Consider the following 57671-nt stretch of genomic DNA (forward strand, 5'->3'; position numbering starts at 1 on the left):
AAATGTGAATTAACTGCGAAAAAGAGCGTTAAAGCTGGGACAACGATGATGACGCCGCTTGCCCCGATTAAACTGGTTATCGTTCCTGTAACTAATCCAACAGCGATTGCTCCAATAATGATCCAAATAGACATAGAAACCTCCCTTAATGATATAAGCTTACTATGAAAGCCTATTTAAGGGAGGGGATTTTCTACTCTTCAATTGTTGCGTAAAAGAACTTCCGCTTAGTGAAGTGAATGCAGAGTGCAATGATAAAACCACCAATTGCAAAGCAAAGCCAGCCGAAGCCTAAATTAAAGAATGGGAAGGATTTCTGAGCAAAAGAAATCATCCCTTGTGCCAGCTGAGTATTGCGTAAAACATCTGGCAGGGCATTGATCATGTCGAAAGTTGCGGGAATAAAAGTCAACACTGTTGTAATTCGGTAGACTACCGGATCATTTTTAAAAAGCGGAGATAAAATTCCCATAATAATCAATGAAATAGCCAAAGGATAAAGCAGCATCAGGACAGGTTTTGACCAACTGATTATGTTGTTTAATCCTAGATTGGTAAAACCAAAAGATATTAAACAATTGACTGCTAAGAAAGTCTTGTATGAGATTTTTGGAAAATGCTTATGAAAATCCTGAGCAAAGGCCACAATCAATCCCATCGCTGTGGTTAAACAAGTGATTGTCGTTAAAGTAGCCAGCAAGGCATTACCAGCAGGTCCTAAATAATAATGAACAATCTGTGCTAGCGTGGTGCCGCCATTGTCTGCCAGTTTAAAATGATGCAGGCTACTTGCTCCTAACCAAATTAAGCAGATATAAATCATTGCAATTCCCAACACACCGATTGCACCACTTTTGGCTGCAGCAATAGAAACGTCCTTTTCACGTTTGATTCCAAGGCTGCGGACAGAGGTGATAATCGTGATGCCAAAAGTAATGGCACCTAGTCCATCCATCGTGTTGTAGCCTTGCAAGAAGCCATTCGCAAAAGAATTTCCTTGATATGCGGTGGTTGCTGCAGCAGATTGTGCAGAACCTAACGGTTTCATAAAAGCAAGCAGGAAAATGCCAAAGAGAAGAAGAAGAAAGATGGGATTTAAGAACTTGCCAATGAGGTCTGTGATTTTTCCTTCTTTTATTGAGAAGAAAAAGACGATAGCAAAGAAGATAGCGGAATAAATCAGTAGTCCGATACCGTGCATGCTTTTAGGCAAATTAGGAGCAATGCCAATGGAAAAAGGCACGGTTGCCGTTCTAGGTGTAGCGAAAAATGGCCCTAGCGTGGCGTGCACTAATATCAGAAAGAGCAGGGCATAGCCGGCACCAATTGGCTTAGCCAGCTCATAAACGCCACTGGTTTTAGTAATACTGATTGCCAAAAAGGCCATTAATGGCAAAAGCGCACTTGAAACTAAGAAGCCACTACTCGCAGAAAGCCAGTTGCTTCCAGCTAATTGCCCTAAGTGAATGGGGAAGATTAAGTTCCCGGCACCAAAAATGACGCCAAAAATCATGGATGCGATCAGTAAAGTTTTTTGCAAAGATAATTTAGAATTTAACATAAATTCACCCTTCTGTTAGAGTTCACTATAAAAAAAGCGCCCCTAAGCAGATTGCTTAAAGGACGCCATTCGCGTACATGAAAGAAATCAGATACGTTGTTATAGTGTTTATTTCTTTTTTTAGAAGATTACAGGAAATAATTAAAACTGTCAACTTATATTTTAATTATTCGTCAATTTCTTCAATTGAAATAACAACTGGGTACCAACCGTTGTCATCTTTTTCTCCGACTTCAGCTGTACCGATGATTCTAACATTGGTGTGACTTGGCTTATCAGCTACTACAACGGCAACTTTTGAACCATTCTTAATGTTTTCAAAAGCGTGTTGTTGAGTCTTCTCTAAATATTCAAGGTGAGTTTCATCCTTCACCTTCATTGATTGCTTAGGACCTACTTGAGGCATACCGTCCTTGCTGACAGTAGCTAAGAAAGCTAAGTGAGTTGCAAAAAATTCTTGTTGTTCCTTGCTTAATTTGGTTGAATCTAATTTTTTCATAGATGTTCTCCTCTCTTGTTTTTGATAATTACTTTATGATTATATTCTAACTTATAATAAGTGAAATTGCACTGATTTTGTTTCAAGTTAAAATAAATTTAAAAAATATGTTGACAAAAGATTAAACGGAAATTAAAAAGAGATTCAACTGATGAAGACGCTATGCAGTTTGGTAACGAAACTTTGTTTGATACTGATAGTCATTACAAGATCAATAACAAGGGTGACGCTACTTTTAAATTAAATAAAAAGGCTAAAACCATTACGATCACTTTGAAAAAGATGGTTCTTTAACAACATTAGAAGTTATACGTAAATATATTTTTGGTCGTGATGGTCAAATCTATCACTACTCTCGTTCAAAACAAGGCAACCATACAGCTTCGGCTAGAAGAATTGCTAAACTTATAGCGAAAGTTGTTGGACGAAAAGCAGGAGATACTGATCGTAAACGAGCAGGTATCGCCGCCTACTATGTTGCTTGTTTTGCAGGCCTTGATCGCTATTCGATGAAACATCCATACTACAACAAAGCTTATGGTGTCTTTATTAATGGTTGTTGTTCATGTGCTGGTACTACTGATGCAACTCAAATGGTTCTGCATTACATGGGCATGAATGGCAAACATGTACACCGTAATCAGTTTCGTCATCAATGGGTATCCGTTACTTTGGATGGCAAGAAAGGCTGAGCTGATGGTCAAGTAGGTGCTGCAGGTTATGGTGCTTGGGGAGATCATTCATATAATCCAGGCTGGAATTAATAAATTTTATCTGATGGAGACAGGAGATCATGTGATCGCCTGTTTTTGTTTTATTCAAAAATAATGAACAGATTTCAGCTATGAGTATATTTTTATTAAAACCCTTCTCTTTTAGAATCATAAGCAACAAATGAGGGTACAATATGGGTAGGAAGAGCACTATCAAGCAGGTGAGGAAAATGAAAAAAAGCTTATTTGGCATCATTTATATGTCTTCATACAAAATCCAGTTAAATATTGTTGATTTAAAAGATTTTTCAGTTGTCGAAAAACTAGATTCACCGTCGTTTATTCAAGCCAGCAGCAAAGCTCAGGTTTTCGAACAAGATATGACCAAAATCTGTACTGCCCTTGATGGTTTCAAACAAAAATTGGCCGAATATAAAATCGATGATTTCAAATTTTATGGCAACAAACAACTAATCAATGATTCTTCAGCCAGCTTTATTACTGATCAGATCAAAGCCCGGACCGGTTTCGAAATCGAATGGCTGAGCAGTAGTCAAATTGTCTATGACAAGGTCTTAAGCGGTATTAAAAGCTTGCAGGATATGCAAGACATGCAGCTTAAACAAACGCCAACCTATTTACTCAGTTTGGGAAGCGCAATGATCAGTCTTTCCTTATTTGAAAACAATAAGTTTATTTCTACTTGGAGCTTGCCGTTGGGTCCAAGAGAAATTCATCAAATCAATGAAATTACGAATGAGACGCCGAATAATCCCATCGATGTGATGAGCGATTACTTAGGTGCCAAAATTGATCACCTTGCTCGTCAAATCAAGGCTAATTCCAATGCCGCTTTGGTTATTCAGCATGCTGACGCCTTAAACAATAACTATTTGCATGAAAACGATTCTGCAATGAGAATCAGCCGGGATGATTTCAACAGTTTTTATGAAAAAACAATTACGATGCCGCAGGATATTTTGATTCAAAGTTATCATCTTGAGCCTGCAGTTGCGGAACATACGCTGCCTAACTTGGTTTCTGTTAAAAAATTCGTAAAACTACTAAATCCTACAGAACTTTATATTACGGATATGTCTGTGATTACAGGATTGTTGATGAAGGAAAAATACCAAAAGCAGTATCTCAAGGATGAAAACGGCAATGATATTATCATGACTTACGCACAGCACATGGCTGAACGCTATTTAGTCGATCAAAAGCATTCTGAAGCCGTTAAAAAATTTGCACTGCATCTTTATGATCGGCTGCGTCATGTTCATTTGTTGCCGGAAAAAGACCGTAAATTGTTGGCAATTGCAGCTCAAATCGATGATATTGGCAGTTTTGTCAACCAGGTAAGACGATATGAGCAGTCCGCGGAGATCATTGAGGCTAATAATATTATTGGTCTTTCCGACCAGGACAATGAAATAGTCAGTGAGATTTGTTGCTACCAAACAGTCAAAGAGGATCAGACTTCACCATTTATCGGAGGCCATCACTACCGTCATCTTGATCCGCAGATTCAGCTGGAGGTAGCCAAACTATCGGCAATCTTGCGCCTTGCTACGGCACTAGATGCTTCACATAAGCAAAAAATCAAGAAAATCGTGATTTCTCTTAAAAAGGATAAGCAGCTGATAGTTCGGGCTAAAACCAATGCTGACATAACTCTTGAGCGCTGGTCTTTTAACAAACGAGCTCAATTATTTCAGGACGTGTTTGGCATTAAGGTTAGTTTAAAGCAAGAAGGTATGAATAGACGATGAGCAAAGAATTTTTAGCTAATGAAGAAGAAAAAACAAAACCATATCGTAAGGCTGAATATTTTACCAATCGTGAATTAAGCTGGATGGACTTTAATGATCGAGTCCTTGAAGAAGCCCGGTCAAAAGATAATCCCTTGCTTGAACGGATTAATTTTTTAGTTATCACTCAAAGCAACGTAGATGAATTTTTCATGGTGCGGGTTGCTTCCTTACATAAATTAATTGCTGCTGGTATTAAAACGACTGATGCTTCAGGGATGACGCCTTTAAAGCAACTCAAAGCAATTAACAAAAAGGAACAGCTCACCGTTAAAAAACGCTATTCGACTTACTTGCGCTCGCTTTTGCCACTTCTAGAAAAAAACAATATCTATATTAAAGACGTTGCTGATTTGAATGAGCAGCAGTATGAATTTATTCGGCGCTATTTTGATGATGAATTGTATCCTGTATTGACTCCCATGGCAGATGACGCTAACCGGCCATTTCCATTTATTGCCAACGATTCATTGAACATCGCGGTATGTCTTAAGGATGAAGAAAAAAACGAACATGATTATGCTACGGTAAGGGTGCCAAATATTTTTAAACGTTTGGTAAAACTGCCAGATTCGGATAATAGCTTTATTTTGCTGGAAAATATTATTAAGGAATTTATTGGCAAGCTTTTTGACGGCTATGAGGTTAAGGAGTCAGCTTGCTTTAGAGCCACAAGAGATATGGATTTGGATGTTGCCGAACGAGATACCTCCGATTTTTTGCTCAGCGTACAGAAGCAACTGAAAGATCGTGAACATGGCAAGGTTGTTCGCTTGGAAATCGAAAAGGGCATGAGTGAAAAACTGCGTCGCCGCTTGTTTAAGAAATTAGATGTTGACAAAGAAGAAGTTTATGAGATTTCAGGTCCAATTGATTTGACCTTTTTGAAAAAGCTGTATGGTGCTGTCAAGGACCATGATGAATTACGCTATAAGCCATTTAAAGCCTATGTTGACCCAGCCTTGGATTTAAGCAGCGATATTTTTGCCAACATTCGCAAGCAGGATTATTTGGTGCAGCATCCATATGATTCTTTTGATGCGGTTCTAAACTTTATCAAAAAAGCAGCACATGATGACAAAGTTTTAGCGATTAAAATGACCTTGTATCGGGTGTCTGGCAATTCACCAATTATTAAATATTTAGGCGAGGCTGCACAAGCTGGTAAACAGGTCACGGTTTTGGTTGAAGTTAAAGCGCGTTTTGATGAGCAGAACAATGTGCACTGGGCAATAACCTTGGAGCAGATGGGCTGCCACGTTATTTATGGTCTAAAAGGCTTAAAGACTCATACCAAAATCACTTTGGTTATTCGCAGGGATGAGGATGGCATTCGGCGTTACTTGCACCTGGGAACTGGTAATTATAATGATGTTACGGCGCATTTTTACACTGATATGGGTCTGTTTACCTGTCAGCGTGAATTAGGCATCGATGCCACCAATTTGTTCAATATGCTTTCTGGGTATTCACGTCCGCCTTACTTTAGACAGTTGCGGATTTCACCGGAACACATTCGCGAGTTTATTAACCAAAAGATCGATCGTGAGATAGAAATTGCAAAGGCAGGTCGACATGCAGAGATTCATATGAAAATGAATTCGCTGTCTGATCCTGAAATAATTGCCAAATTGTATGAAGCTTCCCATGCTGGCGTGATTATTCATTTGATTGTTAGAGGCATTTGCTGTTTAAGAACTGATCTTCCAGGAATCAGTGACAATATCGAAGTGCACTCAATCGTTGGCCGTTTGCTTGAACACAGTCGAATTTACTATTTCTATAATGATGGTAATGACGAAATTTTCCTTTCAAGCGCGGATATGATGAAACGCAATTTGAATAGAAGAGTCGAGACTTTATTCCCAATTTTGCAGCCAGATTTGAAAGCAAGAGCCATCGCAATTTATGACAAGATGTGGCAAGACAATGTCAAGGCCAGAGTCTTGCATGATCAGAGCTATTCAATGATTGATCTTCGCGGTAAAGAAGCTGTCAACTCACAAGAGTACTTTATTAATGAAGCAGTGGAGAAAAATCGGGTTTTAAAAGAAAAGCGCAAGGAAATGGCAAGAAAGCCAGAAGCCTTCAAGGTAATGCGCAAGGAAGACAATGGATTAACATTAGGCGATCAAAAAGATGCATAGTAAAAACTTCAAAATTGTTTGCTAATCAGCCATTTTGTGGCAAGATAAACAAAAAGGATGAAACAAAGGGGATGAAGAGATGACTAATTTAGTTGTCATTGACCTGGGTTCAAATTCTGTTCGGATGCAAATTTCAGAAATTGATGATTACGGCAGTTACACCGTCAAAGGTTATTATCGAGAATACGTCCGTCTTTCGGAAAATATGGGTAAGGAAAAGACGCTTAAACCAGACCCGATGAAACGGACTGTTAGGGCTTTGAATAGTTTTAAAGAAAAATATGAAAATTTGGATCATCTTGTAGTTAAGGCCGTGGCAACCGCCGCAGTAAGGCAGGCCAAGAATCAAAAAGAGTTCTTGGACATGGTCGAAAAAGAAGTTGGCATTAAACTTAATGTCATTTCTGGAGAGACTGAAGCCTATCTTGATTATCTCGGAGTGGTCAATACTTTGCCGGTTAGAAACTGCATCATGATGGACACTGGTGGTGCATCAACAGAATTGGTTTGGGTGCAAAACGGTCAGTGTTGTGAACGAGTCAGCATCCCTATTGGCGCGGTTCTGCTATCGCAAACATACAATTTAACAGACAAGATTTCTGCAACCGACCTTTACCAGGCAATGAATGCTGCGGGAAAAATGATGTCGACAGTTCGCTGGCTTTGCAATGTTCATAATTTGCCGCTTATTGCTTTAGGCGGCAGCAATCGAACGATCGCTAAAATTCATCGTCGCGAATTGAGCAATGAAATTGATGAAGTTCCTGATATTCATGGGATGCATTTGCCACCGCAGTATATTTTCGATTTATTTGATCGCTTGGTTGCGATGAGTCGGGAAGAAAGAATGCAAATTCCTGGTTTGGCCAAGAATCGGGCAGATGTAATTGTTGGAGGGCTGATTCCGATAAGTTTGGCTTTGCGCAATTTGCAAGTTAGTGAAGTTGTCTTTTCAAATCATGGTTTGCGTGATGGACTTCTTTATGAATATTTGCAGGATGAGAAGAAATAATATGTAAGAAAAATGGCTGAGTTTTGGACTCAGTCATTTTTTAATTGTCTTGTTCTCGTTTTAAAAGCATAAGCAGTTCCACTGGTGACTTTATTTGAATCTCACCAAGAATATGCCTAACTTGATGAGGCGAGAGGCGGCGTCAGATTTAAGCCAAGTAATAATTGTTTTAACAACGATACCAGCATAAATATTGATAATAAAAGTAGCAGGAATTTCAGCTTTCTTTTCAATGTCTAAATAACCATTTTTAAAAAGAAAATTCAGTCGCCTTTTAGTTTCAAGAGTGGAAATTTCACGTATTTTTGTTATAAATTTCATGTTCCCATTTGGCGATAAAAGTACTGTAATTATTTCTTTTATTGAAACGCAATAATCAACTAAATTTTTAAATTCTTTTTCAGCTAATGCAATATTGGATTCATCAGTCAAAGCCTCATGAACAGCCGTAACTTCCTGAAAATCTTTTTCAATTCATATAATCTTGGTGTCCTAATTAAAGCAGTAGAGAAGGATAGAGAAGCTATAGCCTAAGAGGTTAATTTATGTCAATTCATATAACTAATTAAGAACCGTAAAGGTTCTTTTTTTGTATTTTTTGCGTATGATGTTTAAAAAGTACAAACACTGAGTACTTGTGTCCTTTTAGATGATAATTAGTCCTCAGGATATGCAAATTTGCAAAAATTAATATTAAATTTAATACTAATTTCATATAATATCCTTGTAAATAAATATTTGTAAAACTTATAAAGAAATACTTTTTACATATAGCATGCAAAAAGTATATTGATGCGTTAGAAGTTAAATAAATATAACAATTATGGATGTAAATAGGTCAATTTTAAGTATTTAGTAAATAAATATTTTGATGTGATTAGAATTAAGAACTGTAGGAATTAAGCAAGAAGGCGATGCGATGAGAAAATAAGTTTCTGTTAAACTCACTCAAATAGGACAATTCAATATTAGGTCCGAACATTTTTCAATCTTACAAAAACCGAAATAACATTCTTAAACTTTAGATCCTTTAATAAGGAATATGGTTTATCCTATATTTTCTAATAATGACTTTACACTCTATATCGTATTATCGTTTTTGAATAAGGTTAATAAGCACTAAGATATTCTCTACTATCTTAGTGCTTTTCTTTCTATTTTGTGGCAAGATAAATATAAAGAATGATGAAAATAGTAAATATGAGAAGAAATAATGTCACGCAAAAATAGTTTTGTCTTAACTATCATGATTATTGGTACTTTCTTTGGTGTCATGTGTTCAACAATGACCAACCTAGCTCTGCCGGTTTTCATGAAAGATTTTGGAATTACCTCAAGTCAGGCGCAGTGGGTAAGCAATGGATATTTGCTAGTGAATGCCATTATGATTCCTGTTAGTGCCTATTTGATTAAAAAATATTCCTACAAGTGGCTGTTTATCAGTTTCACTTGCCTTTTTGGCATTGGGACAATTTTTGGTGCTTTTGCCAATAGCTTTGCCTTTTTAGTAGTTGGCCGGATGATCCAAGCGATGGGAACAGGAATCATGATGCCGTTAGTAAATGTGATGGCAATGCTTTATGCTAAAAAAGGCGAGCAAGGCAAAATAATGGGTCTGGTCGGTCTTGCCTTTAATTTTTCACCGATCATCGGTCCTTCCGTGGCTGGCTTAATATTAGACAATTTGAGCTGGCACTATCTGTTTATTTTGATTTTGCCATTCACTTTGTTAACCCTGATCTTATCTGTTTTTCTTATGCCTAATGTTGCCAAAAAGGAACGGCTGCAATTTAATTATTTGGGCTTGATTACTTGTTCACTAGGCTTGTGGTTTTTGCTGGACAGTTTTTCAAATTTTGGGACAAGCAAACTGCTTAGCTTTAGAGTTTTAGGATCATTTATTATTGGATTCGTTTTTTTGATAATCTTTGTCAAAAGTCAATGGTCGAGCCAGCATCCTTTCGTTAATCTTAAAGTGTTTAAAAACAAGCAGTTTAAGATTGCAACGATTGTCAACTGTTTGCTTGTTTCGACAATGTATGGCAATACGATTTTGATACCGCTGCTGGTTCAAGATGTTATGCATCAGAGTGCATTTGTTACAGGTTTAGTCATTTTGCCTGGTGCCATTTCAACTGGAATACTGTCTCCAATTTCTGGAAAATTGTTTGATAAGTATCCCGTGCGCTATATGGTAACCTATGGTTTAATCGTTGATTTATTTGGCACGGCGATGCAGGCTTTCGTAGGAGTTCATACGAATGTAGTCTTTGCGGCTTTTTGGCAATGGATGCGGCAGTTCGGCATTGTTATGCTGCTGATTCCTCTGCAAACGCAAGCCTTAGCTGTTACGAAGAGAAATTTGCTGCCGGATGCGGTAGCCATGTACAACACGACGAGAATGGTAGCTGCCAGTTTTGGGATGGCCTTTGTTGTAGCAATGGTCAATTTGGCAGATCAATACTTCCATGTTGGAATTTCCGCCCAAGGCATTCAAGTAGGATTTATGTCTTGTTTTGCTATTTTAATTGTTGCTTTGATTTTTGCTCAGTTTTTGCGGACTAAAAAGATATAAGAAAAGAGGAATTTCATGAGTTAGAAAAATGATGCTGTAACCGGTGCGTCTTTAACCGAAAAACAAAATGAAGAGGTGAAAAGCCCATGGCCAGGTCCTAAAGGCATGATTCCCGTCACTGATGGTAAAGCTGACGATGCAAACGTGCATAATCGTGCATATCTGAACAGCATTTTAGTAGAAATGCGTTTGATCGATTCAATTCAACCAGAATTGACAACGGAATTTTTTGGAAAAGAATTCGCTTCACCAATCACTCTGGCGGCTGTCTCTCATCTGAACAAAGTTTTGCCTGATAAAAACGCAAGCCAATGCAAGAAAAAGCAAAAGCAGCTAAAGATCTGCATGTTTTAAACTAGATCGGGATGGAAAGCGATCAAGAATACGGTGAAATCGTTGAAGCAGGAGAAATTTCAGAAAACATTCGAATCATCAGGCCGTTTGCAGATCACGATCGTATTTTAAAAGAAATCAAGTTTGCTGAGGAGCATGATGCTTTGGCGGTCGGAATTGATATCGACCACGTTCCAGGCAGCAATGGCAAATATGACGTGGTTGATGGCATTCCGCTTGGACCGATTACTGAAGAAGATTTAAAGCAATACGCTGCTTCAACCGAGTTGCCTTTTATTGCTAAAGGCGTGCTTTCAGTGAAGGGTGCAATGAAAGCAGCTGATGCGGGCTGTGATGCTTACAAGGCTTTGGCAATTGGTGCTGATGGCGTTTTGATTGGACGCGGAATCTTGCCAGAATTGCTAAAGGATGGTACGCAAGGCGTTGAAAACAAAGTAAAGCAGATTAATGAACAATTATCACAGTTGATGCTTTACACTGGCATCAAGGATACTAATTCATTTGATCCAACAGTTTTGCATTTTTAATAGAAGAAAAAGGCAAGGAATTTTATGTTCCTTGCCTTTTATTATTTATTCAATGCTTGCTTAAGGTCAGCAATTAAATAGTCTGGATTTTGCCAATTCAGATCAGGCTGCTGATCCGCAAAGAAGTGCAGGTAATATTGACCAATTGCTTCGTCAAATTTCAAAGCAGAACCAGAAAAGGCTGATTTTAAATCATTTGGCTCGTGTCCATCTACGGGATCGCGCCAGATATAGTAATCACGATATGGATTATTTTTGCTCTTGCGTGCTTCAATGAACCATTTATGTTGATCTGAAGTATGGTTAACTACTAAATCCATAACGATCTTAATGTGATGTTCTTTAGCCTTTGCCAGCAATTCATCCATATCAGCCATTGTGCCATATTGTGGATCAATGGCTTCGTAATCAGAGATATCATAACCGTTATCTACTTGCGGTGATTGATAAACAGGGGAAAGCCAAATGGCATCGATTCCTAATTTCTCCAGGTAATCTAAACGTGAAGTAATTCCCTTTAAATCACCAATTACATCACCATTGCTGTCTTGAAAAGACTTAGGGTAGACTTGATAAACAACTGCTTTTTCCACCATGGTGTCATTTTAATTCCTCCAAAAATAATTTTTAATAAGTTTATTATCCTTATAATGTAAGCGGTTTACAAGGTGGAAATGATTGTTAGCGATATCAAAAAAGGATTCAAAGCGGTTGATACTCTGAATCCTTATGCAATGGCAAAACTATTTTTGAGAAGAATTTAACCAATCGATTGCAGATAATCATTTGAACTATTAATTATTTTCGAATTGCAGTTCCCACCAGCTAAACTAGCAGATAAAAGAAATCCATAAATAAATAATAATTGGATATTTTTTATTAAGGTCGCACCTGATCCGACGGATATACCGTACAATCTCAGAAAGCCTATTAATAAAAAATGACTGAATATTACGATCGATTAATTAATGAGAATTGTAACCAAGCAGATTTCTGGCGGATTTACCGTCTAGAAGAGGAGCAATTGACAATTTATTTCAATCCCTATTGTAACATACAAAAGATATTATTTGCATAGTTAAAAGAGAGTTTATTATCATTAATCCGTTTTGTTTAATTCTTTTCTTTGCTTATCGACTTGTGATTGCTGAATGTATTGGTCGGTTGCAGAAATTCCTGTATGTCCAAGCTGTGAAGCGACAACCATGACATCTTTGCTTTCATCATATAGTTCAGTTCCAAGAGAGTGCCGCAGTTTGTGAGGAGTTGTTCTGTTGCCATCAGGAAAAGCTTCAGAATATTTGCCAACGAAACGTTCAACGGTGTTGGTTGCAATTCTTTTAGCCTGTCCAGCATATTTGGTAAGGAATAATGCCTGTTCATTTTTAGCAGGTTGATATCTTTTTTCTCGAATATCCAGATAGGATTTGATGTATGGCATTGCCCAATCAGCAATTAGCGGTGCATCTTTTTTATTGCCTTTTCGAATAACAAGAATACTGCGATCTCGTAAATTCAGGTCTTTCAAATTTAAACGGGCCAATTCTGAAACACGAATTCCTGAACCAAGCAGCATGGCAATAACGGCCAAATCTCTTTCTTTGTTAAATAGGAAAGAAGAGCGTGCTCTGCTGCTCAAGGTGTGTTCATATTGATTGGAAATGAAGTCAAGCCATTCATGCTTTTTTTCACCCATATAAAGCATCGGTGAAAATTTTGCATTCCGGTAAGAGATAGATTCTTTAGATCCTTTGACCAAAGGAACTTTAAGCATAACGTTTCTGTAAAAATAGGGCTCACCATTATTTAAGTCAGCTGTAACAGTGAGGTAATGGAAGAGGGAACGAAGAGCATTAATTGTTCGATTGATCGTCTTTTTACTATCACGAGTAGACTGCTTATTTTGTCTGAAACTGAGCTCCTTTAAAAACATTTGAATTTGAGCGGCTTGCAAGTGCCCGAGTGTAGAAAGTTCAATATCCTTGTTGCTTTTTGCATTGCTGATTGTACCTTGATCAGGATGTTCAATGTCTGCTGGCGTTTCCCTTAACCAGTCAAAAAACCTTCTGAATTCAGTCAAATATTGATAGACAGTAGTAACAGCTAGGTTAGGCTGCTGGGTATAGTAAAAAACATAAGTAGGTAAGTCCTGTAATTCCTTGTCTATCAAACGAGCGTATTGTTTTGAATCCATTTCTTTTCGTCTCCGAATTTGTATGATACATATGATATTATAACGAACATATGGTCGATTGTAAAGCGATGATGGCACATAAAAGTTGTTACTAAATCAAAATAACCTTAACTTTCTTTTAAAAAAGAAAGTTAGAAAAAAAGCAAACACATAAGAAAGCGGTTTACATTTAAGATGATATAATGATGATGAATTTATTTTTATATAGAGGTAAAAAGCAATGAAGTTGAAAAAATTACAGTTTGTTCTGTAGCTTTGGCTTTAGCCGTTACACCAGTAATTGCTAATGTTAATGGCTTTCAATCTGCCACCGAAACAAAGGTTAAGGCTACAACGTCACAACAAGGAAAAGTAAAGTTAATCAATCACGTTGCATACGATTGCTCTACTGTTTCTATTCCGGTTTATAACCGTAATGGCAAACAACTTACTAATTATAAAAAATTGAAGGCTGGATCAAGCATTAAGTACTATGGCAAGCCAGTTATTCTTCAAGGAACAAAATATACTGTTGAAAATCCATTTACGCCAGTAACTATTAAAGGTACGAATTATGTTAACTTAGGTGACAAGGTTAAGATGGGCTTTGATGTTAACAAGGCTCACTTCTTTGATAAAGATACTACAAAAGCTATTGTTAAATAAATCCTACTTTTTCTCCCTCTATATAAATAAAACATTATAAAAAATAGCTCACTATTGCTAAGGCAATAATGAGCTATTTGTACTTTAAAATACATCACTGATATTGAAATTATTCTTAAATGCTGAAATACCAGTTTATTTTTAATTAAACTCTTTATCTTAAAATATCTTTGTTATTCTTATCGTTTAGGGCTTTAGAAGTCAAAGGAGCGGTTTTGATATTGCTATTAACAAAGAGTTAGCCGGAACTACCTGGATTTGTTCAGGATCAGCTTTAGCAGGCTTTTCAGCCACTCCATTATTAGCAATTAAAGTATCTAAATCTGTAACTGAATCATCAAAATTGTTGTCTCCATCTTGATAAACAAAGGCAAATTCAAGATCTTGAATCCCCACGACACCAGAACGTTTCTGATTTTCTAATACATGTTTGCCTGGAATATCAATTGCTTCAATAGAGTAAGGCTCTTGATATGCAGTCTTGATAACTCTCTTAGGAGCTAGGGTGTCACCGGAAATAGAAATATAGCTAATGGTGATCGTGTGCTGTTCAGGAGTGTATTCAATCTTGATCGGATCATTTTCTTTGGTAAATTTAACATCCATTATAGGGTTTGCGGTTGTGTAGCCTTCAACTTGAGGAACTTCAAACTTGCCGGTTTCATTGAATTTACCTGATACCTGGCGGTTAAGTTTCAAGTCATTGCCTTTATCATCGACACCTATAAGGTTAAGCAAGATTTCGTCCGGCTCAACAGAAATAATATAAGTTGTATTGCTTGTTAAATCAAAGCTGCCAAGTGAATTTTTAGGCAAGTGATAGCCATCAGGGATGTTATCAAGCTGAATGGTATCGCCATAGTTACCTGTTTGATCTTCAATCGTGCCAACTTGATTGCCGTTTAAATCATTAAAGATAATCTTGTAGTTGATCTTCTCAACCGTGTATTCAACTTCAAAGTTTTGTTCGTGTGTATCAAATTTAACTTCGATCTTGTCGTTAGATGGCCTATAGCCAACTACTTGAGGAACAGAGTAAGTAGTTTTCTCTCCTGTATGTCCCTGCAAATCAAAAGTAGGGTAGGCGAATTGACTTGTATCAAGCTCATTTTACCGATATGATTCCAACTCATTATGCTAAAGACTTAGTTGTCGATGGGCTGATGGAGAACTTCTTTGGCCTTCTTAAAACAGAAATGTTCTACGGTCAAGAATACAAATATCACAGCTTAAAACAGCTCAAGGAAGCAATTGAGAAATACATTAAATACTATAACGAAGAAAGGATAAAGAGCAGACTAAAAGGACTGACTCCGGAACAATTCCGGAATCAATCCTTGGTTGCATAATATCAATAAAGTGTCCAATTTTGCTGGGTCACTACACTTTATGCTTTTTTTCTTCATCAGGAATGATTAATAGATAGTCGCTATTTTTAGAAAGTAAACTGTTTCTGTCTGCGGTAATTACAATTATTTGTCCATCACTATTTTGTAAATTGCGCATCACGTGGGCGTAATCTTTATTACTGGTTCCGTATGTGACAATCAAAGCAATATCATTTTTTCTTAAGTGTTGACTATTGCTATCGGCTTCATCATTTTCTGATGCAAAAATTGGATAGATATTGAGCTTGTTGACTTTATTAATGAAACTTCGAGCGGTTAAGCCAGAGTCACCGATACCAAAAATAAAGATTCGACTGGCAAAGAAGATTTTTTTAGCGATTCGTTCAACTTTCTCCATATCAAGAGATGAATAAAGAAGCTTCAAATCATTATTATATAAGTCTGTCATCGACTTAGCTATTTCATTTAAGTTGTAAGCTGGGGTAAATGGAAAGGTAAAATTAACATCATTATTAATATATTTTTGATTTTCACGTTCTTTAATCAATTTAATCTTTAACTCGGGAAAACCTGAGCAATTAACTTTATGGCATAAACGAATGATCGAAGCATTTGAAGTATGCGTCTTTTTAGCTAAATTGTTGATGGTAAGATTATCAATTTCATCTAGATTATTTTCTAAATAATCAATCACAATTTGTTCAGTATTAGAATCTAATCAGATGGTAGTTTTCTAAGGCAAGATTCTGATAACTTGGCGTCTTTTATCATGCGTGTTTTAAATGAATATTATCTGTTTTAGGTATTATTGTAATTAATAAAGTAGAAAATAGTGAACAATTATAAAGCACATGAGCCACAAAGTTAAGAAAATAATTGATTAGCGATTGTTAATTTGATAAGCTTTACTTGTCAGAAAATTATTAATGATAGCTGGAGGAAAAATGATAGATCGCTACACACGTCCTAAAATGGCAAAAATATGGTCTTTAAACAATCAATATCAAAGCTGGTTAGAAGTAGAAATCGCTGTCGATGAAGCTTGGTCAGAATTGGGCAAAATTCCTAAAGAAGATGTAGAAAAAATTCGTCAAAATGCTAAATTTGACATTGACGAAATTGCGAAAATTGAAAGTACAACCCATCACGACATTATTGCCTTTACCCGTTGCGTCTCTGAAAGCCTAGGTGATGAAAAGAAATGGGTTCATTATGGTCTAACTTCCACAGATGTTGTTGATACGGCGCAAGGTCTTCGTCTAAAGCAAGCAAATAAAATCCTGCTGGAAGATATTGATAAATTTATTAAAATCATTGCGGATAAGGCACGTAAATATAAATACACCGTAACTATAGGCCGGACTCACGGCGTTCACGCCGAGCCCACTACTTTTGGCTTGAAAATGGCTCGTTGGTATTCGGAAATGAAGCGCAACAGGAAACGTTTTATTGAAGCTGCCGAAGGAGTCGAAGCAGGCAAAATCTCAGGTGCCGTTGGTACTTTTGCGGAAGTTGATCCTATTATTGAAGAAAAAGTCTGCGATAAATTAGGACTAAGACCCCAAGAAATTTCGAGTCAAGTTTTACCTCGCGATTTACATGCCGAATATATTTCAACTTTGGCGCTGATGGCGACCAGTCTTGAAGAATTTGCAACAGAAATTCGAAGCCTGCAAAGAACAGAAATTCATGAAGTGGAGGAACACTTTGCTAAAGGACAAAAAGGCTCTTCAGCTATGCCTCATAAGCACAATCCAATTGGCTCTGAAAATATTTGCGGTCTAGCTCGTGTATGCCGCGGACATGTTGTAACGGCTCTTGAAGATATTCCACTGTGGCATGAAAGGGATATTTCTCATTCAAGCGCGGAAAGAATTATTTTGCCAGATACCACAATTTTGTTAGATTATATGCTGCACAGATTTAGCAAAATTATGAAAAATCTGGATGTTTTTCCAGACCGCATGCTTAAAAATATGAATCAAACTCACGGTCTGATATATTCAGGCAGAGTTTTGCTTAAGTTAGTTGAAAGCGGAATGAGCAGGGAGAATGCATATGATACAATCCAACCTTTAACGGCTAAATGCTGGGCAGAACATGTTCCGTTTAGACCACTTCTTGAGGCAAATCCGACTATTCAAAAGCAGCTTACGAAAAAAGATCTAGATGATGCCTTTGACTATCACTGGCATTTACGGAATGTTGACACTATTTTCCATCGTGTGGGTTTAGACTAAAAATTTACAGCGCCGAGAGCTTTACTCTTGCTGCTTTTTATATGCAAAATATCAATAAAGTTCGTGAATGTATTTCTTTACAAACAACATATGGATGATGTATCGTAATTGTATCAATTAAATGAGAACAATATTGATGATAATAGCTAATATTGTACGTATTGTGAAAGGAAAACTAATGCTTACTGACATCGAAATTGCTGATGCTGCTAAAATGCAACCTATTACTGAAATAGCCAAAAAGATAGGCTTATCTGCTGATGATATTGAGCAATATGGTCACTATAAGGCCAAAATTAATTTACCTGTTCAGAAAATTGAAGGTAAGAAACACAAGCTGATTTTAGTGACGGGAATTAACCCAACTTCTGCCGGTGAAGGAAAATCGACTGTTTTAGTTGGACTAGGAGATGCATTAAATCAACTAGGACATCAAACTACGATTGCAATGCGTGAACCATCAATGGGACCAGTTTTTGGCATTAAAGGTGGCGCAACAGGCGGTGGTTACAGTCAAGTTGTCCCAATGGAAGATATTAATCTTCATTTTACAGGTGATATGCATGCTTTAACTTCTGCTAACAATACCTTGGCTGCTTTAATTGATAACTATATCATGCGCGACAATGCTTTAGGATTAGATCCGCGTAGAATTATTTGGAAACGGGTTGAGGATGTAAACGATCGTGCTTTAAGAAATGTTGTTACTGGTCTTGGCGGCCTCATGCAAGGCGTTCCTAGAGAAACAGGCTTTGATATCACAGCCGCTTCTGAAATGATGGCGATTCTCTGCTTGGCAGAAAATTTGCATGACCTAAAAAAGCGCATTGGTCGAATCGTAGTTGGCTACACATACGATAAAGTTCCTGCTACTGTTGACCAATTAGGCTTTACGGGTGCGATCACGCTTTTATTAAAGGATGCTATTAAACCAAATTTAGTGCAGACTTTAGATCATACGCCAGCCATTATTCATGGCGGACCTTTTGCTAATATTGCTCATGGCTGTAATTCAGTCTTAGCTACTCAAATCGCTTTGAATACTTCTGACTATACAGTAACTGAATGTGGCTTTGGTGCAGATCTTGGAGCTGAAAAATTCTTAGATATTAAACGTCCGATTTTGGGCAAAACTCCAAATACTGTTGTCATTGTTGCAACTTGCCGCGCTCTTAAACTCAATGGTGGCGTTGATAAAAATGACTTAACTAAGGAAAATATTTCAGCCTTGAAAAAGGGGATGGCTAATTTACGTAGACACATTAAAAACATGCAAAGATATAATTTGCCAATTGTTGTGGCTATTAATCACTTTGTTAGCGATACTGAAGCCGAAATCAAGACTATCCAAGAAGCCTGTGAAGAATTAAATGTCCAGGCCGTTAAAGTTGACGCTTGGGAAAAAGGCGGAGAAGGTACTCAAGAATTAGCTAGGGCAGTTGTTAAACTTGCCGACCAAGAATTTGATTTTCATGAATTATATCAAAATAGCGATTCAATTGAAGATAAACTAACAGCTATTGCTACAAAAATTTATGGTGCTAAACGAGTAGTTTTATCCAAAAAAGCAAAGAAACAAATCAAAACTTTTAATAAGCAAGGATGGGACAACTTGCCGATCTGTATTGCCAAAACACAATATTCATTTACAGATGATCAAGCAAAACTAGGTGCGCCAACTGATTTTGACTTTCATATTCGCAGCTTAGTGCCAAAATTAGGTGCAGGATTTATCGTTGCCTTATCAGGTACGATGATGACAATGCCAGGTTTAGCAAGGCATCCAGCAGCCGAAAAAATGGATATTGATGATAATGGTCAGATTACAGGATTATTTTAAGAGGCAGTCATGACAGAAATAAGCGTAATTATGGGTAGTAAATCTGATTGGCCAACCATGAAGCATGCTTGTCAGATTTTAGATCAATTTGGAATTGATTATGATAAACATGTCATTTCAGCACATAGAATGCCGAATGAAATGCTTGATTTTGCTAAAGCAGCTGAAAAACGCGGCACTAAAGTGATTATTGCAGGTGCCGGGATGGCGGCTCATTTGCCAGGTATGACAGCGGCTAATACAGTTATTCCAGTAATTGGCGTGCCTGGACAAACCAAGGCGTTAGGCGGCATGGATTCTCTTTTATCAATTGTGCAAATGCCAACAGGAATCCCTGTAGCTACAACGGCAATTGGAAATGCTGGCGCAAGTAATGCTGCCTTGCTAGCATTAGAAATTTTAGGAATTAGCAACGAAAAAATAAGACAACAACTTAAGAATTATCGACAAAAGATGCATGATGAAGCAAAAGAAAGCAGTGCAGAACTTGACTGATCCAGATTTTATTGAGCAAGGAAAAACAATTGGTATTATTGGCGGCGGTCAATTAGGTCAAATGATGGCCTTATCAGCTAAGTATGGTGGTATGAAAGTAATTACTTTAGATCCAACGCCTAACTGTCCCTGCGGTCAAGTTGCCGACAAGCAAATTGTTGCTGAATATTCAGATGTTAAGGCGATTGAAGAGCTGGCAAAAGAAAGCGATGTTTTAACCTATGAATTCGAAAATGTCGATCTTAAAGCACTAAAAGATGTTGCAGACAAAGTAAAAATTCCTCAAGGAACGCAATTGCTGTATATTACTAAGCATCGATTACGTGAGAAAAACTTTTTGCGCAGTGCCGGCTGTATGACCGCACCTTATTTACCTGTTAAAAATATGGCTGACTTGAAAGAAGCTATTAAGCAGATTGGCTATAATTGCGTGCTTAAAACTTGCGAGGGCGGCTATGATGGTCATGGTCAAGAGGTATTGAAGAGCGATGCTGATCTTAAGAACAATCAACATGTTGAACAAATTTTAGCAACTGGTGATTGCATCCTTGAAGGATGGGTACCATTTAAAGTTGAAGCATCTGTAATGGTGGCAAGGAATACTAAGGGTGAAGTAACAGTCTTTCCAGTTAGTGAAAACTATAACGCAGACGAAATTTTGCATATAAGTATTGTTCCCGCACGGGTGTCAAAAGAAATATTGGACAAAGCACAAGCAATTGCTAAACGCATTGCAGAGGCAATTCATTTGCGTGGCATTTTAGGCGTAGAGTTGTTTATTCTAAAAAATGGGGATATTTATGTAAATGAATTAGCGCCGCGTCCTCATAATTCAGGTCACTATTCGATTGAAGCATGCAATTTTAGTCAATTTGATATTCATGACCGTGCTATTTGCAATTGGCCATTGCCTAAAATTAAACTGCTATCAAAAGTGGTCATGGTTAATGTTTTAGGACAACATGTTGCTGGCGTCAGAAAGACAATTCCTGAGAAGAGCAACTGGCATTTTCATTATTATGGCAAAGCCGAAATCCGTCATAACCGTAAAATGGGTCACGTGACGATTCTCACTGATAATATTGAAAAGACCTTGCAGGAAATCAATGAGACCCACATTTGGAAGACAAAAGTTAATTAATTTATTATGTATAAGAGCCTTTGATAAGGCTCTTATTTTTTACTTAGTTTTAGTAAAATACGAACAATATAAAAGACCCACCTTAAAAATATTCACATTTATATATTGACATATAAACAATCTGCTGATAGTATTATTGCCATAAGGATGAACAAATAATAGAGTGTTCATTTATAATGTTCGTATTTTAAAAAGGAGAAGAAAATGGCAAAGTTGTTATATACCGGTAAAGTTAAGCAAATGTGGTCAACGGATGATCCAGAAATCTTGCGTGTGGTTTATACAGACCAAGCAACAGCCGGTAACGGTGAAAAGAAAGACGACTTTAAGAATAAGGCTTATTTGAACAATGAAATTTCAACTTTGGTCTTTGAATATTTAGCACAAAATGGCGTTCCCACTCATTTTATTAAGAAAATTTCAGACACCGAAGAACTAGTTAAAAAATGCAAAATGTTTCCTCTTGAAGTTGTTACAAGAAATATAGCAGCTGGCCATTTTTCAAGTCGCTATGGCCTAGGCGAGGGGATGAAATTTGATACCCCAGTTGAAGAATTGTTCTTTAAGAGCGATGAACTTGATGATCCGATTATGAACGAATCTGATGCAATTGCATTACATATTGCCAATGCAGAAGAACAAAAGAAAATTTGGGAATTATCACGGCAAGTCAATCAACTTTTGATCCCTCTTTTTGATAAGGCAGGCATGGAGTTAGTAGACTTCAAACTTGAATTTGGTAAAGATGCCGATGGCAATATTATCCTCGCAGATGAATTTTCACCTGATAATTGCCGCCTTTGGGATAAGAAAACAAAGAAGCATATGGATAAAGATGTCTATCGTAGAGACATTGGTGATTTAACTACTGTTTATGAACAAGATTTAGCTCGTATTCAACAAGCACTTAAGGAGATTTAAATGACCACTGTTCGTATTTACGTAACCTACAAGCCTTCCGTTTTTGATCCACAAGGAGCCGCAATTACTGATTCAGTTAATTCTCTTGGTCATAACGAAGTTAAGAAAATTGTCGTTGGTAAGTTTTTTGATGTCACTGTAGACGAAGATGACTTGGATAAAGTTAAGGCTGATGTGAAAGATATCGCCGAAGCTCTTTTAGTCAACTTCAATATGGAAACTTACAAGATTAAAGTTTTGGAGGAAAATGCATGAAAATTGCAGTAATTGTTTTTCCAGGCTCTAATTGCGACATAGATATGTATGAAGCATTTCACACGGTTTGCAAGGCAGAAGTTGAATATGTTTCCTATAAGGAAAAAAGCTTAGCCGGCTTTGATGCAGCTATTTTACCAGGCGGCTTTTCTTACGGAGACTATTTAAGAACCGGTGCAATCGCTCGTTTTTCCAATATTATTCCAGCTGTTGGAAAAATGGCAGAAGAAGGGAAGCTAGTTTTAGGTGTTTGCAATGGCTTTCAAATATTAACAGAAATGGGGTTATTGCCAGGAGCACTTAAAAAGAACAATAATCTTCAATTTATTTGTAAAACTGTGGCTCTAGAAGTTGATAACACTAACACACCATTCACTACAGAGTATTCAGAAAAGCAAATAATTCATATTCCAATTGCTCACGGTGAAGGAAGTTATTATGCAGATGAAGATATTCTTGAAGAATTGGAAAGCAATCATCAAGTTGTCTTTAGATATCATGGTGAAAATCCAAACGGAAGTCTTCATGATATTGCTGGTATCTGTAACAAGGAAGGTAACGTATTAGGCATGATGCCTCACCCTGAAAGAGCAATTGAAAAAATCCTTGGCGGAACAGACGGTCTACCTTTATTTAAATCTCTTTTGAAAGCAGGAGTTCAAGCATGAAACAAGCGATGACGCCAGAAGAAATTAAAGAAAAAAAGCCTTACCTTGATTGGAGTTTATCAGAGCATGAATATAACTATATTTGTGATCATTTGCTTCATCGCTTGCCTAACTACACTGAAATTGGTTTGTTTTCAGCAATGTGGAGTGAACACTGTTCTTACAAGAAATCTAAGCCAGTATTAAAGCTCTTTCCTACAAAAGGAAAACGGGTTGTTCAAGGCCCGGGTGAGGGTGCCGGCGTAGTAGATATTGATGATGGACAGGCAGTTGTTTTTAAAGCAGAAAGCCACAATCATCCAACTACAGTTGAGCCTTATCAAGGAGCAGCAACAGGTGTTGGCGGAATTTTACGAGACGTTTTTAGTATGGGTGCTCGTCCTGTAGCAATTCTCGATTCTCTTCATTTTGGCGAATTAAAAGACAACCCCACAATGTGCTACAAGATGGAAGAAACCATTAAAGGTGTTGGCGATTACGGAAACTGCATGGGAATTCCTAACTTAGGCGGAGAAACCACTTTTGATCCTTGTTATAACGGCAATATTTTATTGAATGCCATGAATGTGGGAATCATGGATATTAAAGATATGGAACATGGTGACGCAACTGGACTTGGCAATGCGGTGATGTATGTTGGTGCTAAAACCGGTCGTGATGGAATACATGGTGCCACTTTTGCTTCAGCTGATTTTTCGAAAGAACATGCGACACAACGTTCTGCGGTTCAGGTCGGTGATCCATTTATGGAAAAGCTTCTGATGGAGGCTTGCTTAGAATTAATTTTGAATCATCGTGAATGGCTCGTCGGTATCCAAGATATGGGTGCGGCCGGAATTGTTTCTTCAAGTGCGGAAATGGCAACTGAAGGTAAGGCCGGCATGGATCTTAATCTTGACTTGGTTCCTCAACGTGAACCTAATATGTCTGCCTATGAGATTATGCTTAGCGAGTCTCAAGAAAGAATGCTTCTTTGTGTTAAGAAGGGTCATGAAGCAGACGTTAAGAAAATTTTTGATGAGTACAATCTTGATGCTGTGACTATCGGTCGCATTACTGATGATGGCAGATATGTCCTTCACCATGATGGTCAAACAGTATGTGATATTCCTGTTGTAACTTTAACTGAAGAAGTTCTTGAAGAAGAGAGCAAAGAAAAAAAGCCACAAAGAATAATCGATGCGGAAAAACAAGAAGACTGGAAGCCGAATATTACCGATGCTGGCCAGACTTTAAGAAAGCTGTTAAATCAACCAACCGTCGCCAATGATCAGTTTGTAACTCAGCAATATGATTCACAAGTTAGAACGGATACGATTGTTGGTCCCGGCTCTGACGCAGGAGTTTTACGTATCCGTCATACTAAAAAAGCAATTGCAATGACGACTGATACCAATGGTCGATTTGTCTACCTTGATCCTAAAGTTGGTGGTCAAAGAACCGTGCTTGAAAGTGCGACAAATATTGTTGCTAGTGGTGGTTTGCCATTGGCAATTACTGATTGTCTAAATTATGGTGATCCTAATGATCCCGAGATTTTCTGGGAATTACATCAATCTTGTCAAGGAATCGCCGATGCATGTGAAATCCTAGAGACACCTGTTGTTTCAGGAAATGTTTCTCTTTATAACGAAAATGATGGCAAGGCTATTTATCCTTCACCAATGATTGGCATGGTCGGTTTGATCAAAAATTATGATCATGTTGTTCCAATGCACATGCAGGCGACTGGCGACAAGATTTATCTTGTTGGTAAAACAGATGCTGATTTTGCAGGTTCAGAATTACAAAAGATGATTGAAGGCAAAATCAGTGGTTTGCCACATGCTCCGAATTTATTAGAAATTAAAGAATATCTCTACAAATTACAAAAGCTGATGACTGTTGGCTTATTAAAAAGTGCTCATGACTTAAGTGAAGGTGGATTAGGTGTTGCTCTTGCTGAAAGTTTATTTGATACAGACTTTGGGGCTGAAGTAAATCTTGCTTTTGATAAAAATCTTCTGTTTAGCGAAACTCCGGGAAGATTGCTTGTTTCTGTTGATCCCGAAAATGCTGAAAGGTTTGAACAAGAAATGGGCAAAGCAGTTACTGAAATTGGTCAAGTGACAAATGATAAACAGTTAAATATTTCATTGTCGAACGATCAAGTAAATGAAAAAATTGCTGAATTACAGAAAATTTGGAAGGAGTGCATTCCTTGTTTAATGAAATCAAAAGCCTAAATGAGGAATGTGGTGTATTTGGTGTATTCGGTGCTCCAGATGCCAGTCAATTAACATATTTAGGTTTACATAATTTACAACATCGCGGTCAAGAAGGTGCCGGAATTGTTTCAAGCGATGGAGAACATTTATACCAACACCGCGATCGTGGCCTCTTATCCGATGCTTTTGCTGATCCAAATGATTTGAAAAAACTAATTGGTGATAGCGCAATTGGACACGTTAGATACAGTACGACCGGGCGTAATTCCATTCAAAATGTGCAGCCGTTTCTCTTTCATTTTCTAGATGGAGATGTGGCTTTGGCACATAACGGTAATTTAGTTAATGCCGTAACTTTAAGAAATAAATTAGAAAAGCAGGGCGCAATCTTTCAATCTTCATCTGATACGGAAATTTTAATTCATTTGATTCGTAATCATATTAAAGATGGTTTTATTTCAGCTTTAAAACAAAGTTTAAATGAAGTCCATGGAGGTTTTGCCTTCTTGCTTTTACTAAAAGACCGCATGATTGCAGCTTTAGATCCTAATGGAATTCGTCCTCTGTGTATTGGCAAGTTAGACAATGGTGCATACGTTATCTCTAGTGAAACATGTGCATTAGATATCATTGGCGCTAAATTTGTTCGTGACGTTCAGCCTGGCGAACTAATTATTGTCGACAAAGATGGCTTGAAAATCGATCACTTCACTAAAAAAACTCATTTAGCGATTTGTTCAATGGAGTATATTTATTTTGCTCGTCCTGATTCCATCATCCATGGCGTAACCGTTCATAATGCCAGAAAAAGAATGGGTCGCCTGTTAGCTCGTGAAGCTCCAGCCAATGCTGATATGGTGATTGGAGTCCCTAATTCATCCTTATCTGCGGCTTCAGGCTATGCTGAAGAATTAGGTTTGCCTTATGAAATGGGTCTAGTTAAAAACCAATATGTTGCTAGGACATTTATTCAGCCAACTCAGGCACTGCGTGAAAGAAGCGTTAAGTTAAAGCTTTCGGCTGTGCGGGGCGTCGTTGCAGGTAAAAAAATTGCTGTGATTGACGATTCGATCGTTAGAGGCACGACTTCTAAGCAAATTGTAAAAATGCTTAAAGAAGCCGGTGCTAAAGAAGTGCATTTAAGAATTGCTAGTCCGCCCTTTAGATTTCCTTGTTTTTACGGAATTGATATTTCAACACGAGCTGAATTAATGGCTGCCCATTATTCAGTTGAAGAAATGCGAAAAATCATTGGTGCTGATAGTCTTAATTTTTTAAGCGTCGACAGCTTAATTAAGGCAATTGATGTACCAGATAGAGGAAAATCATCAGGACTGACGGTTGCATATTTCAATGGAAATTATCCAACTGAATTAGATGATTATGAAGCAGGATATTTAGCATCCCTTAATGCTCAAGAACGGCGACAAAGAAAGGAATTATAAAATGAATCGTTATAAAGAAGCAGGCGTAGATGTCACTGCTGGTTACGATTTGGTTACTAAAATTAAACCTTTGGTGGCTGCGACCAAACGTAAGGGTGTAATGGGCGGTATTGGCAGCTTTGGTGGCATGTTTGATTTAGAAGAATTGGGTTATCAACATCCTGTTCTTGTCTCAGGCACAGATGGTGTTGGCACTAAATTGATGATTGCTCAAAGTCTGCATAAGAATGACACGGTCGGTATTGATTGTGTAGCGATGTGTGTAAATGATGTGCTAGCCCAAGGTGCCGAACCATTATTTTTCCTAGATTATATTGCTTGTGGTCACAATAATCCTACAAAACTCGCAGATGTAGTTAAAGGTGTGGCAGAAGGCTGTAAGCAAAGCGGGTCAGCTCTAATTGGTGGCGAAACCGCAGAAATGCCTGATATGTATGAGCCCCACGAATATGATCTAGCTGGTTTCTCAACTGGTATTGCCGATAAAGAAAATATATTATCTAGTTCTTTGGCAAAAGCAGGCGATCACTTGATTGCTTTACCAGCAAGTGGCGTTCATTCCAATGGTTTTAGTTTGGTTAGAAAAATTTTCTTTAAAGATCATCAGATCTCTTTAAATGAGAAGCCAACCGAATTGGGGGGAAAAACTCTTGGCGAAGAATTGCTTACACCCACTAGAATTTATGTCAAAGCCGTTTTGCCGTTAGTCAGAAAACATTTGGTTCACGGAATTGCTCATATTACTGGTGGTGGACTCATCGAAAACTTACCACGGATTTATAGTGACAATTTACAAGCGATTGTTAATAAAGGCTCTTGGCCGGTTTTGCCAATTTTTACTTATTTGAAAGACTTAGGTCATTTGAATGCAAAAGATTGTTTTAACACTTTCAATATGGGGATCGGTCTAGTGTTAGCCGTTTCGCCTTCTAATGTTGATTTAGTTAAAGAACAGCTGAATTCTGAAGATGAAAAGTTTTATGAAATTGGTAAATTAGTCGCTCGTCCTGAAGGTCAAGAGAAGATCGTCATTGAATAGGAGACAAAAATGAGAGTTGCTATTTTAGCCTCTGGGAATGGCACTAATTTTGAGTCTTTAACAAAAAAATTTCAATCTGGTGATATTCCTGGAACGGAAGCTTTAATGTTTTGCAATCATCCGCATGCTCCAGTAATTAAACGGGCCGAAAGATTGGGAGTGCCATACGAGACTTTTTCTGTTAAAGAGTGTGGCGGTAAAGATGCATATGAAAAGCGTCTACTCAAAGTGTTGCAAGATTATCAAATTGATTTCGTAGTTTTATCAGGGTATCTGAGAGTGGTTGGTCCCACAATTTTGGATAAGTATCCAAATTCGATTATTAATTTGCATCCTGCTTTATTGCCAAACTACCCAGGCCTTAATTCAATTGAAAAAGCTTTTAAGGATTATAAGTTAGGAAAAATAAAAGAAACTGGGGTCACTGTTCATTTTATTGATGCTCACCTAGATCATGGGCCAATTATTGCTCAACAAGCGGTACCAATTTATTCAGATGACACGGTTGATACTCTTGAAGCGAGAGTGCATGCAACAGAGCATAAATTATTTCCAGCTACGTTAAAAAAAGTATTAAGTCAAAGAATAGAAAAGGAAGAAGACTAAAAATGAAGCGAGCATTGATTAGCGTTAGCGATAAAACCAATTTGGTAGATTTTGCCAAAGGCTTAACTCAAAATGATTATGAAATTGTTTCAACCGGTGGTACTAAAAAGGTTTTAGATCAAGCTGGCATTAAAACAATTAGTGTTGAAGAGGTTACTAAATTTCCCGAAATTCTAGATGGTCGTGTAAAAACTTTAAATCCATATATTCATGGCGGCCTTCTCGCTAAGAGAAATAATCCAGAACATATGGCAACTTTGAAGAAATTGAATATTCAGACGATTGATTTAGTTTGTGTAAATCTTTATCCTTTTAAACAAACTATTGAAAAGCCTGATGTAACGACTGAAGAAGCAATCGAAAACATTGATATTGGTGGTCCAAGTCTTTTACGTGCTGCTTCAAAGAATTATCAAGATGTCACTGTTGTGACTGATAAGGCAGATTATGATCTTGTTTTAAAAGAAATTGAGGAAAAGGGTAACACCACTCTTGAAACAAGGGCAAAATTAGCAGCAAAGGTCTTCAGGGCAACTGCTGCTTATGATGCTGTTATTGCCAATTATTTGACTAAGCAAGTTGGACTTGAAGATCCAGAAAAATTAACTTTGACCTATGACTTAAAAGAAAAAATGCGCTACGGTGAAAACTCTCACCAGAAAGCTTGGATTTATGAAGATGCAATTCCTAAGAGCTTCTCTATTCTTCAAGCACATCAATTACATGGCAAAAAACTTTCTTACAACAATATCAAAGATGCCGATGAAGCATTGCGCTGTATTCGTGAATTTCAAGATGAACCAACTGTTGTTGCGATGAAACATATGAATCCATGTGGTATTGGTCGTGGCAATAATCTTGAAGAAGCTTGGGATCGGGCATATAAAGCAGATTCAGTTTCAATTTTTGGTGGAGTCATTGCTTTAAATAGAAAAGTTGACTTAGCGACAGCTGAAAAGATGCACAAGATATTTTTGGAAATTGTTGTTGCACCAGGTTTTGATGATGATGCACTTAAGGTTTTGGAAAAGAAGAAAAACATCAGATTGCTCGAATTAGACTTTGATAAAGAAAATGAACCAACACGTCCAGAGATTGTGTCAGTCATGGGTGGTGTTTTACAGCAAGAACAAGATACCTTGATCGAAAATATCGCTGACTGGAAAGTGGTAACTAAGGTTCGACCAACTAAGGCTCAACTGAAAACAATGATGTTTGCTTTGAAGGCTGTAAAGCACACTAAGTCAAATGCCATTGTAGTTGCTAATGATGAGCGAACTCTTGGAGTAGGTGCTGGTCAACCTAACAGAATTGATTCAGCCAAAATTGCAATTAAACATGCCGGTGAGGCAATTGATCAACATACTGTCCTAGCTTCAGATGCCTTTTTCCCATTCAATGACTGTGTTGAATACGCTGCTCAAAACGGAATCAAAGCTATTGTTCAGCCAGGTGGATCAATTCGTGATCAAGATTCAATTGAAATGGCAGATAAATACGGTGTTGCGATGGTATTTACAGGTTATCGTCACTTTAGACATTAGTTAATGAAAGAAAAAATTATGAAATATAATTTAACTTTATTAGTCGTTGGTTCGGGTGGACGTGAGTTTGCTGTAGCAAAAAAGCTTAAAGAGAGTCCACATGTAAAAACTGTTTATTGCGCACCTGGTAATGTTGGCATGCAAACAATCGGCGTCGAAACTGTTCCAATTGAAGAAACTGATCTCGATGGTTTGCTAAAATTTGCGGAAACTGAAGCTGTTGATTGGACATTTGTGGGACCGGAAAATGTCCTTTGTGCTGGTATTACGGATAAATTTATGAAAGCTGGTCAAAAGATTTTTGGACCTAATCAAAGAGCAGCACAACTAGAAGGGTCAAAGGACTATGCTTTGCGCTTTATGAACAAATATCATATTCCAACTGCTCGGCATGAAACTTTTACTAGTCCTGAGGCTTGTATTTCTGGTTTAGAGGATTTTGACTATCCAGTTGTTATTAAAGAAGACGGATTGGCTGGTGGTAAAGGTGTGACTATTGCTCAGAATAAAGCCGTTGCTGAAGAAACAATCAAAGAAATGTTTGCCGGCGGTCAAACAGCAATTGTTCTTGAAGAATGCCTGGTTGGACCAGAATATTCCATGTTTGTCATCGTTTCTGAAGACCAATTTACGATTTTGCCGATGGCTCAAGATCATAAACGAGTGGGAGATGGCGATAAGGGTCCTAACACAGGCGGTATGGGTTCATATTCTCCTTTACCACAATTAAAACAGGCAGATCGGCAAAGAATGATCGACGAAATAGTCGAACCAACGATGAATGGTTTAATTCAGGGAGAATACCATTATTGTGGTGTATTGTATATTGGTTTGATGTTGACTGAGCAAGGTCCTAAAGTCATCGAATACAATGTTCGTTTAGGTGATCCTGAAACCCAAGTTGTGTTGCCTCGTGTTAAAAATGATTTTGCCGAAGTCATTGATGCGGCGGTAAATCATGAAAAGCTGCCTGAAATTGAAGAAACCAGCAAAGCCGTATTAGGTGTAGTAGTCTGCAGCCAAGGTTACCCAACTCATCCAGCTCCTAATATTCAAATTGGAAAATTACCTGAAAATAAGAATACTTATATTGATTATGCAAATGTTAAGGGCAATTTAGAAGATTTAATTGGAGACGGGGGTCGTCTCTTTATGGCGATTTCAGAAACCGATAGTTTAATTCAAGCACAAGATAACGTGTATTCATATTTGAATAAAGTTAATCTTTCAGATATCTTTTATCGTCATGATATTGGAAATCGTGCCCTTAAAGAACAAAAGATCTAAGAAAATTTTTACAGAAAGTACATAAAAATAACTCCAAGAAACAGAAATTCTTGGAGTTATTTTTGTACTTCTATTTTAGAGATTATGTTCTCATCCGGTTTATTCAGATTTTGGCATACTTATGTTAGTAAATATATGAGTACAATTCTTCGCGGAAAAATAGAAACTGTACTAACGATTATTAAATCTGACATTGATCGTTTCATGGGACCGGAATTCGAAAAGCTTTCACAAAACTATCTGTGGGAGCACATTGATGATACAAATCTTATTCCAGAACCTTTTATTTATCTAAATAATTGGTGGGGTACGGATCCAAGGACTAAAACGCAAGTCGAGTTAAATGTAGTTGGAATTACACCTGATGAATATTTGGCATACTTTGGTGAATGCAAATGGAAGAATGAGCCAATTTCTAAAAGTATTTTAGAAAAATTAATTAATTTGAGTACAATTTTTAAATATCCGCAAAAGAAATATTCTTTGTTTTTAAAATCAGATTTTACGGATTCATGTAAAAAATTAGCCAAAAAGACTGGTTGTAAATTAATTTCTTTTAATGAAATGTAATTTGAAATCAAAATTTTAAATCATATCGAATCCATTAAAGTCAGTACGATCTTTACTATATTATAGTGCTCACAGAGTAAGCAAAAGTAAATAAAAAGTAGTGCTTTTTGAAGTTAACCCCCAGAGTTGGACGAAAATCCAACCTGGGGGTTAACTTCAGACGTCTGCTTCTTTTAGTTGATTATAAATCTTTTTAAAGTCACCATTGCCTTAAATTACTAGTTGAAATTGAAGAGAAAGTTGCAGGTTCGAAGGAGTTAAAGACCCAAAAGCTACCTGCACCGACAATTATTCCAATAATTAAGATTAAAAATCCACGCCATGATATTTCCTTTCTAAACTACAGATATCGAATGTAATTTGATTTTAATAGCTAGAGTTAACTCGAGGGCAACTGTAAATTTGCATTATAGTCCACTCTAGGGGATAAAATCTTTCAAAAAGGAGTGAAATCATGAAAAGGAACGTCCTGGTACTAATATTTGTACTCATATTTTTAGTTACAGGTTGCGGATTAGTGAGACATAATCAGAAGGGAAGTAGTCATAAGATGGTAGAAAAACGAGTCAAAATTCTTGCAAAAAATGGCATGGTTACAGGTACCTTTTTTGACCAAGCATAAGTAAATGAAAAAAAGACAATGGTTATTTTTTCACACGGCTTAGGTTATTCTTATCTATTATTCGATCTAGTTTATGGATAAGACATGTAATAAGAATAATTTAAATTTGAAATTCAGCAAAACAGCATAACTATTTAGCAAAATAATTTAGTTAAATAGTTAATTGACTCTAAAATAATTAAATGAAAGTGTTCAAATTCAAAGATCAATTATGATTAATTAAAATAACTTCATTGTATATCTATAATAAATTTCATATATTTATGAATTATCCAACTTGATTGATTTCAGCAAAGTTAATTTTTATATGAATTCTGACAGATGAATTCTTTGGCATTTAAAAATGATTAAGACAATTAATTATTAAACATTTAAGTCATAAGTAATAAATAGAAGATAAATAGAATAAATATTGTATAAAGATTTTTCAGCGATGATCAAATTTGATCATCGCTTTTTTATATCTGCTAAAAACAGGGATATCTTTGTATGTTTAAAATTTCTGTTTTAATCAAACATGTCATACATGTATTGTAGAGGCAAGCTGCATGTTGAGATGATTATTGCAGCCATTTGTTTAGTTGTTTGATAAGAATATAAATTATAAGTTTTGTTTTTATCTATATTGAATCAAAAATAATCTATTCAATTCCTTGCTGATGGTATATAGATTTTCTGAGTTTGGTGAATTCATTTATTTAAATGTATATGTGAACACCATAAATGCAGAATTGAGTGATTTATGCCAAAAAATATATTCTCATTTAGACTTAAATATGCTGATTAAAAATTTAAATCAGCGAAAATCTTGAATAAAAACCAAGAAAATACTTTTCTTCCGAAGTCTATTTGTATAATACAAATAAATATGATTAAAGTAATCACTTAAAGCAAAAATGTTTTTATAACGACATTTGTTAGAGATTATAAAAATACTAGTCTAAATCATATATACGTACTTGCTAAATTCTGTTCATTATAAAAATTTTGAAATAACATGCCATTCTATTTCTTTTCCCTAATAAACAAATTATTTAGCAATTACCTGTCTGCTTTGCTGCACTTATGACTATATGCGTATATCCTAAATTGAATAACCCTTGTTATTAAGGCATTTCTGCCCTATATTTTAATGAAAAATACTATTACATTCATTATTTTAATATAATATATTATATATTTAGCTTTTTTCAAAAATAAATTGTATTATTTATTTCTTTTATAGAATTGAATAGAAAACACCCCCGAAAAGCCTATATTTAGGCATTCTTCACTTTAAAAACGCCATATATTTAATAACTTAAGCTGTTATTTAACGTATTCGAGTATAGACGACCACTTATAAACTGGTAATGTAATACCTGAAGAGACTTTGAAGAGTAAAACTTATGAGGAACCGACTACTCCTCGCATATAAGTTTTCGAAATTTGTATGGCTTTGTTATATATAAATTGTAGATTAGGAAATTTATGAAAAAGAGCTATAAGTTAATTTCTTTATTTGGAGTTTCTGCAGCATTGGCATTTGGAGGAATTTCCTTTATTAATAATCAAGATAACAATATCAGTTGCCAAACTGTTCAAGCTGCAGCAACCACAAATATTAACTTCTATTCAGGCTATACAAAGAGTAATGTTTTAAAAGCTAATACGGGCAAATTAAGTAAATCAGATAAAGCTGCATTGGTTAAAGGCTCAATGGCTGTATGAAGAATAATGTGTTTAGTGATGACGATTCATCAGACAATCGTACAGTTGATGTCACTAACCTTTCTAAAGCTGATCAGGCTGAGATCAGCAAATATGCTTTAGCAGTTATCAATTCTGCAAGAGCTAAATTTGGTAAAAAAGCATGGACTTATAGCAGTCATGCATTACGTTTTGCTAATGTTGTAGCAAAGAATTACAACGCTGATGGTTGTTCAGTTTGGGACGCAACTCACGATGTTGCCAAAATCGAACGTGCAGCTAAGGGCTATGATGCTAAAACAAGCAATTTGGTTTAAGCTTCAGTTCCCTTGATGGATCTCATATTTCTGTCCACATGATCGGTGTAGCTACTCGTTACATTGTCAACTACAAGAAATACAACAAATCTCGAACCACATCTGGGTCAGTCTCCAGATGTGGGTCTTTTAATTATGTACACATTATTTAACATGCTTCTCTAAATGATTAGAGTAAGTAATGGACTTACTGACCTACTTAAATTTTTCTTCAAGAAATCTTCTAGGAGTAAGATCCTTCAAAATAATTACCAACAATATATTACTTTGCATCAGTAAGTCTACTAATTACACACAATTAAACGACTCATTGGAATTATGTTCCAATGAGCTTTTTCGTTTAAGCATTAATTCAAATGATCTATGATTATATTGGTAGATCTAATTGAAAGAAAAAATAATGCAATACTTTACAATTAATGATGGTAATCGTATTCCAAAAATGGGTTTTGGAACATATAAATTGCAAGGAAATGTAGGCGTTGCTGCGATAACTAATGCCTTGCTTAATGGCTATCGCCTTCTGGACTCAGCTGTTAATTATGAAAATGAAGGTGTGCATTAGGCAGAGCTATCAAGAATAGCAGCGTTCCTCGTGATCACATTTTCGTCACTTCAAAATTACCTGGCCGACACCATGCATATAAGGAAGCAATCACACAAATTCAGGAATCTCTTTATTCGGCTGATCTGGATTACTTTGATCTATATTTGATTCATTGGCCTAATCCAAAAGAAGACCAATATGTTGAAGCATGGCAGGCTTTAATCGATGCTTTTTATTTTCATCGCTTTTATGTTGGGCTGCAACGAATACATGATTGTAGGAGTTTTGCCCGATATTGCCAAAGAGTACCACACATCCTTATCCAGTTTGGGCTATGTAGTAAGGAAATACTTGGACAGCCTTGACTACCAACTATTGGTCATTGTTTTGCTCAAGAATTCTAACGGCATGTACGGCTGGAGCAATTATTTCACTCGTCCTAGTACTCGCAAATTACATTGCACCAATGGATAAACGAGCTGGCTTGCTCTCCTGGGTCTTTGCTGGATTTAGCATCGCATCAGTTGTTGGACTGCCTATTGGTACTATGCTGGCTCATATCTCTAATTGGCATGTAAGCTTTGGCGTTATTTCAATTTTGACAATTATTTCTTTAGTTTCATTACTATTGATTGTTCCCAAAAATACGCCGCAAACCCGCAGCAACCTGCAAAAACAATTTGCCATCTTGGGAGACAAGAGAATAATTTTCGCGGCTTTATTTGTAGTCGCTGTTTGTGCAGCTGACTATACTTACTATACTTTTATTCGGCCATTGATTACTGGCCCCTTGGGCTTTGATACAACAGCCTTGAACTGGATTCTTTCCTTCTTAGGCGTTTGTTCAATTGTCGGTAATAAGTTTGCTGGTTTTTAGCTGATCATAGTGGAGTTAAGCGATTGCCACTCATTTATTTTATAATGACTATTTTATCTTTGCTTTTGGGTGTCACGCTTCATTTCCCATGGATTGGTATTGTCGTCATTTCAATTCTCTGTGTCTTTTATTCAAGTTATGGCGCAACCATGCAAATTATGTTTTTGGATATTGCGCAAGATAAGTATCCCGCTTCCGTCGATTTAGCTTCCTCATTGAATTCTATTTTTGCAAATATCGGTATTTAACTGGGATCCTTTACTGGTTCCGTAATTGCTGGTATTACTTCGATCAATAATTCAGGCTACTTCGCCGCATTTTATGGTCTGATTGCTTTTCTTGCTATCTGGGAAGCAAATCACCTTTATCAAAAAAGCAAATAAAAAACCGGTTAGCTAAGCTAACCGGTTTTTATTCTATTCTAAAATACTTGACCCTTGACCACTTTAGCTACATCAGTTGCTCTAATTGCACCTTCAGGATCATAGTCATCGTTAAACTCTTCACCACCAGTGAAGTAATATGCACCATTGTATTTTACAACATATGGATCAACAAAGAAGTCATATTTACCCTTCTTTAAGATCTGCTTGCTTGGAGTTAATTCTTTGTATTCATCAGTGTTGTAAATTGTAGTATTCTTCTTGGCTTGAACTGAAATTTCAAAGTCAATCAATTGAGTTGGGCCCATCAAATTATCAATCATATTTTGATACTTCTTGTAAGTTGCGCTAGTGCTGAAATTATCAAGCTTAACGTCACTTGCCTTAATGAAGTATGTACTCTTTTCTTGAATCATGAAGTAGTATTGGCCTTTAATTTTTACAACCAAAGTAGTGTAATAGCCAATATTGTTGCCCTTCTTGATTGTACGACCAGTATTTTTCAAACTGATCTTGTTGACGTTGAAGTTAGAACCTGAGCCTACCTTTGTTGAGCTTTGATAAATATAGGTATTCTTTTTGGCTACTAAAGCACTCTTTCGCATATCATAATCAAGCATTTTGGCATACTTAGCTAAAGTTGAATCTTTTTCAATTGAAGCAGGAGTTGCAGAAGAATCATAACCCTTCTTATTCTTAATCTTAGGGGTATCGGCTTGAATGTAATCATTAAGATCAAGCTTCTTGTAACTTACTTGATCGTTTTTGCCATACTCCATTTGCCACAATTCACGATCATGATTTGCCCACTGGATAGAGTTAGAACCTGTTGCAGAAATTGCCGCATTGCGAATTTTAACTTTATCATAATCGGTTAAGAAGTTTGGATAAGCAACCTTGATTTTGGCACCATTCAAATTATTTTCCGCTTGTTTGATTAATGCTGTTTCTAGAATTGCTTGTGTACCAGTTGCAGTCTTTGAATCGGCAAGAGTTTTGCCTTTACTGATGGCCTTATCATAGGTATCACGGTTAGTCTTGCTTGCATTGGTGTATTTCAAACTCTTTTTAACAGTGTCAGCTTTTGATAATTCTTCATTTAAAGCACTTTGCTGACTTGTGCTTGCAGGTTCAGCATCCTGCTCAGCTTCAGAAGCAGTGTTGATAGGAGTTGGCGTTACTCCCTGAGAAATTATCGTTGCTGAAGCTTTAACAAAAAAAGGCTCACTTGGTCTCTCAAATTTTTGTTGGTGCTTGCTATCATAAACAGCAATCGGAGTAGTGTTGATTGAGTAGAATAATTCTGCTTTTTGTTCACTTGGTACCCAAAGATACATTGCGGCATCAACAGCGAAAGTTTCGTGCTTAGAGGTCGTGTAGCCAGGATACATATTCTTTCCGTCAATGTTATAAATTGATGTAGCAGTACCTTTCACTTCAGCAGCGGTACCATATAAATCATCGAATTCGTTGCCATTTTGAACCGAACTTAATAATGTAGTGTATTCGGCAGAAACATAAGTATTCTTCGTACCAGCAATCCGGTAATATTCTTGTGGTACGCCTGAATCAATCCATTCACCACCCGGAATAGCACCGAATCCATCTGCAGTGATGACTGTTCCCTTCTTCAGGGTTTCATTATTAAAAGTACCATCAGCGTTGTTGGTATGAACGGTTTTATCGATTCTAACCTTTACATTTTGATCAGTAAGAATGGTTGAATTATCTACTAGATCAAGATTATTAATGTTGATGTAGCAACCACTGCCGATGTTGTAATATTTCTTGCCTTTGATTGTATAAACTTTAAGGTAGATTTTGCTGCCCTTTTTATCATAAAAGTAATAGTGGGTCTTAGCATTGCTAGTGACAATAGCTGCCTTTAAGCTAGAATTTTTCTTAAAGTACGCATTTTGCTTTTTGTATTTATATACTCTTTGTCCTTTTTTGTTATAAACATAAGAATTATGTTTGAAGCTAAGTTTCCGCTGACTATAAGTAGCAGCAGTAACAACTTGGTTATTGTTGATTGCAATAGTTGCCACGGGGGCAATTCCCATTAATGCAGCAACAGAAACAAGTGCAATTTTCTTATTGAATTTCATCATCGTTACCTCTATTACCTTATCTATCTTCTACTCCTGTATTATATAAGATAGAAACTGTTTTTTCTATCAAATCGCTCCTTAGTTAATTATTTTGTATTATTTTTGCTATCAAATAGGTATAATGAAAATATTTAGAAGAGATAGAATGAAAATATTAAGTTGGAGGCGGTCTAGATGGCAGTTGCTGTTAAATATTGAGATAATTTATGCCATTTTATTTCAGTTATATGAAGGTGCAACCTTTAGCAGGAATAATTTTTAGGTTGCCGGAGAATTGTTTTTGCTGTTAGTTTTAAATTATTTTCAAGGCAAAAACAAAGCTACGTATTATTTAAAACTTGCTGATTCTGCGTGATCAGTTTTGCGAATACTGGGCAATTACCGGTAACAATTTGCTGCATTTGATGCCACAAGTATCGATTTTAATAATTCTGCTTTTATGGCTAGTTTGGTTGGTTCTACTATTGCCAGTAGCGATGGTCTCAGCTAGTCAAATAAAAAATTGGTTTTTAAGATTGATAGCTTTTGGTCTCTTTCTTGATGTGCAATATGGCAGCGATCAAGGCCTGCTTATCAGCAAAAACTTGCCGGTAATGCATTCTATAAATAACCAAGACGTTGTTTCTGCCTTTGCATTACTGATTCTACTTTTAGTAATAAATGTTGCGTGGAATACTTTTGGTGGCAACGGCAATAACATCTTCTCGATTTTATTTTCTTATATTGTTGACATTCACAGTAAATATATCAATGTACCAGTTTTACTTCTGCGTTGGAACCAGGAGTTCTTGAAGAAGCAGAACGCTATATCAACATTATGATTTTGCTAATCGCTTCCAGAAAATTGAAAAAATGGCGTATTCCTATCGCTGTCTATGGTTCAACTTTATTATTTGCTTTGCCCCATTTTTCTAACATTGGATGGAATGGGCAAACGGTTGCGGCCACAATCTCGCAAGTTTTGGCAGTTACTGATGCGATGATGTGGGTTGTTGCCTACTTTTACATTGGTAAATTGTGGTTTATTATGATTGTTCACTTCTTTAACGATTATTTTATAAATATTCAATGGGGTTGGAACTCACCATCAACTTGGACAGGTGACTTTAATGATTGGGCTACAACGATTATTCCATTGATTTTTGGATTGATCGTTACAATTTGGATGATGTATGGCAAGCGTCGTTTAGTAATGGAAGAAAAAGTAGATCGTTTGCTTGGAACAGATCAAGAGCTCGATTTTTCACGCATGCATTAGTTACTTTACATAATTTAATATATTTAAAAAAAGAAAAAGCATCGTCAATTCGACGATGCTTTAATTTTGTACTTTTTATAAATTCGCATTTTAAGGAGCTAAACGATTACTTATTGGTCTTAAATGTTTTTAAAGGCCATAGAATCCTCCTCTCAGCATTAGCCAAAATCAATCGTATCTAAGATATGTTCCCTAGCTTCCTTATCTAATCCAAGGTAAGCCAAAGTAACTTTTTCTGATGAGTGATTCAATAGCTGCATAACTAACGCAATATTATGATTTGATTGTTCATAGACACGATAAGCTCCTGTTTTTCTCATCGTGTGTGTCCCAAGATAATCGATATTTATCACTTCACCTACTTTGTGCATAATCATGTAGTAGCGCCTTTCATCAATGTGTTTGCTTGGATTTTTCATTGATGGAAATAACCATTCACTTGTGAAAATTGGTTGATCAGGATGCTTTTCTTGGTATTCCGTCATCCAGTCATAGTAATCTTCAAGATCATTTTCAACTGGTCTGAAATAGAGCACATTGTGTTTTTGGGTTTTCTTATCAAGAATGTATGCGTTGCGTTTGATTCTTCCATTTTAGTGGGATTGTATCATTTTCAGAAACGTTTTTTTCTACTTAAAATTAGTTACTCTAACATAACGTTTTTGTGTTTTCGTTGCACCTTCAATACGATAATATCGTTTACCATTCTTGAATTTATAGGAACTGCCATACGTTGTAATTTTAGTACCCTTGCGTAAAACATTCTTATTCGCACGGCGATTACTTGTAGCGTAAATATAAGCATTCTTCTTTAAAGTACGCTTAGTCCCATCAACATTAGCAGCCTTAATGTAATCTGGTGCATTGATCACCTTGTAATATTTAACATTCTTAATTACATATATTTTCTTTTCAAAGGTCATCAATTTGAAAGCCGGAATTTTTCTTAGTTTACTACCACCAATACTGTCATAAATTAATGCTTCATGCATTACTCGTTTAGTGACTGCGTCGACATTTTTATGTACTAAATCACTAGTTTTAATCCAAGTATTATTACTTGAACTGTTAGCATCTTCTTGGCTCTTAGTCGATATTCTAGTGTAACTTACTTTATTAATAATTTGAGTATCATTACCAGCATATATGGCATCCCCACGGTTCAGTTGTTCATTCTTCCAAACTCTTCCATCAGAAATGCGATAACTATCAGTCCAAATATCTACGCCCAATCTTTGCATTCCTTGAGGCATTACATAAACTTCAAAACTAGACGTAGACTTCTGACCCTGACTATTAGTTGCAGTAACTTTAAATTGACCCAAACTTCCTGGTTGTGATGGATCAACAGTATCTGAGTCTACAGTCAACGTACCATTATTGCTAGCTGACAATTTAAATTGTACTTTATTGCTTCCAACAAAATTTAATGGATGAAATTTTGAACCTGAAGTAATCTGAAAGATTAAATTATTTACATTCAATTTTTGAGTCGCATTGTTTTGCTCAAATGAAACCTGAACTTCTGGCGCATTTTGTGTAACTGTATATGCGTTACCGAATGGTACTCTTACGTTTACTACCTGACCATTATTTCTAGCAGTCAGGGTAACATAAAATCCAGCAGATGGTATCTGGGCAATATTGTTTGAATTATCAAGTAGCACATTTTGCGATTGTACCTGTCCTCGTAATTCAGATACATTAGTTGTAATTTGAACATTTGGCATACTAAGAGAAACTAAACTTTTAGCCGTTGTCAAAACTTTCTCTAAGCTATCACCATTACTTACTGCAACACCTTTTCCCATAGGTAAAACGGCATTATCAGCTAATTTTTGACCATTAAATAAAAAATATAGATTATCACTATTTAAAGAATTGGTCGTTGATACATTGCTTGCTGCTTTAACATTTATAGGAGTGCGAAGCAACATACTACCTGTTGATAATAGGCTAGCCGCAGTAAGCATGATTTTTAATACTTGTTTCATATTTGTTCTCCATTTCTTTTTAAATACTAGAAGACCATGTAACTCTATATATTCTATTCATTACTGTAAGATTTCCTTGACTAGGATCATGATATGCTACAGTCAAATAAACATCATTGTTATCTATTAATTGTATACCTTCTAATTCTGTTCTATATGAGCCTGCAACCTCATCAAGAGTTCCCGGATTAGTTCTAAAATCTACTTCTTCCCATTCACTCGGATTTGTACTTCGCCAAGGGATTTTTACAATCTTTCTAGATTCACCACCATCTCCATCGTTTGGACTGTATTGGCTGGATATATAAATATATCCTTGATTAGTAACTTCATCATAACTAAAATCAAAGCCCTGTAATGATCCTATTAACCCATTAGATCCAGATAAATTTGAAATTTTGAATGCGTCTTTACAATCACTTGCATAATTTCTTATATCTACAGGAGATGTACCGTTACTATCTAATGCATTATTTATAGCGCTTAATGAATAAATAGAAAAATATGCATTATTAGCATTATCTCCAGTTATTACCATAAAATAGTTATGATCTAAAGATACTGCTGCCTCTACCCTAAACATTTTATTGCCAGAATATCCTATTCCATAACTTGAGCCTGCATAATTTAAGTTCGATAATCTAGGTAATTCCGTATTACTTTTAATCTTTTTATTTTGTGGAATTGTAACTCGGGCTATTTGTTTTGTCCATTTAGCAGCACTTGGATTTAAATCATTGGGTTTGGTGCCAACAAACCATTCATTTTTATTAGCATACGCATATTCCCAAGTTTGAGTATGACCACCTGCTGTGTAATATGTAGAATCATTTTTTTCTTTACGTATCAATCTTAATACAGGTGAATTTTTGTCAAAATTACTTCTGTAGCTCTTATCTCCACGAAACACATAAATATTATTACCTTCATTTAATAATTGTAAAGCATATAAATACCTCGAACCCACATTCCTTTTTGAACAACAACGTGGTACAAATCATCATCGCCGTTATTATAATTATTTAATATATGAAGTAATTCTGTACTGATGTTATATGCTTGTTTCATATTATTAAACATAATACTACTTCTATTTTTAATTACTACATTTCTACTTTCCAGTATGAACTTATAGTTATTTACGTTATTTAAGAAATCCCTAATTAGGGATTTCTTAAATAATAAAATTTACTAATGTGTCAGAATCTTATTAGTAATCACATATTACTCAAATTGTATATATCTTTAATTTGCTGAAAAGCAAACGTCCAACTTTCTTTTAGTTGCTTATTCTCTAAGGAATTTAAAAATTGCATGATCTGATATTCTTTACCTGAATCTATATAATTCAATAAAGTCTTCAGAAATTTGATTCTTGTCACGGTTAATAAATCATTGGTTGAGAAGTTCAACTGACATGTTGCATTCAATACTTTTCTTGCTTCATCTGTTGCTTTTCTTTTGATTAAAACAAACACTGCATTAAGCAGAGTTATGCTGACACTCATTGTTACTAAATCTCTACCATACATTTTACTGGCTAATTCTCTCGCTAATCTATAGACAGTAGTGGTATCTAATAATAATTGCACATCACCAAATAAAATTATCTCTTTTTCAAACAAATAATTAATATTTTTAAAGCATTGAGTCAATTCCGCCTTAAACTCTTTATCAGTTAAATCTGTTTCAGTTAAGTCCATGTAATAGTTAGCGGCATTGGCTACTCTAATTAAATACTCAGATCGTAAGTAATTATCATTTTCTTGATAATACGCGCTAAGTAATTCATTAGTATAGTCTTTTAATTCCTGTACTTTACTCCGGTTTTTTGCGCCAATTCCTTAAGAGATACATGCTTGTTTTTTCTAATTTCTTTGAATTTTGGACCAATTAATTTATTAATCTTTGTATTTCTTTTTTTCAATGAAAGGACCTCAAATGTTAAACAATAAATTTAAACTCTTTTTACTCTCTATTATTATTGGTTTTACGTTCTGTTTCAAAAAGCATTCATCTCCTAAGATTCGCTAAAAATAGTGTGATGTTATTATGTCCTTATATTTTATTATAACATTAGCTGATTTTTTAGTTGCTTTAAAGTGCTGATTTAAAGCCATTCTTGTCATCATTGCCTAGTGTTATAATGCAATTATAACACTAGCAAAAAACAGTAAAAAAAGAACGAAGCTTTTAGCCTCGCTCTTTTAATTTTAATAGCTTAATGCTCGGTGAGCATCTAATGCCCAGTGAACTTTTAATGTCGACTCTTTGATGTTGCGCTTGGTACCTGTCCAAGGATCCATAAAGTAAATCAAGCCATTATGGTAGCCAGTTAAAGTAATAGCATGGTTGGAAATTCCATCGAACATTCCTACCCACATAACAACGCAGTGTGACCTCAACAATTTCTTTTTAATTGAAGTCATGCTTGCTCCCGTCATTACTTGGCTCGTACCTAAGTAGTGCTTAACCACTGACTTAATTCCGTTTGGTGCTACCCAATAGCCACCTGGCCATTTTTTATAAGGTGAACCGACGAATCCTTTATTAGGATTGCTGCTGTAATGCATTACTTTGGCAGCTTGCTGCTTGGTAACTTTAACTCCGGCAAAGTTGTTCATCATTGTCACTGCAGTAATTTCACATCCGGTCGGCATTTCTGGCAATTGTGAAATTACTTTAGCATAGTTTTTAATGCCGGTAATGGTACCAGATTTATTGATCCAGTAGTAGGCTTTGCTGGTTTTAGTATTTTCAAATTGTCTGTGACCAGCTGAGTTGAGGTAACCGTAAGTCGATTTATTTGGAATCTTTCTAACGCCGGTTAAAACAACGCCATTCTTGTTGAAGACATACCAGTAGGTACCAATCTTTTTATAACCCGTAGTCTTTTTACCATTAACTAGATAATATTTTTTACCATTAATGGTTTTCCAAACTTTAGTAGTAGTCTTGGTAGTTTTAGTCTTTTTCTTGGCAGTTGTCGCAGTTGATGATTGCTTCGAAGAACTAGAACTAGTTGAACTACTGCTCGTACTTGTATTGCTGCTTGAAGAAGATGAGCTTGATTGCTTGTCCGCTTCACTATTGTTTTGATCAGTACTCATACTGCTGCTTGAACTACTATTAGCAACCGCGCTTGATTGGTTTTGGCTGCTACTTGAACTACTGCTTGTTTCGTCAGCATGAGCTAATGGTGCTGATAAAAATGCTGCCATTAATGCTGAACTTGCAATTAAATATTTAAATTTGTTTTTGATCATTGTTTTTATCTCTCAAAATAAAAAAGTAGGTTCTAACAAACATACTTTTATTATGCCTTAAATAAATGGCCTTTTAATACTGCAATGATATTTCGTTGTCCATTAACGATTGGTTGAACCATTACACGTGGTGGCCAACTTTCAATTACACGGTTTCTGCTGATTAAAATTGCAATGTGCCAAATTGTGTGGGTACCTGGTTGGTAGTAAAATACCAAATCACCGCGGCTACGAGCGGAGTATGGAACTCTCTTTAAATGTCTGTCTGCCCATAAGTTTCGTGAATTCCATTCATTGCCTGGATGAGCATGTCCAATTGAGCTTGTTGGAATCGGACTAATTCCACCTGCGTATAATGCTTGCATGACAAGGCCGGAACAATCAACACCGTAGTTAGGGCTAGAAGAACAACCTGCAAGCCATGGTTTACCCATATATTTATATGCTTGGTTGATCATAGCATTGATATGAGCGCTTCGACCTTGCCAAGCTTGAGCTCCCAAAGGTGCTACATATGAATCGATGCCAAACCATGATTTTTTAGAAAAGCCTAATTTAACCCAAGTCTTTTCATTAACATCGCCTGTACCTGCCTTTTGCGTTAAAGCAGCATCATGATACAAACTGGTACTCTTCTTTATTTCAATGATTCTAGGATTAGACTTAAAATAGTTAATATTTTCAACTTGTTTAGTTTCATTTTGACTATCATTACTGGTATTATTTGAAATAGCATATGATGGTTCAGATGAAACTGTATCCGCATTGACTTTAGCTGTTAAAAAAAGTCGTACTCAAAACAGCAGTTGCTAAAACAACTGCAATATTAGTTTTTAAACATTCTATACTCCTCCAAGTATTATATAGCCTACCCCTAGCTTACAGCTAAATTGATCCATTATCAAGTTGAGAGTATAGAACATTATTTATAAAAGGTTGCACCTATGAAAATACTAGTTGTTATTGATGATTATTTTAATCAAAGCAATGGTCTTTGCATTTCGACCCAACGTTTTGTCAGTGAATTTCAACAAATGGGACATGAAGTTCGCATCGTTTCGACCAACTCAAAAGCAGATTATCCTGTTAAAGAACTAATTGTGCCCTTTTTTAGAAAAATCATTGCAAAAGAAAGTTTCCATATGGCTCGGCCACAAAAAAAAGTTCTGTTAAAGGCGATTTCATGGGCAGATCTTGTGCTAATTGAGACGCCCTTCCCTCTTTCCTGGCGAGCAGCAGCCTTGGCCAAAAGGCATGGCAAGCCAGTAGCAGGCACCTTGCATATTTTTCCAGGAAATGTAACAGAACCACTGCACTTAAATTATCGTTTCTTCAATTCCTTCTTTATGTATTTTTTCAAATATGTCTCTTATAAAAATTGTCAGATGATTTTTTGTCCTAGCAAAAAGTTGAGAAACTTAATGGAGCAGTATCATTTTAAACAACCGCTGCAAGTCATTTCCAACGGCATCAGTGAAGCTTTTATCAATAATCCGCGCAAGGAAAAAATCGGTAATCCTTTTACAATTATTTGTATTGGACGCTATTCTGAAGAAAAGCATCAAGCCACTTTATTCAGAGCTTTGCAACACTGTAAACATGCTAATGAATTAAGAGTGATTTTCGCGGGAAAAGGGCCACTGCAACAAGAATATGAAAAACTCGCAGCTAAGCTCTCTTGCGCAGCAGAACTAAGATTTTTCACACCAGAAAAGCTGCGCCAAACTCTAACTAATTGTGATCTAGTTGTTCACTGTGCTGACGTTGAAGTTGAAGGCATGGCATGCATGGAGGCCTTTGCAGCTGGTTGTGTTCCGGTAATTGCTAACGGTAAGCTCTCCGCCACGGCTGATTATGCTTTAGGCAAAGATAATCTTTTCCCTTTTGACGACGATCAAGCCTTAGCAAAGAAAATCAATTACTGGTATGAACATCCAGCAGAACTTAAGCAAATGCGCAGCGACTACCGCAACTATGCTAAAACGTTGACAGTTAAGGCCTCAGCGCAAAAAGAAATCCGCTGTCTTAAAAAAATCGCTAAAAATGTTTAACAGATGCTTAGAAAATAGACGCAAAAAGTTCACAATTAGGGGCTAATCTATAGACAATCCAAAAAGAAAGGATGATTTACATGAGTTTACTTTTAATCGGATTACCTGCGATTATTGGTATCAGCGTATTGTTAATGAAGACTTCAAAGGAGGCAAAGTTAGTAAAAGTTCCAGCTAAGAAGAACTAAAATTCTCTACATTCTTATTTCAAAACATTTATACTCTACACTCTATATACTCTATATACAATTTCTATAACATTCTATTACTCTTATTTTTTAACATTTATTCTTACATTCTTAAATTTTATCCTATACTTTTTATTTTTCCTTATAAAAAAAGGCACTTAACTTCACTTAAGTTAGGTGCCTTTTAATTTACTTTAAAGTATTTTCGTAATTATAAACCTGTTTAATTTTTCCCGCTTGGTCCAATACAACTACATTGCCGTCATTGTGTGGGTACAGCTTGGGATCTGAGTGTGAACCACCATCAGTGAAAATTCGACCTGGTTCATTATCATATTTGATCTCTTTGACCGGATTTAAAGCTGAGCTGTTGATCGTTTTCCCATTATCATATTGACCACTGATTCCGGCCGTGGGCGTATGGCCGGTTACGATCGTCTTGCCAGTTTGATTATGCGCAAAAATCTTCTGCTCTTGATCTGAATACCAGTAATTTTGCCGAGCCCAAATCCGATAAAAATCATAAGTATAATGATGGTGGTGGACATCAAGCACGTGAGCATAGGTTGATGGATCATCGTAGTGTTCGTCTGAACGCACGCCGGCATGAACGAAGATATAATTTGGCGTTTCATACATCATAGGCAAGGAAGAAAGAAATTCATAGTATTTGCTGTTTTGAATTTCTTCAGGACTGGCTACTTTGCCAAAAAGCTGTTTCAGCGTTTCTTTACCACCATTGTAAAACCAAATGCCATCTTGATGTTCTTCGTGATTGGCAAAATTGAGGAGCATCTGTTCATGATTGCCTTTGATAATAAAGGCACCTTGTTCTTTTTTCTTCATTAAATATTCTAAAACATCTTTAACATGATCACGCCCATCGACATAATCACCACCAGTTACTAGCTGAGCCTCCGGATGATCAGCCAAAGCCTGATCGATCAAAGACAATGTTTCAAGGTTGCCATGAATATCAGAAACAAAAATATATTCTGAAGCATCGGAATCGCTTTTTAGAGTTTGTTGGAAATATTTTGTCATGAGAGGATGCTCCTTTCTCTTTCTATAGTTTAGGTGATAATTCATTAAAAGTAAATATCAATATTAAATATAAATGATAAAAAGAGATACTTTATTTGAAGTACCTCTTTTGCTTTCAGTTATGAATATTAGTTGCGTTTACGATCTACAGCCAATCCAATTAAAGCGGCAGCTGATACAAGTATAGTGATAAAGAATATCATTGATATCTTGGTTAACAATGTTCAAAGCATTTCTTACTTCGTTATCTTGTTTCTTTTGACCAGCAACAACTGTTACAGGAACATCGATATCAAAGGATTTTTCAACTTCATTGCCTGCATCATCGTAATCTCGATAACTAACTTTAGCCTTGCCAGTTGTTTTGCCTTCTTTTGAAACATCTGGAGCTTGGTCCCAAGCGATGTTGTAGCTTGAACTGTCATCAGGCTCGATGTAGATATTCTTATTTTGAAGTTCTTCTTGATATTGTTGATTCCATAAACCCTTGATATCAAGATTTGGAGTTTCACCTTCTACAGTAGTTTGTGGTAAGATTTCACCCTTTGTTTCTTGTTCACTTTCTGATGGAGTTGCTTCTTCTTGTTGTGAATCGTCAGTTGGGGAAACTGCTTGATCTGGAGTTTGTTCAGAAGGATTTTCTTCTTGAGCTTGATCATTATTGCTTTCTTGTTGAACAACTTGGTCAGCAGGAGCTTCATCAGCTGAAGCAACTGCACTGTTGCCACCTAAATAAAGAAAACAGCCAATCATTACTGAAGTAGCGCCAATGCTTAACTTTCTAATGCTAAAACGTGAACGACGTTCCGCTTCTTGATTTAACTTTAATTGTGGATTCTTCTTTGATAACATAATCACTTATCTCGATTCTATCTCGTATACTCTCTTGAAATACTCTATCATTTTCTCTTCACGTCTAATATAACACTTTTTTTCAAAATAAAATAACCTCATGTTATTAATTATTTTTTAGGCACTTGCTTAAGGCTTGATTTAGGGCAAGCATATCAAGGCTTTGTATTATAAAAGCTCTGGCAAAAATTTTTAAAATAACAAAATGACACCATATTTTCACACAATTTTCACGCAAAAAAGAGGAGAGTTTATATACGACCTCCTCTTTTAGACATATATAAATAGATAATATTTACTAATACGTTCTCTTTTTTGCCCTTCTTTTTAGCTCATTTATCTGCCACCGGCTGCGGCCAATTTGCTTTTTCATCTGTTTAATCCGCTTTTGCAGCAGCTCATTATGCCAGTAGTTGAGTGCAATCCAAATGGAAAAACGATTGTACCAGCTATAATCATGCTTCAGATAGTTGTATGCATCCCTAAAATCAAGCAGATGTTCCGGCGTTACAAACTGGTTGCGGGTCCAATTCCACTTGTGCGTGCCATGATGTGAGACACTCATTTTGGTAATTTTGCCAACTGTTAGATGAGTCCGATTCATCACGTATTCGGTAGTAGAAACGGTAATATAATTGCCGATCATCTTTTTCTTCCAGTAACGATTATGTTCACGCTCGATCAGAATGCTTTGACGCAGAACGCGACTGATGCAGTACCATTCCTTATTGCCATTAGTAAATTCAATTAATGCCCAGATGTATGTCTTATTTTTTCCCACGATGTTCCTCGATAAAACAAAAGCAGACATTCGATGAATGCCTGTTTTGAAAACGCTGTTCTTACCCTTAATTTTAATAAGTCCTGTTTATTAAGGCAAGAAAAAACAGTAAATTATTTGTGACTGCCGCTACGGTTATTGTCATCAATAGCCAGTGCGCTGACATTTTGGATTTAGTTGGTTCTTGACCAGATCATGGATTAGTATCCGCCTTTGAATAAAGGATCCACGACATTGAATGGCACATGATTTTCTTTAGCAAAGGCGGTCAACCGACGATAATCTCGATTCGATACTAAGTCAAAATTTCGTCATCCGCATTTCTGTCAAAAGCTCCATTAAGAGCAACTGCATATTGATCTTTGCCCTTTATTCCCAATTCATCCATATATGGACAAAGGCCAGCCAGCGGCCGCCCGGAACAAATAACAACTTTAACGCCGTTATCCAGTGCTTTTTTAACTGCCTTTTTAGTAGAAGGTAAAATTTTGCTTGCAGAGTTAAGCAAGATCCCATTTGGCGTTTCGCAAGTTACGCTTAACAATCAGCTTAAACAAAGCAATCAACTGCCCTTGGGCGCATACCTGAAGTTCACTCGTCTATTGCATGCCCGGCAGCTTTTATTAAGTACAGATAAACCAATTGAATATATCGCCAATGAAGTGGGATTTTCCAGTTCACGCGTATTAAATCGCAACTTTAAGAACTGGAAACATAAAAACACCAACTCAGTATCGAAATGAATATAAAAAATATTATCTAGGCTAAAAGAAACCCGAATAAATCGGGTTTCTTTTATTTTTGTTTATCGTTGTAAGCTTTAATCGTTTCTAGCATAATCTTGCCATATTTTTTCATCTTGGCCTGCCCTACACCACTGACTTCCAAAAACTGGCTTTCTGTCTGTGGATTTTTAGCAGTCATATCATGTAAACTATGATCAGAAAAAATCATGAAGGCTGGAACATGCTGTTTTTGTGCCAATTCCAATCGTTTTGCCTTCAGCAATTTGTATAAACTGGATTCAGCCTCTCCTTTGGCAGCAATCGGCCTAATTTCACCTTTACGGAAAACCTGACGCTTACCATCAAGCACGTCCCATCCCGGATTGGTTACATGTACTAATGGGTATTTATCCCCCTCTACTTCCAGGAAGCCATTGGCAATCAGATAATTGATCAAACTTAAGGCCTCATTTTGCCTCATCTTCAAACTGCCAAAATACTGCAATTTTTCAGCCTGTATCTGTTTCATCTTTTGACTTTTAGAACCCGTTACTGCCTGCGCTATGATGTTTTTGCCAAAACGCCCATCAAGTTCATAAACCGTGCCGATAATTTCACGCGCTTCTTTGGTTACATCAACCAATTTCCTTTTGTCCGTACAGTTGGAACATTTACCGCATGGTGCACAATCTTGGCCAAAATAACGCACAATGAATTGCTGCAAGCATTCAGAAGTATTTGCATATTGCGTGATTGCGGCTAATTTGCGGTACTGAACCTTTTTATAGTCATCATTTGCATCGGATTGATCAATGAACCAGCGATAAGTAGCCAGATCCCCAGGATGATATAGCAAAATCGCACTGCAGGGATCGCCATCACGACCAGCCCGTCCTGCTTCTTGATAGTAGCTTTCAATGTTGCGAGCACTATTTGCATGGATAACAAAACGAACATTGCTTTTATCTATCCCCATGCCAAAAGCATTAGTAGCGACGATTACCTGTAAACGATCAAATTGAAAATCATCTTGAATGCGGTCGCGATCTTCAGTAGCCATACCGCCATGATAAGAAGCTGCGGAAATACCTTTTCTCTGCAAGTAGGCAGTTATTTCTTCAACGCGTTTACGGGTATTGGTGTAAACAATTCCTGCCTGATTGACGTGAGCCTTAATATAATCATAAATATAAAGATTATTATCTTTGGGTGAATTGACAACCTGAAAACTTAAATTCGGTCTTACGAAAGAAGTAACAACGTAGTTTTCTTTTTTAATATTCAATTGCTTGGCAATATCATCTTGAACAGCTGGCGTAGCGGTTGCAGTCAAAGCCAAAATATTGGGCTTAGATTTTAATGAATTGATGCCATCCAAGATTTGCCGATAAGCGGGGCGAAAATCATGACCCCATTGTGAGATACAGTGCGCTTCATCAACAGCTACCAAGGACACATCGATAAAATTGAGTTGATAGCGAAAATAATCCATGGCTAAGCGTTCAGGCGTCATATAAAGAAGTTTGATTTTACCCTCATACGCCTGGCGCAAAATCGGATTAACTTCTTCTTGTGGAGTGGCTGAATTCAAAGCCGCAGCCTCAATCCCGTTTTGGTGAAGAGAATCGATTTGATCTTTCATTAAAGAGATCAACGGTGAAATAGCCAAAGTGACTCCGGAATTTAAAAGTGCTGGTATCTGATAGCACAGTGATTTGCCTGCACCTGTAGGCATCACGGCAAGGACATTTTGACGTTGTAAAACTAAATTGATGACTTTTTCCTGTCCAGGGCGAAAAACTTTGTAGCCGAAGACATTTCGTAAAATTCGTTGTGCATTCATACTAATTATTATCAACTATTTTAAAAGCATTTTTCAAGAGCGGACGCTCTTTTCGAACAATATGTGTGGATTAAATTATGAATTGACGATAAATACCGGTATTATAGGATTCTTCTAATGTTTCGCAGTGGTGATTTCACAAAAATAGCGCACTAATAGTATTTAGTGCGCTTCCATTTTTGATTATTTGCAGCATTTTTGTTTCATTGCTGAACAATTGCTGCTTTTTTAACGATTATTGTTCTTACAGATAAGATACCAAGTTTAGATGTGAATGGCAATTAAAAACACTTATTTTTCCAAATCTACTTTATCGATTTCGCCGCTGGAAAAATGGAGCAGCCGATGTTGAATATCTACAAGCAGGCAACCTTGGTCATCTATGTTTACAACGCAACCTGCATATCTTTTTTGCCCTTGATGCAGGCTAACCTGACGCCCAATTACGCAAGACAATTTGCGATACTCATCCAAAAAATCAATTTGATCATAGTTCTGAACTGCAAACAAGACATTTTTAATTAAAAACTGTTCAAGTTTTTCACGGTCAAAACTTTGATCAATGCTGCCAGCCTTTTTTGCAATAGCCTTTGGAAATTTTGTAGTGGTAAGGTTGATGCCGAAGCCAACCACTAAGCCAGCGGCAACTTTTTCAACTAAAATGCCCGCGATCTTGCGCTGATTCAGATAGATGTCATTCACCCATTTTAATTTGAATGATTTATTGGGGAAAAGTTTTTGCAAGACTTCAACAATTTTTACGGCAATAAAAGGCGTCATCAGTCCTGCCTTAGCAGAATCAAGGTCAAATTTTGGCAATGCAATACTAAAGTACATGCCAGTTTTGGCAGGAGAATAGAAATCTCTTCCTTGTTTGCCATAACCATTAGTCTGACTGTCTGCGACAAAGGCAGCAGCAATTCCATTCGGATTATTCTTAAGATATTCTTTCGCTAAATCCTGAGTTGAAGATACCTGCTCAAAATGAAAAACTTGCATTTTATTTTAAGTGAACGCCTTTATCAACGAAAATTACATCACCAGTCAAGCCGGTAGCCAAATCACTCATTAAGAAGGCACAAGTGTTGCCCACCTCTTCTCTAGTGACATTGACACCATCAACTGTTTCGCTCTGAGAAATTTTAAGCAAGTCAGCATGACCTTTTATACCAGATACGGCAAGCGTTCTCATTGCCCCAGCCGAAATCGCATTAACACGGATGCCTTTTTCACCCAAATCACGGGCTAAATAACGCATAGCTGATTCAAGTGCGGCTTTTGCAATACCCATTGTGTTGTAGTTTGGCAATGCTCGATCACTGCCCATGTATGTCAAAGTGACAATGCTGGAAGGATTATTCAAAATCTTGACCCCTTCTTTAGCCACAGCAAGCAGTGAATAAGCTGATACGTCAAGCGCTTGACTAAAGCCATCCCGGGTTGAATTGAGAATTGAACCGCCTAATTCTTCTTTTTTAGCAAAAGCAATCACATGGACAATACCATCAATTTTGCCAAAACGCTTTGCAACTTCGCCAAAGGCAGCTTCAAGACTGTCATCACTGGAAACATCACATTCGATTAACCGATCTTCATAAGTCACCAGTTTAGAAATAAATTTCTTAAGTCTTTCATTTTGGTAAGTATAAATGACTTCCACACCCTGTTTTGCCATCGCTTGCGCACATCCCCAAGCAATGGAACGATTATTTGCAACTCCCATGACAAGGATCTTTTTTCCGTCTAAAATACCACTCATTTTTTCACCTAAAACTTTCTGTATCTCTCGTAGCGTCTTGCCAACAATTCCGTATCCGATAGGCTCTGCAGCTTTTTCAATTCTTTTTGCAGCACATCATCAATTTCATCGCATACTTGCTGATGATCTTCAGGTTCATCAATGATGCCTTCAATTACCTTAAATTTGAGCAAATCCTGCGGCGTCAATTTCATTACGTCTGCTGCTTGGACTGCTTTTTTAGCATCTTTCCATAAAATCGAAGCAAAACCTTCTGGTGACAAAACAGAATAAATACTGTTTTTCATCATCCAAACCTCATCGCCGCAAGCCAATGCCAAGGCTCCGCCAGAACCGCCTTCACCATACATGATGGTAATAATTGGCGTTTTCGCTTGGCCAATTTGCAGCAGGTTTTGGGCAATTGCTTGTCCCTGACCATTTTCCTCAGCACTTTTTTCCTGGATAGGCGCCGGCCGTATCAACGAACAAAATAACTGGACGATGAAATTTGGCCGCGTTTTTTACCAAACGACAAGCCTTGCGATAGCCGGTAGGTTCAGGTTGGCCAAAATGTTTTTGCATTCTTTCGTTTAAGCTGTGACCACGACTAGTTGTAATTACAGTTACAGTTTGACCATGAAAAGTAGCTAGCCCACTTACAATTGCCGGATCATCGCCACTCAAGCGATCCCCATGCAGTTCAAAAAAGTCGGGAAACAAGCGCTGCCGAATTTCGTGACCAGAAATATGTTTCTCATCTCTAGCTGCTTTTACAATATCCATTGCTGTCTCAGTCATTATTTTCACCACCAAACTGAAGTAGCCAAGCTAAAGTTTTCTTTTCATCCTGACGTTTAACAACATGATCAATGAAGCCGTGCTTTAACACATTTTCAGCATCTTGCATGTCAGCTGCCAATTTTTCATGAATCGTTTGCTCAATTACGCGTCGACCAGCAAATCCAACCATCGCATGTGGTTCGGCTAAAATAATGTCGCCCTCACTAGCAAAACTGGCCGTGACCCCGCCAGTAGTTGGATCAGTTAAAACCACTATATACAAAAGTCCGGCTTGAGAATGCTTAGCTACTGCATTTGTAACTTTTGCCATCTGCATTAAAGAAAGAATCCCTTCTAGCATGCGCGCACCCCCTGAAGCTGTGAAAAGGACAACCGGCAATTTTTTCTCCGTTGCTTTTTCAAACAATCGACTTAATTTTTCACCGGTCATTTGTCCGAGTGAGCCCATAATGAAAGTTGGATCCATGATGCCTAGCGCAAATTGCTGACCTTGGATTGTTGCTAAACCAGTCATTACGGCTTCATTTAAACCGCTAGTTTTTTTAGCTTTAGCAATTTTTTGATCATAATTTGGAAAATGCAATGGATCAGATGGAGAAATTTCACTATCCCATTCCTCAAAGTCATCAAGCAGCCACTTGCTTCGTTTTTTTGCGGAAATTCGAAAACCATAATCACATTCGGGGCATGTTGCATATTGATCTAATTGGTTGGCAAATATTTCATGACCACACTTCGGACATTTTTTAATTAAGCCATCGGGAACCCGGTCATCTGCACTCTTGTTTGCTTTGACGTGCTTTTCAGTCAAAGTATTCTTATGCTGAAATAGCTTGACCATGCAAGTGCTCCTTCCATTGCGGCAAGAATTTTTGCTCTAAGTATGTATTAGTGAATTCACCTTTTACAAAACCAGGATCTGCAAGAATTGCTAAGTGAAATTCTTGGTTGGTATTGATACCGCGAATTACCATTTCTTTTAATAAACGGCGCATTTTGGCGATTGCTTCGCTGCGAGTTTTTCCAAAAGCAACAACTTTCGCGATCATTGAGTCATAAAATGGTGAAATTACTTCACCTTGATACAAAGCTGAATCAATTCTCATCCCTGGGTTGCCAACTGGCAAGTAAAGATAGTCAACGCGGCCTACTGATGGCATGAAATCATTAGCTGGATTTTCAGCGTTGATTCGGCATTCAATTGCGTGTCCCTTTGCCTTTAAATCAGTTTGACTGAATGGCAGCTTTTCACCAGCGGCTACCTTGATTTGTGACTTGACCAAATCAACACCAGTAACCATTTCAGTTATAGTGTGTTCAACCTGAATTCTGGTATTCATTTCCATAAAGTAGAAATTATGATCTTGATCCATCAAGAATTCAATCGTCCCTGTGTTGACATAGTCAGCAGCTTCTGCGGCTTGAACGGCGATCTTTCCTAACTTGCTTCGTTCTTGATCGGTAATTAAATCACATGGACTTTCTTCCAGCACTTTTTGCTTATTTCTTTGCAATGAACAATCACGTTCAGGGAAATAAACGGTGTTGCCAAATGAGTCCCTAAAAATCTGCACCTCAATATGCTTTACATTTTGCATAACTTTTTCAAGATACATTCTATCGTCGCCAAAGTCAGTCTTAGCTTCACTTTGGGCAGAGGCTAAAGCTGTAGCCATTTCTTCAGGTTTAGCAACTTGACGAATTCCTTTTCCGCCACCACCAGCTGCGGCCTTAAGCAAAACAGGATAGCCGATTTTAGCAGCAATTTGCTTTGCTTCCTCAGCTGAATTGATAAAACCGGTGCTGCCTTTGTAAAGCCGATCAATCCAGCTTTTGCTGCAGCATAATTTGCTTGCCCGGCATTGCCATGAAGCCCAACGATACTTGCCATATTGATAATGCAGCCGCTGCGCTCACGATTCATTTTTTTGATAATTGCTTTAGTCAAGAAAAATGGGACGCGCAAGTCAAGATCAATTACTTGGTTAAAATCATCATCACGCATGCCAATCAGCATTTTGTCGCGATTAATTCCAGCATTGTTAACCAAAATATCAATTTTGCCATATAAATCCCAAGCTGTTTTTGCAAAATCTTTCAAATTGCTTTGCATTAAATCTGCGGATAAATATTGGTAATCAGCGGACAAATCAGAAAGTGCTTCTTGAAATTCGGGGTCAAGGTCTGGATGTCGACCATTGATAATTACCTTTGCTCCCTTTTTTGCGAAGGCTAACGCCATGCTTTTGCCAATTCCGCGAGTAGAGCCGGTAATCAAAACTACTTTATTTTTCAGTTTCATGTATTGCCTCAACGAATTCTTGATATTCTTTTAAATCGCCAATGCGATAGCTTTCTAAGTCGCGGTCGATTTGGTGAGCAAAACTTGATAGCGTCTTGCCTGGTCCGATTTCCAACGTTGCATCGATGTGCTCATGATCAATTAAATATTGCAGACAAGCACCAAAATGCGTTGGAACAGCTAGCTGCTTCTCCATGATTTCTTTCCAATTTCCATCAAAAGGCTGAGCCGTAGTATTTGAAACGACCATAATCTTGTTTTTGGCAAAGTCTACATTAGCTAAACGATCATGCATCTTCTTGCTTGCTTCATTAAACAAAGGAGTATGAAAGGCACCGTTAACGCGCAAGAGTAAAGCCCGTTTAGCTGCAACTTGATCATTGATTTCTTTTACTGCAGCAGCAACGGCATTCTTTTCACCACCGATGACTACTTGCTTTGGTGAGTTAAAGTTTGATAAATAAACTTGCTCTCCATCTTCTTGCAGCTTAGACAAGATTGCTTTGACTTTTGACAAATCTGGTTTGATTAAAGCAGCCATTCCGCTAGCAACTCGATCAGCGTCTATTTGCATGTATTTTGCGCGATCACTAACAAGGGAGATCGTCTCTTTAAGCGAAAGTGCACCGCTAGC

At 36.8% G+C, this 57671-nt stretch carries 45 protein-coding genes and 12 pseudogenes (1 of these 57 running past the window's edge); 31 read left to right on the plus strand and 26 right to left on the minus strand.

The features are described 5' to 3' along the window. Window positions 1–193: 193 nt before the first annotated feature. A complete protein-coding gene (gene brnQ / locus B2008_RS05150) occupies window positions 194–1561 on the minus strand; it encodes a branched-chain amino acid transport system II carrier protein (RefSeq protein WP_281828283.1) in 1368 nt (455 codons plus the stop codon). A 166-nt stretch (window positions 1562–1727) separates the two neighbouring features. Further along, complete coding sequence (locus B2008_RS05155; RefSeq protein WP_281828284.1) at window positions 1728–2060, minus strand: pyridoxamine 5'-phosphate oxidase family protein; 333 nt, start codon at window positions 2058–2060, stop codon at window positions 1728–1730. Between the two features lie 147 nt (window positions 2061–2207). Here B2008_RS05155 and B2008_RS05160 point away from each other — a divergent pair. From B2008_RS05160 to B2008_RS05180, 5 genes and pseudogenes are all read left to right on the plus strand, one after another. Beyond that, window positions 2208–2348, plus strand: a pseudogene (locus B2008_RS05160) (peptide ABC transporter substrate-binding protein); the annotation flags it as partial. 221 nt (window positions 2349–2569) lie between these two features. Then, complete coding sequence (locus B2008_RS05165) at window positions 2570–2752, plus strand: hypothetical protein (protein WP_281828285.1); 183 nt, start codon at window positions 2570–2572, stop codon at window positions 2750–2752. Between the two features lie 251 nt (window positions 2753–3003). Beyond that, window positions 3004–4545 (plus strand): exopolyphosphatase, encoded by a 1542-nt coding sequence (locus tag B2008_RS05170; protein WP_281828287.1) that lies wholly within the window; start codon window positions 3004–3006, stop codon window positions 4543–4545. After that, a complete protein-coding gene (locus B2008_RS05175) occupies window positions 4542–6731 on the plus strand; it encodes an RNA degradosome polyphosphate kinase (protein WP_281828288.1) in 2190 nt (729 codons plus the stop codon). Before B2008_RS05170 ends, B2008_RS05175 begins: the two co-directional genes overlap by 4 nt. 79 nt (window positions 6732–6810) lie before the next feature. Then, window positions 6811–7743 carry a Ppx/GppA family phosphatase gene (locus B2008_RS05180; RefSeq protein WP_281828289.1) on the plus strand — a complete coding sequence of 311 codons (933 nt, stop codon included), beginning with the start codon at window positions 6811–6813 and terminating at the stop codon, window positions 7741–7743. 90 nt (window positions 7744–7833) lie between these two features. On the opposite strand, the gene B2008_RS05185 is transcribed toward B2008_RS05180, so the two are convergent. Further along, entirely contained in the window at window positions 7834–8175 is a 342-nt protein-coding gene (locus B2008_RS05185; RefSeq protein ID WP_281828290.1) for a TetR/AcrR family transcriptional regulator C-terminal domain-containing protein, read from the minus strand. Window positions 8176–8956: 781 nt separating this feature from the next. On the opposite strand from B2008_RS05185, the gene B2008_RS05190 reads away from it, so the two are divergent. Both B2008_RS05190 and B2008_RS05195 read left to right on the plus strand, forming a co-directional pair. Continuing rightward, entirely contained in the window at window positions 8957–10318 is a 1362-nt protein-coding gene (locus tag B2008_RS05190) for a DHA2 family efflux MFS transporter permease subunit (protein WP_281828291.1), read from the plus strand. A gap of 105 nt (window positions 10319–10423) precedes the next feature. Next, window positions 10424–11199: pseudogene (locus tag B2008_RS05195) on the plus strand (alpha-hydroxy-acid oxidizing protein). Between the two features lie 80 nt (window positions 11200–11279). Here the strand turns inward: B2008_RS05195 and B2008_RS05200 are convergent. Together B2008_RS05200 and xerS are read right to left on the minus strand one after the other, a co-directional pair. Further along, window positions 11280–11803: pseudogene (locus B2008_RS05200) on the minus strand (alpha-amylase family glycosyl hydrolase); the annotation flags it as partial. Between the two features lie 495 nt (window positions 11804–12298). Next, a complete protein-coding gene (gene xerS, locus B2008_RS05205; RefSeq protein WP_281828292.1) occupies window positions 12299–13393 on the minus strand; it encodes a tyrosine recombinase XerS in 1095 nt (364 codons plus the stop codon). A 255-nt stretch (window positions 13394–13648) separates the two neighbouring features. Between xerS and B2008_RS08340 the strand changes: the two are divergent. After that, window positions 13649–13888: pseudogene (locus B2008_RS08340) on the plus strand (SLAP domain-containing protein); the annotation flags it as partial. A gap of 351 nt (window positions 13889–14239) precedes the next feature. On the opposite strand, the gene B2008_RS05215 reads toward B2008_RS08340, so the two are convergent. After that, a complete protein-coding gene (locus tag B2008_RS05215; protein WP_281828295.1) occupies window positions 14240–15106 on the minus strand; it encodes a MucBP domain-containing protein in 867 nt (288 codons plus the stop codon). Between the two features lie 86 nt (window positions 15107–15192). Here B2008_RS05215 and B2008_RS05220 point away from each other — a divergent pair. Further along, window positions 15193–15387 (plus strand): annotated as a pseudogene (locus B2008_RS05220) (IS3 family transposase); the annotation flags it as partial. A 31-nt stretch (window positions 15388–15418) separates the two neighbouring features. Here B2008_RS05220 and B2008_RS05225 read toward each other — a convergent pair. Then, window positions 15419–16081, minus strand: coding sequence for a MurR/RpiR family transcriptional regulator (locus B2008_RS05225; protein ID WP_281828297.1), 663 nt, complete (start codon window positions 16079–16081; stop codon window positions 15419–15421). A gap of 250 nt (window positions 16082–16331) precedes the next feature. Here B2008_RS05225 and purB point away from each other — a divergent pair, with 250 nt between their 5' ends. From purB to B2008_RS05315, 18 genes and pseudogenes are all read left to right on the plus strand, one after another. After that, window positions 16332–17627: an adenylosuccinate lyase gene (purB, locus tag B2008_RS05230; protein WP_281828299.1), complete on the plus strand. Its 1296-nt coding sequence runs from the start codon at window positions 16332–16334 to the stop codon at window positions 17625–17627. Window positions 17628–17805: 178 nt separating this feature from the next. Further along, window positions 17806–19467 (plus strand): formate--tetrahydrofolate ligase, encoded by a 1662-nt coding sequence (locus B2008_RS05235; RefSeq protein WP_281828301.1) that lies wholly within the window; start codon window positions 17806–17808, stop codon window positions 19465–19467. Window positions 19468–19476: 9 nt separating this feature from the next. Further along, window positions 19477–19962, plus strand: coding sequence for a 5-(carboxyamino)imidazole ribonucleotide mutase (purE, locus tag B2008_RS05240; RefSeq protein ID WP_281828303.1), 486 nt, complete (start codon window positions 19477–19479; stop codon window positions 19960–19962). Continuing rightward, entirely contained in the window at window positions 19928–21103 is a 1176-nt protein-coding gene (purK, locus tag B2008_RS05245) for a 5-(carboxyamino)imidazole ribonucleotide synthase (RefSeq protein ID WP_281828305.1), read from the plus strand. Before purE ends, purK begins: the two co-directional genes overlap by 35 nt. 204 nt (window positions 21104–21307) lie before the next feature. After that, entirely contained in the window at window positions 21308–22024 is a 717-nt protein-coding gene (gene purC, locus B2008_RS05250) for a phosphoribosylaminoimidazolesuccinocarboxamide synthase (RefSeq protein WP_281828307.1), read from the plus strand. After that, complete coding sequence (gene purS / locus B2008_RS05255) at window positions 22025–22279, plus strand: phosphoribosylformylglycinamidine synthase subunit PurS (RefSeq protein WP_281828309.1); 255 nt, start codon at window positions 22025–22027, stop codon at window positions 22277–22279. After that, window positions 22276–22947 carry a phosphoribosylformylglycinamidine synthase subunit PurQ gene (gene purQ / locus B2008_RS05260; protein WP_281828310.1) on the plus strand — a complete coding sequence of 224 codons (672 nt, stop codon included), beginning with the start codon at window positions 22276–22278 and terminating at the stop codon, window positions 22945–22947. Before purS ends, purQ begins: the two co-directional genes overlap by 4 nt. Then, window positions 22944–25172, plus strand: coding sequence for a phosphoribosylformylglycinamidine synthase subunit PurL (purL, locus tag B2008_RS05265; protein ID WP_281828311.1), 2229 nt, complete (start codon window positions 22944–22946; stop codon window positions 25170–25172). Before purQ ends, purL begins: the two co-directional genes overlap by 4 nt. Then, entirely contained in the window at window positions 25148–26599 is a 1452-nt protein-coding gene (purF, locus tag B2008_RS05270; RefSeq protein WP_281828312.1) for an amidophosphoribosyltransferase, read from the plus strand. Before purL ends, purF begins: the two co-directional genes overlap by 25 nt. Window position 26600: 1 nt before the next feature. Further along, window positions 26601–27638 carry a phosphoribosylformylglycinamidine cyclo-ligase gene (gene purM / locus B2008_RS05275; RefSeq protein WP_281828313.1) on the plus strand — a complete coding sequence of 346 codons (1038 nt, stop codon included), beginning with the start codon at window positions 26601–26603 and terminating at the stop codon, window positions 27636–27638. 9 nt (window positions 27639–27647) lie between these two features. Beyond that, a complete protein-coding gene (purN, locus tag B2008_RS05280; protein ID WP_281828315.1) occupies window positions 27648–28244 on the plus strand; it encodes a phosphoribosylglycinamide formyltransferase in 597 nt (198 codons plus the stop codon). Between the two features lie 2 nt (window positions 28245–28246). Beyond that, entirely contained in the window at window positions 28247–29788 is a 1542-nt protein-coding gene (gene purH, locus B2008_RS05285; RefSeq protein WP_281828317.1) for a bifunctional phosphoribosylaminoimidazolecarboxamide formyltransferase/IMP cyclohydrolase, read from the plus strand. An 18-nt stretch (window positions 29789–29806) separates the two neighbouring features. Then, window positions 29807–31075, plus strand: a complete 1269-nt coding sequence (gene purD, locus B2008_RS05290; RefSeq protein WP_281828319.1) for a phosphoribosylamine--glycine ligase — start codon at window positions 29807–29809, stop codon at window positions 31073–31075. A gap of 84 nt (window positions 31076–31159) precedes the next feature. Further along, window positions 31160–31645, plus strand: a complete 486-nt coding sequence (locus B2008_RS05295) for a DUF234 domain-containing protein (RefSeq protein ID WP_281828321.1) — start codon at window positions 31160–31162, stop codon at window positions 31643–31645. 2092 nt (window positions 31646–33737) lie between these two features. Further along, the gene (locus tag B2008_RS05300; protein ID WP_281828323.1) at window positions 33738–33977 is read left to right on the plus strand and encodes a hypothetical protein; all 240 of its coding nucleotides are present in this window, start codon (window positions 33738–33740) and stop codon (window positions 33975–33977) included. Continuing rightward, window positions 33974–34273 (plus strand): SEC10/PgrA surface exclusion domain-containing protein, encoded by a 300-nt coding sequence (locus tag B2008_RS05305; protein WP_281828325.1) that lies wholly within the window; start codon window positions 33974–33976, stop codon window positions 34271–34273. The genes B2008_RS05300 and B2008_RS05305 overlap by 4 nt, the downstream gene beginning before the upstream one ends. A 400-nt stretch (window positions 34274–34673) precedes the next feature. Next, window positions 34674–35059 (plus strand): annotated as a pseudogene (locus B2008_RS05310) (aldo/keto reductase); the annotation flags it as partial. Further along, window positions 35046–36080 (plus strand): annotated as a pseudogene (locus tag B2008_RS05315) (MFS transporter). The pseudogenes B2008_RS05310 and B2008_RS05315, both read left to right, overlap by 14 nt. A gap of 38 nt (window positions 36081–36118) precedes the next feature. On the opposite strand, the gene B2008_RS05320 reads toward B2008_RS05315, so the two are convergent. Continuing rightward, a complete protein-coding gene (locus B2008_RS05320) occupies window positions 36119–38191 on the minus strand; it encodes a hypothetical protein (RefSeq protein WP_281828326.1) in 2073 nt (690 codons plus the stop codon). A gap of 338 nt (window positions 38192–38529) precedes the next feature. Between B2008_RS05320 and B2008_RS05325 the strand changes: the two genes are divergently transcribed. Both B2008_RS05325 and B2008_RS05330 read left to right on the plus strand, forming a co-directional pair. Next, window positions 38530–39012 (plus strand): hypothetical protein, encoded by a 483-nt coding sequence (locus B2008_RS05325; protein WP_281828327.1) that lies wholly within the window; start codon window positions 38530–38532, stop codon window positions 39010–39012. Continuing rightward, on the plus strand, window positions 38964–39449 hold the full coding sequence (locus B2008_RS05330) for a type II CAAX prenyl endopeptidase Rce1 family protein (protein WP_281828328.1): 486 nt from the start codon (window positions 38964–38966) through the stop codon (window positions 39447–39449). The genes B2008_RS05325 and B2008_RS05330 overlap by 49 nt, the downstream gene beginning before the upstream one ends. A gap of 158 nt (window positions 39450–39607) precedes the next feature. Here B2008_RS05330 and B2008_RS05335 read toward each other — a convergent pair. The 6 genes and pseudogenes from B2008_RS05335 to B2008_RS05360 form a co-directional block, all read right to left on the minus strand. After that, window positions 39608–40039, minus strand: a pseudogene (locus tag B2008_RS05335) (tyrosine-type recombinase/integrase); the annotation flags it as partial. 39 nt (window positions 40040–40078) lie between these two features. Beyond that, the gene (locus B2008_RS05340) at window positions 40079–41386 is read right to left on the minus strand and encodes an SLAP domain-containing protein (RefSeq protein WP_281828329.1); all 1308 of its coding nucleotides are present in this window, start codon (window positions 41384–41386) and stop codon (window positions 40079–40081) included. Window positions 41387–41462: 76 nt separating this feature from the next. Then, complete coding sequence (locus B2008_RS05345; protein WP_281828330.1) at window positions 41463–42410, minus strand: class III bacteriocin; 948 nt, start codon at window positions 42408–42410, stop codon at window positions 41463–41465. Between the two features lie 250 nt (window positions 42411–42660). Beyond that, window positions 42661–43284 carry a hypothetical protein gene (locus B2008_RS05350; RefSeq protein WP_345739784.1) on the minus strand — a complete coding sequence of 208 codons (624 nt, stop codon included), beginning with the start codon at window positions 43282–43284 and terminating at the stop codon, window positions 42661–42663. A gap of 372 nt (window positions 43285–43656) precedes the next feature. Beyond that, a complete protein-coding gene (locus tag B2008_RS05355) occupies window positions 43657–44709 on the minus strand; it encodes a C39 family peptidase (protein WP_281828332.1) in 1053 nt (350 codons plus the stop codon). 57 nt (window positions 44710–44766) lie between these two features. Continuing rightward, a pseudogene (locus B2008_RS05360) lies at window positions 44767–45296 on the minus strand (C40 family peptidase); the annotation flags it as partial. A 357-nt stretch (window positions 45297–45653) separates the two neighbouring features. On the opposite strand from B2008_RS05360, the gene B2008_RS05365 reads away from it, so the two are divergent. Beyond that, window positions 45654–46760: a glycosyltransferase gene (locus B2008_RS05365; protein WP_281828334.1), complete on the plus strand. Its 1107-nt coding sequence runs from the start codon at window positions 45654–45656 to the stop codon at window positions 46758–46760. A 377-nt stretch (window positions 46761–47137) separates the two neighbouring features. On the opposite strand, the gene B2008_RS05370 is transcribed toward B2008_RS05365, so the two are convergent. The 4 genes and pseudogenes from B2008_RS05370 to B2008_RS05385 form a co-directional block, all read right to left on the minus strand. Continuing rightward, window positions 47138–47992 carry a metallophosphoesterase family protein gene (locus tag B2008_RS05370; protein ID WP_281828335.1) on the minus strand — a complete coding sequence of 285 codons (855 nt, stop codon included), beginning with the start codon at window positions 47990–47992 and terminating at the stop codon, window positions 47138–47140. A gap of 138 nt (window positions 47993–48130) precedes the next feature. After that, window positions 48131–48844 carry a YSIRK-type signal peptide-containing protein gene (locus B2008_RS05375; RefSeq protein ID WP_281828336.1) on the minus strand — a complete coding sequence of 238 codons (714 nt, stop codon included), beginning with the start codon at window positions 48842–48844 and terminating at the stop codon, window positions 48131–48133. A gap of 298 nt (window positions 48845–49142) precedes the next feature. Beyond that, window positions 49143–49625, minus strand: a complete 483-nt coding sequence (locus B2008_RS05380) for a DUF7679 family protein (protein WP_281828337.1) — start codon at window positions 49623–49625, stop codon at window positions 49143–49145. A gap of 221 nt (window positions 49626–49846) precedes the next feature. Further along, window positions 49847–50169, minus strand: a pseudogene (locus B2008_RS05385) (HAD hydrolase family protein); the annotation flags it as partial. On the opposite strand from B2008_RS05385, the pseudogene B2008_RS05390 reads away from it, so the two are divergent. Next, a pseudogene (locus tag B2008_RS05390) lies at window positions 50141–50393 on the plus strand (helix-turn-helix domain-containing protein); the annotation flags it as partial. The pseudogenes B2008_RS05385 and B2008_RS05390 sit on opposite strands and share 29 nt — an antisense overlap. Window positions 50394–50420: 27 nt before the next feature. Here B2008_RS05390 and recQ read toward each other — a convergent pair. The 8 genes and pseudogenes from recQ to B2008_RS05430 all read right to left on the minus strand — a co-directional run. Further along, window positions 50421–52193, minus strand: coding sequence for a DNA helicase RecQ (gene recQ / locus B2008_RS05395; protein WP_281828339.1), 1773 nt, complete (start codon window positions 52191–52193; stop codon window positions 50421–50423). Window positions 52194–52484: 291 nt separating this feature from the next. After that, the gene (locus tag B2008_RS05400) at window positions 52485–53192 is read right to left on the minus strand and encodes a biotin--[acetyl-CoA-carboxylase] ligase (RefSeq protein ID WP_281828340.1); all 708 of its coding nucleotides are present in this window, start codon (window positions 53190–53192) and stop codon (window positions 52485–52487) included. A gap of 1 nt (window position 53193) precedes the next feature. Further along, on the minus strand, window positions 53194–53952 hold the full coding sequence (gene fabI / locus B2008_RS05405) for an enoyl-ACP reductase FabI (RefSeq protein WP_281828341.1): 759 nt from the start codon (window positions 53950–53952) through the stop codon (window positions 53194–53196). A gap of 8 nt (window positions 53953–53960) precedes the next feature. Next, window positions 53961–54732, minus strand: a pseudogene (gene accA, locus B2008_RS05410) (carboxyltransferase subunit alpha). After that, entirely contained in the window at window positions 54725–55576 is an 852-nt protein-coding gene (locus B2008_RS05415) for an acetyl-CoA carboxylase carboxyltransferase subunit beta (protein WP_281828342.1), read from the minus strand. Before B2008_RS05415 ends, accA begins: the two are co-directional and overlap by 8 nt. Continuing rightward, on the minus strand, window positions 55554–56501 hold the full coding sequence (locus B2008_RS05420) for an ATP-grasp domain-containing protein (RefSeq protein ID WP_345739785.1): 948 nt from the start codon (window positions 56499–56501) through the stop codon (window positions 55554–55556). The genes B2008_RS05415 and B2008_RS05420 overlap by 23 nt, the downstream gene beginning before the upstream one ends. After that, a complete protein-coding gene (locus tag B2008_RS05425; RefSeq protein ID WP_281828343.1) occupies window positions 56396–57037 on the minus strand; it encodes an SDR family NAD(P)-dependent oxidoreductase in 642 nt (213 codons plus the stop codon). The genes B2008_RS05420 and B2008_RS05425 overlap by 106 nt, the downstream gene beginning before the upstream one ends. Then, window positions 57021–57671: the 3' portion of an ACP S-malonyltransferase gene (locus tag B2008_RS05430; RefSeq protein ID WP_281828344.1), read on the minus strand. It continues 294 nt past the right edge of the window; 651 of the gene's 945 nt are visible here — the last part of the coding sequence; its start codon lies beyond the right edge, outside the window; its stop codon occupies window positions 57021–57023. Before B2008_RS05430 ends, B2008_RS05425 begins: the two co-directional genes overlap by 17 nt.

It is taken from the genome of Lactobacillus sp. UBA5813, assembly GCF_002417895.1.
Lineage (GTDB): Bacteria > Bacillota > Bacilli > Lactobacillales > Lactobacillaceae > Lactobacillus > Lactobacillus amylolyticus.

Excerpts from the sequence above, each read along its gene's own strand:
- brnQ (WP_281828283.1), bottom strand. The coding sequence starts at position 1,561 with ATGTTAAATTCTAAATTATCTTTGCAAAAAACTTTACTGATCGCATCC.
- B2008_RS05155 (WP_281828284.1), bottom strand. The coding sequence starts at position 2,060 with ATGAAAAAATTAGATTCAACCAAATTAAGCAAGGAACAACAAGAATTT.
- B2008_RS05165 (WP_281828285.1), top strand. The coding sequence starts at position 2,570 with ATGAAACATCCATACTACAACAAAGCTTATGGTGTCTTTATTAATGGT.
- B2008_RS05170 (WP_281828287.1), top strand. The coding sequence starts at position 3,004 with ATGAAAAAAAGCTTATTTGGCATCATTTATATGTCTTCATACAAAATC.
- B2008_RS05175 (WP_281828288.1), top strand. The coding sequence starts at position 4,542 with ATGAGCAAAGAATTTTTAGCTAATGAAGAAGAAAAAACAAAACCATAT.
- B2008_RS05180 (WP_281828289.1), top strand. The coding sequence starts at position 6,811 with ATGACTAATTTAGTTGTCATTGACCTGGGTTCAAATTCTGTTCGGATG.
- B2008_RS05190 (WP_281828291.1), top strand. The coding sequence starts at position 8,957 with ATGTCACGCAAAAATAGTTTTGTCTTAACTATCATGATTATTGGTACT.
- xerS (WP_281828292.1), bottom strand. The coding sequence starts at position 13,393 with ATGGATTCAAAACAATACGCTCGTTTGATAGACAAGGAATTACAGGAC.
- purB (WP_281828299.1), top strand. The coding sequence starts at position 16,332 with ATGATAGATCGCTACACACGTCCTAAAATGGCAAAAATATGGTCTTTA.
- B2008_RS05235 (WP_281828301.1), top strand. The coding sequence starts at position 17,806 with ATGCTTACTGACATCGAAATTGCTGATGCTGCTAAAATGCAACCTATT.
- purE (WP_281828303.1), top strand. The coding sequence starts at position 19,477 with ATGACAGAAATAAGCGTAATTATGGGTAGTAAATCTGATTGGCCAACC.
- purK (WP_281828305.1), top strand. The coding sequence starts at position 19,928 with ATGAAGCAAAAGAAAGCAGTGCAGAACTTGACTGATCCAGATTTTATT.
- purC (WP_281828307.1), top strand. The coding sequence starts at position 21,308 with ATGGCAAAGTTGTTATATACCGGTAAAGTTAAGCAAATGTGGTCAACG.
- purS (WP_281828309.1), top strand. The coding sequence starts at position 22,025 with ATGACCACTGTTCGTATTTACGTAACCTACAAGCCTTCCGTTTTTGAT.
- purQ (WP_281828310.1), top strand. The coding sequence starts at position 22,276 with ATGAAAATTGCAGTAATTGTTTTTCCAGGCTCTAATTGCGACATAGAT.
- purL (WP_281828311.1), top strand. The coding sequence starts at position 22,944 with ATGAAACAAGCGATGACGCCAGAAGAAATTAAAGAAAAAAAGCCTTAC.
- purM (WP_281828313.1), top strand. The coding sequence starts at position 26,601 with ATGAATCGTTATAAAGAAGCAGGCGTAGATGTCACTGCTGGTTACGAT.
- purN (WP_281828315.1), top strand. The coding sequence starts at position 27,648 with ATGAGAGTTGCTATTTTAGCCTCTGGGAATGGCACTAATTTTGAGTCT.
- purH (WP_281828317.1), top strand. The coding sequence starts at position 28,247 with ATGAAGCGAGCATTGATTAGCGTTAGCGATAAAACCAATTTGGTAGAT.
- purD (WP_281828319.1), top strand. The coding sequence starts at position 29,807 with ATGAAATATAATTTAACTTTATTAGTCGTTGGTTCGGGTGGACGTGAG.
- B2008_RS05295 (WP_281828321.1), top strand. The coding sequence starts at position 31,160 with ATGTTCTCATCCGGTTTATTCAGATTTTGGCATACTTATGTTAGTAAA.
- B2008_RS05300 (WP_281828323.1), top strand. The coding sequence starts at position 33,738 with ATGAAAAAGAGCTATAAGTTAATTTCTTTATTTGGAGTTTCTGCAGCA.
- B2008_RS05305 (WP_281828325.1), top strand. The coding sequence starts at position 33,974 with ATGAAGAATAATGTGTTTAGTGATGACGATTCATCAGACAATCGTACA.
- B2008_RS05320 (WP_281828326.1), bottom strand. The coding sequence starts at position 38,191 with ATGATGAAATTCAATAAGAAAATTGCACTTGTTTCTGTTGCTGCATTA.
- B2008_RS05340 (WP_281828329.1), bottom strand. The coding sequence starts at position 41,386 with ATGTTGCTTCGCACTCCTATAAATGTTAAAGCAGCAAGCAATGTATCA.
- B2008_RS05355 (WP_281828332.1), bottom strand. The coding sequence starts at position 44,709 with ATGATCAAAAACAAATTTAAATATTTAATTGCAAGTTCAGCATTAATG.
- B2008_RS05365 (WP_281828334.1), top strand. The coding sequence starts at position 45,654 with ATGAAAATACTAGTTGTTATTGATGATTATTTTAATCAAAGCAATGGT.
- B2008_RS05370 (WP_281828335.1), bottom strand. The coding sequence starts at position 47,992 with ATGACAAAATATTTCCAACAAACTCTAAAAAGCGATTCCGATGCTTCA.
- B2008_RS05375 (WP_281828336.1), bottom strand. The coding sequence starts at position 48,844 with ATGTTATCAAAGAAGAATCCACAATTAAAGTTAAATCAAGAAGCGGAA.
- recQ (WP_281828339.1), bottom strand. The coding sequence starts at position 52,193 with ATGAATGCACAACGAATTTTACGAAATGTCTTCGGCTACAAAGTTTTT.
- B2008_RS05400 (WP_281828340.1), bottom strand. The coding sequence starts at position 53,192 with ATGCAAGTTTTTCATTTTGAGCAGGTATCTTCAACTCAGGATTTAGCG.
- fabI (WP_281828341.1), bottom strand. The coding sequence starts at position 53,952 with ATGAGTGGTATTTTAGACGGAAAAAAGATCCTTGTCATGGGAGTTGCA.
- B2008_RS05415 (WP_281828342.1), bottom strand. The coding sequence starts at position 55,576 with ATGGTCAAGCTATTTCAGCATAAGAATACTTTGACTGAAAAGCACGTC.
- B2008_RS05425 (WP_281828343.1), bottom strand. The coding sequence starts at position 57,037 with ATGAAACTGAAAAATAAAGTAGTTTTGATTACCGGCTCTACTCGCGGA.